Raw genomic sequence first — 57,671 nt, forward strand, 5'->3', positions numbered from 1 at the left:
GCCCGACGACCAATTCATTTCGGGGATATTGGACCAAATAGGAGCCAACACACTTGTCTTCCCTCTCGCTCCCCGCAATCTGACCTCCGTCGGTCTGACTGCCGAATGGATCGTATTCTCCGGCGGTAAGCGCATACGTGCTTCCAAGATAGGTAACACAATGATTGACCTTGCCCGTGAAAGCCGTGAGCAGACCGATGCCACTCAACGCACGCTACTTGCCGAAAGCTACTTCGGACTGCGTCTTGCCCAAGAAGTAGTGAACGTAAGGCAGGAGACCTACAACAGCCTCAAGCAGCACTACGAAAACGCCCTCAAGCTGGAAGCCCAAGGCATGATAGACAAAGCCGGACGCCTCTTTGCCCAAGTCAATATGGATGAAGCCAGGCGCTCGCTCGAAGCCGCACAGAAAGAAGTCATCGTTGTACAAAGCGCCTTGCGCACCCTACTCAATCTGAAAGATACGAGTAATATACAACCCACTTCCCCCCTCTTCATCAACCCCATACTTCCTGCTAAAGAAGAATTCGTGCAAGCCATGCGTACGGAAAACTATGTAGTGAACCAATTACAACTGCAATCCGGCATCGCCCGTCAGCAACTCCGCATAGATCAGAGTGGTTATCTGCCCGACATCGCCCTATTTGGCAAACAAACGCTCTATGCACACGGCATACAAAGCAATCTCGTTCCCCGAACCATGGTAGGCATAGGCTTTACCTGGAATCTCTTCGACGGTCTGGCACGTGAACGTCGCATCCGGCAGTCCAAAATAGCACAGCAAACCCTTGCCCTTGGTCAGGAGAAAGCCAAAGAAGACTTGAGTGTAGGAATTGACAAACTCTACACCCAACTTCAAAAAGCACAAGACAACGTTCGTGCCCTCAACACCACCGTCGAACTGAGTGAAGAACTGGTACGTATCCGCAAAAAATCCTTTGCCGAAGGCATGGCTACCAGTACTGAAGTGGTAGATGCCGAAACCATGCTAGCCACCGTACGTGTAGCCAAGCTGGCAGCCTATTATGAATATGATGTGGCCTTGATGAACCTATTGGCCATCTGTGGTACACCGGAACATTTCGAACAATACATTAAATAATTTACTTATATGAAGATCAATAATAAAAGCATCAGCATCGCATTCATCCTCATCCTGATTGCCACAGCAGTTGTTTCAGCTATCGGCATGATACTCATGCGTCAGCAACCCTTAATATTACAAGGACAAGTAGAAGCCACCGAAATCCGTATTAGCGGAAAACTTCCGGGGCGCATAGATTCATTCCTCGTTCAAGAAGGAGATTGGGTACGGGCAGGCGATACCCTTGTCGTCATCAACAGCCCGACCATCGAGGCCAAATATCGCCAGGTAAACGCTCTTGAACAAGTAGCGCAGGAACAGAACAAAAAGATAGATGCCGGCACCCGACGTCAGATCGTTGCCACTGCCCTACAACTCTGGAACAAGACACAAAGCGACCTGACCCTTGCCCGGACAACCTACCAACGTATTCTAGCTCTATATAAAGATAGCGTTGTCACTTCTCAGCGTAAAGACGAAGTAGAGGCCATGTACAAAGCAGCTCAGGCCGCTGAACGTGCCGCCTACGAACAATATCAGATGGCAGTGGATGGTGCCCAAAGTGAAGACCGGGCCTCTGCTCGCAGTCTTGTAGATGCAGCCCGTAGCACCGTTGACGAGGTTTCCGCTCTGTTGGTCGATTCCCGATTGACTGCTCCCGAAGATGGACAAATAGCTACTATCTTTCCCAAACGTGGAGAGCTGGTAGCTCCAGGCACTCCTATTATGAGCCTCATCGTCATGAGTGATGCCCACGTGGTACTGAACGTTCGTGAAGACTTGATGCCCCAATTCAAAATAGGAGGTACTTTCAAGGCAGATGTGCCCGCCATCGGCAAGAAAAATATAGAATTCCGCATCTATTATATCAGCCCGTTAGGCAGTTTTGCTACCTGGAAGTCGACCAAGCAAACGGGTAGTTATGATATGCAGACTTTTGAGATACATGCACGCCCGACCCAATCGGTTGAAGGATTACGACCGGGCATGTCAGTACTCTTAACAATGAAGGACTAAAAATGAAGAATGAAGAATTTAGCTACACCATGCAAACACTCCGCATGGTCATGATCCGCGAGTGGCATCGTATGACCTCGCGCCGTCTTTACCTCGGCGTGTGCGTCGTGCTGCCTCTATTCTGCCTCTTCTTCATGGCTACCATCTTTGGAAACGGGCAAATGGAGAATATTCCTATCGGTATTGTCGATCAGGATAATACGGCTACTTCCCGTGCTGTCTCCCGACGTATCTCTGCTGCACCCACCTTCCGTGTTACCGAACACTTCACCGACGAAGCTTCCGCACGCCAGGCGTTACAACAGAAGAAAGTATATGGATATCTCGTCATTCCGTCACAGTTTGAACAAAAGGCTGTAACAGGTGGTCCCGGTGGTGCTGAAGGAAGCAATGCGCCGGGAGCTGCTACCCTCACTTATTATTATCACTATGCCCTGCTTTCCGTAGGTAGTGAGCTGATGGCAGCATTTGAAAATACGCTTGCGCCCGTCGCCCTATCACCCATAGTGGTACAAGCCGAAGCATTGGGAGTAGGCCAACAAGAGATGCAAACCTTTTTGCTTCCCGTAGAAGCCAGCACGCATCCGCTTTATAATCCGGATATGGATTATTCCATTTATCTGAGCCAACCGTTTTTCTTTATTCTCTTTCAGATTCTCATTCTACTTATCACTGTATACGCTATAGGCAGTGAACTAAAATTCCATACGGCACAAGAGTGGTTAAAGGTGGCTAATGGCAATATTCTTACAGCCGTAATCGGTAAACTACTACCCTATACTTTGATCTTCTCATTGATCGCAGTATTGGGAAATTATGTATTATTCGGACCTCTTCATATTCCTTTCCAAGGTAATTTATGGTTGATGAATGCCATCTCCATACTGTTCATTGTTGCTACGCAAGCATTGGCTGTGTTCCTGTTTTCTATCTTTCCAAAGATAGCCTATACCATCAGCGTACTGTCTATGATAGGATCTTTAGGAGCTACGTTATCGGGAGTTACATTTCCTGTATCGGCCATGTATGCACCGGTACATGCGGCTTCCTATCTTTTCCCGGTACGTCATTTCACTGAAGCGGCACAGGCTATGATCTATTTCAATGCAGGGTTTGCTTATATTTGGCAATCGGTAGCTATCCTATTCTTATTTCTACTTGTAGCCTTAATGGTCTTACCACTTTTGCGGTGGTGGATATATAAAATAATAAAAGAGGATACAATCCATCGCTCCTCTACTCACCCTCTTGTTGCCCCTTCAACTATTCCCCAAATTATTCGTCACGAATGGCGTGCCATTGCTACTAATCCGGCCATCCTTCTTGTCTTGGCAGGTGGTATCTTTCTTTACGGGTTATTATATAATTATATGTATGCGCCCAACCTGGTGCGTAAAGCTCCCGTTGCGGTAGTCGATCACTCCCACTCTGCCCTCAGTCGCGAATATACACGCTTGCTGGATGCTACCCCACAAACTTCCGTCTACGCACAAACGCCCAATATCTTGGAAGCTCGCCAATGGATGGAACAAGGGGATGTAGCCGGAATTCTTTATCTACCTTCTGATTTTGAAGCCCGTGTGGCTCGTGGGGAGACTTCGATATTCACGCTATATGCAGCTACAGATGCCTTTCTAAATTTCAAAGGTTTACAGGAATCCAGTTCGCGTGTTATGTTGGCGGTGAATGATGCCCATCGTGCCGAAGGTGCCGTATTTTTACCTCCGCAAGGACTACTTGCTGTAGCCTCATCGGCTCCTATCCAAGTATCGGGAACAGCACTTTACAACTATACAGAAGGATACGGTTCTTATCTTATCCCCGCTGTGATGATCGTCATCATCTTCCAAACCATGCTGATGGTTATTGCCATGCTAACAGGAGAAGAAGCAGAAGCCCGAAGAGCAGGACAATTATCCATGAAAGCAGAATCTCTGAAAGGTGCGTTGCGGATTGTTGGAGGAAGAACATTCGTATATGTCATGCTATATGTGATATTCTCTGTATTCTTATTGGGCTTATTGCCTCATCTATTTAGCATTCCAAACATCGGTAATGGCTGGGACATAACAACCATGATGATTCCATTCCTGATTGGAACAAGCTTCTTCGGTCTCGCCGTTTCACGTTGGTTCAGCGATTCGGAAGCACCACTTCTGATGATAGCTTTCTTCTCGGTAGGCTACATCTTCTTGTCCGGGGTATCCTATCCTTTGGAACTGATGCCTTGGTATTGGCAGGCTATACATTATGTTTTCCCAGTAGCCCCGGCAGTACTTGCCTTCGTGAAACTAAACTCTATGGGGGCCAGCCTGGCAGATATCTGGCCACAAATGCTTACGTTATGGATTCAGGTTATAGTATACGGTGCATTGGCTGTGCAACATTTCTATATACCTATATTAAGTAAAAAGAAAAAGTAATACCGGAAAGTTATTTAATCGATATTCATATATTGAATTTAATAGTTGATTTTTGCATTCGTAAGTTTAACAAATTAATATTGTATGAAGATGAATACTAAAAGACTAAGTCGCATTTCTTTTATTGTGTTGGTGATGACGCTACTCATAAGCGGATCTAGTGGTGTATATGCCCAGGAAGTGGGTCGTTGGGAAAAGTTAGGAGAACGTTCTGTCGACCTGTTTATAGATAAAGATATAATTGAGTGTGGGCATAAAGGTACTTTTACAGCAATCCGTTTTCACGTTGCCAAAGCTCCCGTAAATTTCATGCGGGTATTGGTGAAGTATGCCAACGGAGCCGTTGATGATCTGAATTTCAATCAACTGGTACCCGCCGGCGCCAATTCCCGTTACCTCGACCTTCGTGGAAACCGTCGCGTCATCAAGCAGGTTATCGTTTATTATAAATCAGAAAAGAGAGGTCCGGGACATCATCCAAGAATAAAAAAAGCGAAAGTACAAGTTTGGGGAAGACATTAAGTACAACATAGGGGTGTAATCTCAAAAAAGGGCATAAAAAAAGGCTATCTATCCCAGACAGCCAATCTTTTGTTAACCTTAAATCTAATACTATGAAAAACACAGTACAAATGTACGACGTTTTGGGAATTCTCCAAAATATACAGGCGCAACAGCTTGTCTTATAACATGGTTTAATAGGATTATGCGGTTGTTAACAAATTAATGACAAGAAAACGAGAAAAAGTCGCTATCTTCATGCCCGAAACAGATTGCTATTAATTAGAAATACCGGACAATGATTCATACCATATTAGATACAGACCTATACAAATTCACAACTTCGTATGCTTACATCAAGTTGTTTCCGAATGCTTTGGGAACATTCAGTTTCAAAGACAGAGACGAAACAGCCTACACGGATATTTTTCTTAAAAGTCTCCGGGAGGCAGTCACCTATATGGCACAGGTTGCACTCACTACCGACGAATTGGAATACATGACCAGTCATTGCCGTTTCCTGCCCAGAGTTTATTGGGAATGGCTCTCTTCTTTCCGTTTCCAACCCGATAAGGTGAAAATCTATTTGGATGAAGATTGTCATCTCAACATAGAAATCACAGATTACTTGTACAAGGCGACCCTCTACGAAGTACCATTACTCGCCATCGTTTCGGAAATAAAAAACCAAACTCTCGGAAACATTGCAGATTTAGACGATATCCTCTGCAAGCTTTCCGAAAAAGTCACTCTATCCAACGAACACCAATTATCCTTTTCCGAATTCGGGACGCGCAGGCGGTTCTCCTTCGATGTACAGGACAAGGTGATAGGTTATCTGAAACAAACTTCCCAATATTGCACCGGGACATCCAATTGCCATTTCGCCATGAAGTACGACCTGAAGCCTATGGGTACACATCCGCACGAGTGGTTCATGTTTCATGGTGCACAGTTCGGCTACAAGCATGCTAACTATATGGCACTGGAAAACTGGGTGAATGTATATGACGGCGATTTAGGCATTGCTCTCTCCGATACCTACACTTCCAAAGTCTTTCTGAACAACTTGAGTCGCAAACAAGCCAAGCTATTCGACGGCGTACGTTGCGACTCCGGCGACGAGTTTGAGTTCGCAGATCATCTCATCGCCCGCTATCATGAATTGGGTATTGATTCCACTACCAAAATCATTGTATTCAGTAATGCACTGGACTTTGGCAAGGCCCTCGACATTCAAGAATATTGCCGCGGTAAAATCCGCTGTGCTTTCGGTATTGGCACTAATCTGACTAACGACACCGGCTACAAACCTTCCAATATCGTAATGAAACTGACTCAGTGTAAAATGAACGTCAACCAGGAATGGCGCGAATGTGTGAAGCTATCCGATGATGCGGGAAAGCATATCGGTAGTGAGGCGGAAGTACGAGCGTGTTTATATGATTTGAGAAATGATGATTAATCACTATTTCTTCCTTTTATACGCAAATTCCTGCCACTTTTCCTCCGGCCAGTTTTGACGTTGCATCTCCATGCGCGCCATGACAAAGAATAAGTCGGAAAGACGGTTTATGAGTCGTAGGATATCTTCGTTAACAACATCTTGGCGGTTAAGCGTCCACAGGCGGCGTTCGGCACGACGGGCTATGGTACGGGCAAAATGGAGTTGGGCAGATACGGGCGTACCTCCGGGTAACAAAAAATAGCCATGGTCTTGCAGTTTCACGGTCATGGCATCCATCTCTTGCTCACAGCGCAGAACCAGTTCAGCTGCGGAAAGAAGATTCGGATTGACCACTCCCGAAGGAGTTGCCACATGGCTCATTACTACCATTAATTCTCGCTGAATTGTGTGCAGCAAGTCCTGCCATGCATCTTCTGCCGGAAGCATGGAACGGATAATGCCTATTACTGCATTCAACTCATCCAAGCAACCGTTCGCTTCAATACGAATATCATCTTTCGGAACACGCATACCACCATGAATGCCTGTGGTTCCCTTATCTCCTGTTTTAGTATAGACTTTTTTCATTATAACAATCAATCTATATTTATGCGTAAATCTTCTACTGTTTCTTTTTCTTTCTTCGTGAGGGACTGGTAAACAAGTTCATAAGACCTTTTTACAAGTTCTTTTATCTTAGAGTCCGGTACATCTTTATTAAAATACACATCATTCCAAAATCGTTTGTTCATATGCCATGCCGGAGATATACCATCATAGCATATTCGAAGATTTTCCGCTTCTTCAGGAGTAGATTTCAGACAACAACGATCGAATAGTTCTATATTAACGTAACAGAACCATTTACTCCCAATGTAGAAACAAAGTACATTTTGGCTATACTTATCCTTTACATTCGGGAAAGGCATTTTTTCCCAAACACCTTTAAATGAAAGACAATATGTCCTAAAATCTTCTATATTCATCTTACTTGAAATTTTAGAATTCTGTAACTTAAGTATTCACACTTTTTTCAGAATAGACTCATCACATCTACTTCTCCCCAATATAGATGTGTATAGCTGGCAATCACATTCTTATATCTGAAAACAGGAGTATCCACCGGTTGTCCTTTGGCATTATAAACTTGAGCAATAGAAGGAGGAAGGTGATAGTTATACGCTACTTCAAAGGTCTTGGCACCTTGGTACCATTTTGCTAATGTTGTATAATGAAATTCATGGCCTCGAAGATGCTGACCGTTATAGTCGAACTGACGATAGCCCAATGTCAATTTTCGATAATCATTCTCATTGGTTATATAAAAAGGGAATATCCCCACCATTTTATCAGACTCAGAAGGATTGTCCATATCGTCCAAGATACAATCAATAGACTGTGACAAATAGATCATTCCGCCGCATTCAGCTAGGACTTTACCACCCGCTTCTACGTACTTACGAATTGACTCCTTGGTACGCCAAGCTGCACCGAGTTCCTCGATACGTTCTTCCGGATATCCACCCGGCAGATATAACAAATCAGTCTTTTGAGAAATAGGTCGGTTGTGTTCGGGATTAAAGAAAGAGACTGTACCCATACGACGGAGAATAGCCAGATGTTCCTCATATACAAAAGAGAAAGACTCTTCGTTATGAGCCACCAAGATGCGCAGCCCGCCTGCCTTTTCCTGTTTCCCTTCTTGCGCTTCGACTTCTTTTCTCTCTTGCACTTCGGGCATGGAAAGAGTAGTCTTCTTCAACAGCAATTGCCAGTCCACATGCTTCTCTAATAAATCGGTAAGCAGGTTCCGTGTCTTTATTTCACTTTCTGTTTCCGTTGCTTTGCTATTTTTCTGTTCCCCAAACAAAAAACTGAAATCAAGTCCCAAATGACGTGACTTTTGCTCTAATTCTTTATTTTTGGGTAGATATCCCAAACATGTAACCTTCAAATCTTCGCACACTTCCTGCAACATCTCATAATGACGAGGCGAACCAACACGATTGAAGATTACACCTGCAATAGATATATCCGAACGAAAATTGATGAAGCCGGACAACAAAGGAGCCATGGAATAAGCAGCCGATTTTGCATCGACCACCAACACGACAGGAATTCCTAGAAGCTTTGCTATTTCCGCCGACGAGCCACGATCACGATCGTATCCGTCAAACATTCCCATCATTCCTTCAACGATAGAAGCATCGGCATCAGCAGAATAGTGTGCATACAATTGGCGAACATGCTTTTCTGAAGCCATGAAAGTATCCAGATTTATGGAAGGACGACCACACACTACCGCGTGATACTTGGTATCTATATAATCGGGACCACACTTGAATGGTTGCACAGTATAGCCTTTACGTACCAACAACGACATCAACCCGCGACTGATAGTTGTTTTTCCGCTACCCGATGTAGGAGCAGCTATAAGAAATTGAGGAATTGATTTCATAATTCACATTACAAAGAATATTTCCGACAAAGGTAAGCATATCTCCTGCAAAAGTCCTATCTTAGCTGCCAAAATAAACGATTTATTATGATAACCGAAGAACTTAAGAAACTCTACATCGCACATACCGGACATGAACCGGAAATTATAGACGAACTACCCTCTTCCGGCTCCAATCGCCGCTATTTTCGTCTCGTTGGAAATCCAACTTTGATTGGTGTCAGCGGAGAGTCTGTCGAAGAAAACCGTGCATTCCTCTATATGGCGGATCATTTCCGCAAGAAAGGTTTGCCTGTTCCGCAAGTATTGACCAAGTCCGAAGACGATGTCTATTACTTGCAAGAAGACCTTGGAGATACATTACTGTTTAATGCTATTGAAAAAGGACGCAAGACCAGTGTCTTTGGCGAAGATGAAAAGCAGTTGTTACGCAAAACCATGCGTCTGCTACCCGGCGTGCAGTTTGCCGGAGCCGATGGAATGGACTTTTCTCACTGTTATCCGGCATCTGAATTCAACAGCCGCTCCATTCTTTGGGATTTGAATTACTTTAAATACTGTTTTCTAAAAGCCACCGGAATGGACTTTCTGGAAGACCGGTTGGAAGATGATTTCCAGAAGATGGCGGATGTATTGCTACGCAGCGGTTCGGCTACCTTTATGTATCGCGACTTCCAGAGCCGCAATGTGATGATTAAAGATGGTGAGCCTTGGCTTATCGACTTCCAAGGAGGACGAAAAGGCCCGGTATATTATGACGTAGCCTCTTTCCTGTGGCAAGCTAAAGCCAATTATCCCGAAAGTTTACGAAAAGAGTTGCTTCAGGAATACATCGAGGCACTTCGTAAATACCAACCCGTAGATGAGTCTTATTTCTATGCACAACTCCGCCACTTCGTACTTTTCCGTACGATGCAGGTATTGGGCGCTTACGGTTTCCGTGGTTATTTTGAGAAGAAGCCACACTTTATTCAAAGTGTACCGTTTGCCATTGAAAACCTTCGCCAATTGTTGCAAGATCCCTATCCCGAATATCCTTATCTCTGCCAAGTTCTGTGTGACCTCACGGAATTGAAGCAATTTACTGATGATCTGCAAAAACGTCGCCTCGTGGTGAAGGTTACCAGTTTTGCCTATAAGAAAGGTATCCCCGAAGATTCGTCGGGCAATGGCGGTGGCTTTGTCTTTGACTGTCGTGCAGTGAATAATCCGGGTAAGTATGAGCGCTACAAACCTTTCACTGGACTGGATGAGCCTGTGATCCGTTTCCTCGAAGACGATGGAGAGATTGCTGTATTCCTAGAACATGCATACGCATTGGTAGATGCATCTGTAAAACGCTATATAGAACGTGGATTTACTAATATTTCCATCTGCTTCGGTTGTACAGGTGGACAGCACCGTTCTGTTTATTCAGCCCAGCACATGGCCGAACATCTTAATCAGAAGTTTGGTGTACAGGTGAATCTGATGCACAGAGAACAGAATATAGAACAATCGTTCAAAGCAAAAAACTGAGAATAAAGCATATGAAAGCAATGATATTTGCCGCCGGACTAGGCACCCGCCTACGTCCGCTGACAGACAATATGCCCAAAGCACTCATTCCCGTGGCTGGAAAGCCTATGCTGGAGCGAGTGATAATGCGATTAAAGGAGAGTGGATTTAATGAAATAACAGTCAATATCCATCACTTTGGCGATCAGATAATAGACTTCCTACGCGCTAATAATAACTTCGGTGCAGAAATACATATCAGTGATGAACGGAATATGTTGCTTGACACAGGAGGTGGAATCAAAAAAGCGCGTCCTTTTCTGGACGGTAACGAACCATTCCTGGTACATAATGCCGATATAATTTCCGAGATTGATCTCAAAGCCTTCTACCTCCATCATTTAAAAAGTAATGCCGAAGCAACTCTATTGGTAAGTGAACGGAAAACGTCCCGATATCTTTTATTCGACAAAGAGCACCATCTGCATGGCTGGATCAATAAAACTACCGGAGAAGTAAAACCTACTGATTTCACTTATCAGGAAGGGATGTATAAGGAATTGGCTTTCGGTGGCATACATGTCATTTCGCCTTCCTTATTTCACTATATGGATGATGAAGAATGGACGAGCAAATTTTCTATTATCCCTTTCTACTTGTCCGTTTGTCAAAAAACGTATATACAAGGCTATCCACTTCAAGGTTTCAAATGGTTCGATATAGGAAAGCCGGAAACGCTAGAAAAAGCGGAGGAATATTATAAAATCAATAAATAGAACTACAGGTCTATCACTAATTAGGTGCCAAAAATGTGACAAATCACACACTTTCGGCACCTAAAATATAATGAATATAAATCTTTCTTATATTCTCTAGCCAAGTGTCAAAATTAATAATTGTGCCGTCAGTACGCGCAAAAACATAGCCAATGGATATACTGTTGCATAGCCTACCGCAGGTGCATCACAAGAAGTTAGTTCGGAAGAATAAGCCAAGGCAGGCGGATTGGTATTAGTACCGGAAAGCACACCGATTAGTGTGTAATAATTCAGTTTCCACGCATAACGCCCTATGAGTCCTCCTATTAACAGTGGTACAATCGTGATAATGGCACCATAGGCTATCCAAACATAACCACCTTCATAAATAATCGTATCTACAAACCCCTTTCCTGCACCCAAACCTACACAGGCGAGGAAAAGGGAAATACCGATCTCACGTATCATCAAGTTGGCACTCATGGTAGTATAAGTAATCAATTTATACTGAGGTCCGAAACGACTGATAAGGATGGATACGATCAGAGGCCCGCCCGCAAGTCCTAACTTTACTGGTTGAGGTATGCCGGGAAATGCAAAAGGGAGACTTCCTAAGATACATCCAAATGCAATGCCCAGAAAGATAGGTATCAAATTGGGATGGTTCAAACGCTTCAATGAGTTACCTAACACTTTCTCCGCATGGCTAACTGCAAGTTCGCTACCCACAATAGTCACCCGGTCACCCATCTGTAACTGTAGTTGTGGAGCCGCTACCAAATCAACTCCCGAACGATTCACACGGGTGATGCTGGCACCAAAGTTATTACGTATCTTTAGTTGCGCCAATGACTTACCATTCAAGTGAGTTCCTACAAATGTCCTAACCCGCGCTCAGCTTCATTTTCTTCTTGCTTAGTATTGATATGGAGAAGATATTTCAAAGCTAACAGTGCCAAGATAGCTCCTACTACTCCTAAAGGCTATGCCACAGCATAGCCTAATGCTATTTCCGGAGAATCAATTCCATGATAATCGCTATTTGCCTGTTGGGCGGCACCTAAACCGGGAGTATTGGTTACAGCACCTGACAAGATACCTACCATAGTCGTTATTGGAATACCCGTAACAAAATGAAGTATTATCGTAATCAGTACGCTAATAAAAACAACCAGCATTGCCAGTACATTCAGTGTCAGTCCCCCTTTCTTAAAAGCTGAAAAGAAACCGGGACCAACCTGCAAACCAATTGAATATACAAACAAGATCAAACCAAATTCCTTCAGAAAGTGGAGCAAATGTTCGTCCAGATTCAGATTGAAATGTCCGAACACAATACCTACAAACAATATCAATGTAACTCCCAGTGAGATGCCCGCAACTTTCACTTTGCCAAGCATTATACCAAAAGCGATAACAAGAGACAATATAAGTACGGAATGTGCCACTCCGCCACCCCAAAGGTCAGGATAACCTTCAAAGAGATTTCTTAATAGTTCCATAGCATCAATATGTATATGTTTTTAATAATTAGTAATCGATAAAAAGTACCCCCACAGAAATCACTTCTCCAGGGATACACAGATTTCACACATAAAAAAAATAATTATCTATAAAGGCATGTTGCCGTGTTTTTTGGGTGGGTTGCTCTGATTTTTATTATGAGCCATCTCCAAAGCCTGTACTAATTTGTAGCGTGTATCGCGTGGCATAATGATTTCATCAATAAAACCACGTTCGGCCGCACGGTAAGGGTTGGAGAATTTATCTTCATATTCCTTGATTACCTCGTCCTTCTCTTCTGGAGAAGCTTTTCTATATAAAATGTTCACAGCACCTTCGGCTCCCATTACGGCAATCTCTGCTTGGGGATATGCCAGGTTTACATCGGCACCTGTAGGTTTGCTGGACATCACGATATATGCGCCTCCATAAGCCTTGCGGGTAATCAGCGTAATTTTGGGAACAGTCGCTTCGGCATACGCATAGACAATCTTTGCACCATGACGAATAATTCCGTTATGTTCCTGTATCGTGCCAGGTAAGAAACCAGGAACATCTTCAAAGGTTATCAGAGGAATGTTGAAGCAATCGCAGAAACGGATGAACCTAGCGGCTTTATCCGAAGCATCAATATCCAGTACTCCCGCCAAATAAGCAGGTTGATTGGCTACAATACCTACCGAATGTCCATTCAAGCGTCCGAACCCAACTACGACGTTCTTTGCAAAATGAGGCATCACTTCAAAGAAATACTGGTTATCCAAAACAGGCTCTACAATATCCTTAATATCATAAGGCATATTCGGATCTTCGGGTATTACGGTCTGAAGGGCTTCGATGCTGCGATGGATGTCATCGGTACAAGGTACGAACGGAGTATCTTCCATATTATTGGATGGCAGGAAGCTCAGCAATTCACGAATACTCATTAAAGTTTCTTCTTCTGTATTGCACATAAAATGGCTAACACCACTCTTACTACTATGAGTATAAGCACCACCTAACTCTTCCTTATCTACTTCTTCGTGGGTAACGGTCTTCACCACGTCCGGTCCGGTAATGAACATGTGACTCTGTCCCTTTACCATAAAGATGAAATCAGTCAATGCAGGAGAATAACAAGCACCTCCCGCACAAGGTCCTAATATGGCAGATATCTGTGGAATAACTCCCGAAGCGATGGTATTTTGATAAAAAATAGAAGCATAACCTGCCAGACTGCTTACACCTTCCTGAATACGTGCACCACCCGAATCGTTCAATGCAATAACCGGAGCGCCATTTTTCAAGGCAAGCTGTTGTACTTTTACTATTTTAGCGGCATTCATTTCGCTGAGTGTACCTCCATGGGCTGTAAAATCGTAAGCGTAAACAAAAACCGGACGACCGGCAATCTTGCCATATCCTGTTACCATACCGTCACCGGGTATTTGCTTTTTCTCCATACCGAAGTTTGTACAACGGTGGTTCACAAACTTGTCAAGCTCATTGAAGGTTCCTTTGTCCAGCAACATATCAATACGCTCACGTGCCGTCATCCTGCCGGAAACATGCTGCTTTTCTATTCTATCCACACCGCCACCCAAAGAGGCACGTTTATCCAATTCTTCAAATCGTCTATATATATCTTCTCTATTCATGGTTATTCCTCTTTTATAATATCCAACTCAATCAAGACTTGATTTGCATTTACCGGATCGCCTTCGTTCACCAGTATTTTTTTCACGAAACAATCTGCGCTCACTTTATAGTTGCTCTGCATCTTCATGGCTTCCAGCACTACTGCAATATCCCCGGCAGAAAGTTTATCACCTACCTGTATGGGGATACTCACCACTTTGCCCGGCATTGGAGCTACAATCTTATCACCTTGCTTTTCGTCAGTACCTTTCCTCATTTGCAGATATTTACTTTGCGTATCTACTATATCTACATGATAAGAACGATAAAACATATTCACGTCGTAACTTTTTCCGCTATCTCCACGCACAAGTCCTGCATTAAACGAATTTCCATCATGCAAAATGGAACAACTTCCGTTTTCTGCCATCACAATATCTACTTCATACGGCTTTCCATCTATGGTAAGCTGTACTTTATTTCCTTCTTTACTGACCAAAGTAACATCTGCTACTCGGTCTCCTATATGTATTTCCATCTTATAATGATGAATTAAACTATATTCTTAGTACTCCTTTTTGTAACCCAAACTCACGCCAACGACTAATAGGACGTCCATCCGATGCCAATGTCGAAGTATTTTCTTCCAGATTGACCAGATAGTCCATATAAGCGGCAATCATTGCAATATCCTCTATTTCCTCATTACTGCCGTTGGAGCGTATTAACATGCGGGCATTCTTTTCTATAAATAGGGTATTGTACTCCCCTTTCACAAAATCGGGTACGTGCATGATACGCTTCAAATAGGCAAGATTCGTCTTCAGTCCCGTAATCTTATATTCGTAAAGCACTCGACGCATACGTTCTATGGCATATTGGCGAGTAGTGGCCCACACAATCAGCTTACCTATCATAGGATCATAATAGATAGGGATTTCGTAACCTTCATAAACATAACTGTCAATGCGGACACCAATTCCATTCGGCTCAGTCAGTTGCTTGATGATGCCTGGCGAAGGCATGAAATTATTCTCTGTGTCTTCGGCACAAATCCGGCATTCAATGGCATGGCCACGTTGCGAAAGTTCTTCTTGCTTCAGATGCAAATATTCATTATTGGCAACATGAATCTGCTCTTTTACCAAATCGACTCCTACTACTTCTTCAGTGATGGGATGTTCCACCTGCAAACGAGTATTCATCTCAAGAAAATAAAAATGCCGATTCCTGTCTACTAAAAATTCAATAGTCCCAGCACCTGAATAATTCACAGCTTTGGCGGCTGCCACTGCCTTCTCTCCCATTTCCCGGCGTAATTCCGGAGTAAGAAAAGGAGAAGGACTCTCTTCCACTATTTTCTGATTATGACGTTGTACGGAACATTCGCGATCAAAAAGATGGATTACATTCCCATGATTATCACCTAATATCTGAAACTCAATATGATGAGGTTCCTCCACAAATTTCTCCAGATAAACAGTATCATCACCAAAAGAAGACATAGACTCTGAGCGAGCTGTATTGTATGCTTCTACCACTTCACTTTCATCATGGATAAGTCGCATACCCTTACCGCCACCTCCCATAGAGGCTTTCAGCATAACCGGATAACCTATTTCATTACAGATACGAATGGCTTCATCGGCACTCTGTAAAGGTTGCTCTGTACCGGGTACAACCGGTACACCGGCGGCAATCATACGCTTTCGTGCAGCTATCTTATCGCCCATAGCCTCCATAGTTTCGGCACTGGGACCAACAAATATGATACCTTCTTCCTTACAACGCCGTGTAAAATCAGCATTTTCGGACAAAAAGCCATATCCCGGATGAATGGTATCTGCTCCGCAGAGCTTAGCTACAGATATTATTTTTTCAATATTCAGGTAGCTCTCCTTTGCTACAGCTGCTCCTATCGGATAGGCTTCATCGGCATAAGCTACGTGATGCGAAGTACGGTCGGCTTCGGAAAAGACTGCTACCGTAAGCAGTCCCATTTCCTTGCACGAGCGCATCACCCGCAGAGCGATCTCACCTCTGTTGGCTATCAGTACTTTCTTTATCATCTTTCTTCTTTTTGCTATAAAGAGGGTTCACCCCACTGATATAGAACGATTCTTTTACCTCACTCAGACAAGCCTGACACAGACAGTCCAAGTAATTATCATCTAAATACGCACGTTGATACGTGTCCAATTTGGCATTTGCACAATGACATTGCGAGATATCATTGTGGATGCACTCATGAGTTACACCACAACGTGGACATACCTTTTTCATAGGCACTCCTTTCCATTAAATTTTAAAATTAATTTTCTTTTTCGTACTGTCTTTCTAATCCCTCGAGTAAAGGCAGACTTTAACGAATGGCAGGTCTTCTGACTGACTCCTAATCTTGAAGCCTTCCCGATAGAATAACACCCTATCAGTGGCAAAGGTTCTTTTCAAGACTTTAACAGAGCTTCACAGCAGCGGGACTGTCCGGGATTTACACCCGGTTCCCTTTTAATCCAGACAACAGTTATTGTTCGTCCGAAACCAATTCGGAGGCAAAGATAGATGTTTTTTTAATTTTATCTGGAATTAAATACGAAATAATGTATAAAAGTGTTTATCTTTGCCCCCGGAATTGGCAATCGGGAGGGCTAACCTGCCCTCCGATGTAAGGGAATCCGGTGCAATACCGGAGCTGTACCTGCAGCTGTAATCCTCAATAAAAAAATGTCTGTAACTACAGAAGCCACTGTTGCGGCAACGCAATGGGAAGGCAGTACAGGCAGAGGAGAGCCAGAATACCTACCAACTTCCGCAACTTGAGCACTGAACTTCCAGGATTAGAAGTGAGATGTCCCCTATACTATAATAGTAGGTAGATTTCCTATTTTATTCTTTACGGGTCATTACCATTTACACAATAGAAGCGACGTGCCGTATTTTATTTATTCAACGAAAATCGGCGAACGATGAAGCACAAGTATTTACTTGGAGCGGTGCTATTGTGTGTAATGCAAAATGCTACAGCGCAAAGCATCCTCGAAAAGAAGAATGAAAAAGAGCTCTCATTATTACTCAATGAAGTAGTAGTGACAGGAACAGGTACCGAACATTATCTTAAAGATGCCCCGGTACAAACAGAAGTGATTACTTCCAAAGCATTGGAACAATATCAGGCACGTAGCATAGACGACCTGTTAAGCGGCCTTTGCCCCTCACTCACCTTTCACGATGGCGATATGGGAAGCCATATTCAGATGAATGGGCTCAACAATGACTACATTCTCATCATGATCAACGGCAAACGTATGAACGGAGACATCGGCGGGCAAAATGACCTGAATCAATTGAACCCCGACAACATCGACCGAATTGAGATTGTGAAAGGTGCCGCTTCTTCACTCTATGGTAGCGATGCCATTGCCGGAGTCATCAATATCATTACCAAACGTAACCGGGAGAAGATGGAACTGACCAATACCACCCGTGTAGGTGAACATGGCGATGTGCGGCAAAGCACCAGTTTCGGTTTCAATCATGGAAAGCTAAAATCGGTGACGGGTATAAATTTCCGTCATACGGATGGCTGGCGAAATACGGATATGCAATGGGATCAAAATCAACTGAAATCCGGTTCCACTATGCTCACCGTAAACCGTTCTACCAACTATACCCTATCTGAGAACTTAGAATGGAAAGCTAATAAAAAGCTGGATCTTAATGCTGAAGCTACCTTCTATCAAAGATGGGTAATGCGCTCTCACGGACAATGGAAATTCTTAGCCAATGATTTTTATTATCGCAACTACACCTTCGCAGCAGGAGGCAAATACAAACTCAATAGCCGCAATTATGTTACCGCAGACCTCTCTTATGGCCGGTTCGGTTACTTCTACGACTACAAATTGAATGAGTATACTGATTACTATGAGGACGGCGATCGCCATAAACATATCACTTACTATGCCGGTCAACGCATCAAACAAAGTATTCAGCAACAGTTGTTGGCACAGTTGAAGGGTATTTTTTACTTCGGCGAACAACATATTCTGAATACTGGAATAGAGTATCAGTACAACCGCCTTGAATCCCCCCATCACATAGATGGCGACCTTGCTTCCATTTATTCTCTTGCCGCTTATGCACAGGAAGAATGGACAGTAACCAATCATCTGATACTGACTGCCGGCGTACGTGGTACCTACTATAAAGAAACAGGTTTCAATCTCAGTCCGAAAATTTCGGCACTCTATAAGGTTAATGATTTTATCAATCTGCGTGCTTCATACGCATTGGGTTATAAGACACCTTCCATTAAAGAACTTTATTATAACTATACCGGTAGTATTGGTGGAGGGGCATTGACCGCCTATCATGGCAATACAGACTTGAAAGCACAGACTTCCCGTTACGCTTCTTTGGGTTTCGAATATGTGGGCAAAAAGTTCCAGGCAAGCGTTACCGGCTACCTGAACAACATCAGCAACATGATTGAGTTAGTGGAAATTGGCATTACTCCCGATGAAAAGTTCCTTGAAGTAGAAAAAAGCAAGCAGTATAAGAATCTGACGAAGGCACGCATCTATGGTATGGATTTCACCTTCAATTATCGTCCCACCAAAGACATTACTTTAGGTGGCGGCTACAGCTATGCTGATCCTAAAGCACAATATGCCAAAGAAGGCGACGATTATATGAAATATACCTATATTGATGCCACTTCCAATCATAACACTACGCTCAATGCTACCTGGCAGCACTCATGGAGCAGCTACCGCCTCGGTATAGGTATTTATGGCAAGTATCAGTCTACACTCCATTACAATACAGACAATGATGCCGATGGCTATCAGACTTGGCGTATCAATACTGCCCATTCGCTGCTAAAGATGAAAAAATGGTCGCTAACCATGAATGTGGGCGTAGACAATCTCTTCAATTACATAGACCGTACTCCATTCGGACGCAACCGTGCAACAACATCTCCGGGACGTAATTTCTATGCTTCAGCCCTCATTAAGTTTAAAAACAAATAACCCTTTTAATAATTAATGTAATATGAACAAATTTAAATCTTATTTGCTGGCAGCTCTTGTAGCTACCACAGTTTGTACAGGATTTACTTCCTGTGACAACGATGATGAAGAAAGTACCAAAAATCCGGCAATTGAAGTAGTGACCCGTGCTAAGACACACGATACCGCTATCCTGCTTTGTACTTTCGGTAGTACCTACAATGAATCACTCAAAGTGTATGACGATGTAATCGCCGACTTTAAAGCAAAGTTTCCTGATGCAGACATCTATATGTCTTTTACCTCACGTACTTGTATCGGTCGTGCCGAAGCTTCTACAGGCGTTGCACGCTACAAGTTGTCGGATTGGTTGCAGGCTATCGGTGATGCTGGTTATAAGCGTGTGGCTGTACAATCACTTCACGTTATTCCCGGTGAGGAGTATCTTTCATTGATGAACACCGACATCAAGAAGAACTTTATGATTGAAGATTATCCGCACATCAACGTGTTGAAAGGCGCCAACCTCCTTGCCAGCGACGAAGACACAGAAGCTGTGGCCAGTGTGCTTTATGACCACTACAAGGATAAACTTGCCGACAAGAAGAATCTTGTCCTGCTGATGGGACACGGTAACCCTGACAAAAACTACAGCGCCAATGGAAAATACTCGGATATGCAAACAGCGTTGCAAAAGAAGGCTACCAACAAGAATATCTTTGTAGGTACCGTTGATTACGGCGACATGTTGTTCTGGCCGAAGGAAGAGGAAGAGAAAGCTGCCAACCGCATACCAGAAAGTCAAATCGACAATTACCCCGGTTGCATCTATTCTCAGATCATGAAATACTGTGATGATAATAATCTGGAACCTACTGAAGTGAACGTATACCTCGCTCCGTTCATGTCTATTGCCGGAGATCATGCTCACAATGATCTTTGGGGACTTGAAGCTATGGCTGAAGGTGACGATTTGAGCAAAGTAGAACTCAATACCAACGAATTCAGCTGGCGCGAACGTCTTGAAAAGATCGGTTTCAAAGTTGACCGCAACTTCGAATCACACCCTGTAGATAAAGCGGGCTCTGACCATGGCATCAAAGATGGTTGCAGCATCAAGGCATTAGGCAGTTTCTCTGAAATCCGTAAGATTTGGGTAAACCACCTTTATGAAAATTGGAATGATGATGATGCCTGGGAGAACGGTGAAGGTTATCAACCGGGTGCATAAATAAAAACTCAACGTGATTCTCTCTTTTTAGTCCAAGACCGGCACATCCTCCGAAGTTATTTCGGAAATGTGCCGGTCTCTTTTTAAATATAGTTACCTATTGATGATTACCTATCGTCTGAAACGATAGGTAATATCATTCATCCTGCCGCCGTTTTCTATACGATACAGCCGTTGATTTGTCCGTTCAGACTTCAATCCACCCAAATTTTCCATATAGGGACCTAGCTTGATATACTGAAAATACTGTGTATCCAATCCGGCTGGCAATTCCGGCTTACCTGAATACCACCCTACTTTCACCTTACCAATTGATTGCCGGGAAAGAAATTTCGCCAACCGCTCTATTTCAAAAGGCTCTGCATCTCCACCCATAAAACAGATGCAAGTTACTGCACTACCATATTTATGTAGTAATGTAATAAGACTTTCTTCTGTTAAGGCATCTCCTACATTTTCCATCAGATAAGGGCTATGGCATCCCTTGCACCTATTGGGGCAGTTAGACAGATTGATTGCCAACGTAACCTCATCGGGTATCTCCTGAAAAACGATATCATAATCAGTGTACCGAAGCATAATATCTGCGTTCGGCCTCCTTTTGCCGTGGTTGTGAAAAATTGCTGACACGTTTCATGTAACCGATGATACGGGTCAGGTAATCTACGTTTTGGCTATGACAATGGGGACATTCTTTCAAGTACCGCTTGTCAATGTGCTTGCATTCGTTACAGATTGTGTTCGGTATATTAAAAGTAAAGTAATTACACCCCTCTGTGGCGGCTACACGTAGCAATTGCCTGTATTGTTCTTTACTCAGATGCTCTTCCAAATTCATGTGCAGAGCCGACCCACCAGTCAGATGTTCGATATAACGACGGCCGTGCAGGCGGAATTTATCTACAATATTCAGTGAAGTGTCTTCTACAATGTAGAAATAACTGTTGTAGCAGTCACGGTAAGTCTCGAAACCGGCTTCCCTATCCCACTTGGCATGCTTTACGCCTACATTCTCGGCTGGTATCATTTCGCAATTGAAAAGTAAGTCTTTAGTACGGTATTTTTTGTTGTACTTCTCGATAATACTTAGAATCTCCTGTACAAAGGCTTCATACTTCGGGTTATCATTGATGTCTATACCCATAAATTGGGCAGCTTCTACCAAGCCATTCACGCCGATAGTGAGATATTGACGTCCCATATTGATATATCCGGCATCGAATAAGGGCAACATACCTTTACTTTGAAGTTGTTTTAGGTTCTCGTTATAAGCCATTTGAACCTTATGAGCCAAGTCTACCACATCTTCGAGGAAGAAGTGATAAAGTAATCCCGACTTCACGGCATGCTGGATGCAACGGTTCAGGTTGATGGTAAGCACGCTCTTCGAGCCGGTAGATACGCCACCAGCGCCAAGGGTGTAGCTGAAACCATTATCTTGTATCTCATTGCGCAAGCGGCAACAACTACTCAACGAGTCGGCATTATCGCTCATATAAGTAAAGAATGAGTGTCCTTCAGCATACATTTCGGCTGTGAAATCGCCATATTCTTTGTCGAGTACATCGCCGTCTTTGGTCAGCAACGCCATAGTCTCTACAGGGAAAGTGAGCACAGTTTTGGTGCGTTCCTTATTGAACCATTTCATAAATCGTTTCTGCAACCAGCTCAGAGAATTCCAATCGGGCTTGCTGCCATCAGGGAAGACGAAATGCTCAAAGAGGCTGTTGAAATAGTATTGGTCGTAATAGGCTACATTCCAGAATACAGCCTGGAAGTTGCGTGCTCCCGTGGGTTGGTTGATGGAGTAGACTACTTGCTCGAAGCAATCGGTAATCATCTTGTCAATGGTTCTTTGCTTCTTAGAAAGATCCACTACCTTTTCGGGATGCAGGTAGTAGTCTTCGCCATATTCCTTGCCTACGAAGTGGTTCATATACATCAGGAATTCCGGGGTGGCACAGGCACCACTCAGCATGCTTGATACGATAAAAACCATATTGATGAAACCACCGCAGAACGATTTCAGATTGGTGGGTGCGGTGGAGTTTCCGCCGATGGAATTTGTTCCGGCTATCAGCCAAGGGTACATGGTGATGCTGGCACAATAGTTGGCGAGGCTTGTTTCGTCGTTCTTGTAAATAAAGTGATGATTCAATAGTTCTATGTATCGGTCGGAAACTTCTTTGCCATACATATCCTTCAGGCGGTCGGTCAGTAATCGACGATTCAGACGAATGAAGTTGTCTTTGGGGAGCTCGCCTATCAAGGTAGCTACGTTCTTGTTTTCTACATTAGCGTTAGAGTCGTACTTGCTGCCTGTCGCGGGATTGGAAGCTTCGCAATAATCCAGCAGAAAACGGAGTTTGTCGCGTACACCACGGTCTTCCAAATGCTTTTGACGATAGAGCATAAATGCCTTGGCTACGGCATAATAATGTTCTGCCATCAAGGCTACTTCTACTTGGTTCTGGATTTCTTCCACACTGGTTCCGTCACTGACGCTTACCCGGCTCAGGATATTTGTAATTACGTCCTGAGTGGCAAAACTGCCCACTGACAAAAATGCCTTGCTAATGGCGTTCTTAATTTTATCGAGTGAGAAGGCTTCTTTTTTGCCATCTCTCTTGACGATGAAAGTTTCTGAATTGATCATATCTATAATTTGAATTTAAAAGATGATTAAACAGCAAATTCATACACGTCAATGCACACAGCAACCAAGTAATAAAAAGAATCTTCTGACGGACCCGTTCTATAGCCTTTCACCCGAAAGCATTGAATGATGAAACTGAACAATGGCAGGTCTTCTGACTTGCTTCTGTTGCAACGCCTTCCCGGTTCCTGAACATTAGAGCCAGTGGCATTAAAGAATGTCGCAACGCTTCCCCCTACACAGGAGACAAAGCTTACAGCTACGGGGATAGTTCCTGACTTTCACAGGATTCCCTATTAATTCCTCCTCACGCAAGGTGAATTGGAAACCATTTTCAGAGGACAAAGATAGAAATAAATCAAGAGCCTGCAAACAAATCCGCTCTAATTACTCAACGAAATTTATACCCTAAGCCCTTTCAGAAAAACAGGGAAAATTAACCCGATTTACGGCTACTCCCCCCAATAATGCATTTCAGTTCTTCAAATGACACAGCTGACCATTCGAAATGACGCAGCTCAGCTCTACCAATGATGCAGTTTGTGAGTGCTAAGCTGCGTGGTTTGGGCTGACGACCTACGTCATTCCGAATGGTCAGCTGTGTCATTTCGGAGGGCAGGTTTTCTGAATTAGGAAATTTCTTTTCCTTAAAATATGTTTCTCTGCAAAAAGTCTATATCTTTGCGCCCGCTTAGGTGATACGGCTGTTTTTCTTTCCGCCGTATTAAAAGGGAATTCAGTGTAATGCTGAAGCAGTGCCCGCTACTGTAAAGCCTGTGTTTATGCGCTGTAAACAAGCTAGATTAAACAACAGAAAGTGTCTTCTTTTAACCACTGTCCGATAGATACGGGAGGCGCCTCCCGAAAGTATCAGGATGGGAAGGTTGGACTTTCTGTAAGGCTGAGCCAGGAAACCTGCCTAAGTTACCATAAAAATAACAAATCTCCCGGGGTCAGGAGGTTTAAGTATTAATCACATTTTATCAATCGATGAAAAAACAGTTATTATTGGCAGCCGTACTCAGCTGTCTGACAGGAGTTCTTTATGCCCAAGTGACATTGAGCGGGAAAGTAACCGACAAAGAAAACGGCGAGCCATTGGTAGGCGTCAACATCCGCGTGGATAAAAGTTTGGCAGGAAGTACCACCAATGGAAAAGGAGAGTTTAGTATCAGCAATCTTCCCGAAGGAAAACATGTATTGAGTTTTACCTATGTAGGCTTCACCCCTCTGCACTACACCTCTAAAGGTAATGAGAAAAACATTCTCATAAGTATGGAAGAGAATTTCAACAACATCGGTCAAGTAGTAGTAACAGGTACAGGTACACATCGTCGCATGACGGATAGCCCCGTTCCTGTTTCGGTAATTACCGCCAAAGAAATAAGTAATGCCAATGCTTCTACGCTGGAAGATGCATTAGTAAAACTCAGTCCGAATATCTCATCCTACACCAACGGTATGGGTACTACAATGAGCCTGAATGGTATAAACGAAGATTATGTACTGATTCTTGAAAATGGCAAACGTTTGGCCGGCGAAGATCGCTATACCCGTATCAATATAGCAAATATCAAGCGTATCGAAGTTTTGAATGGTGCAGCGTCCGCATTATATGGTAGCGATGCCATTGGCGGTGTAATCAACATTATTACAGATGATGCCAAGAACACGATAAATGTATCTAGCTATACCCATTATTCCAGTGAAGGACGTTGGACCGAAACATTCAATGCGGACGTCAATGCAGGTAAGTTATCTTCTTACACCTCCTACCAACACCTCCAGGCAGGAAGCTGGCAGAACAACAACATCGATGAAAACGGAAACCTTACGGGCAAACCCACTTCAGTAGGCTTTTACTCTAATACCGTGAACCAGCGTTTCGTGTTTAACGCTACAGATAAATTATCATTCTATGTACGCGGTACTTATTATGACAACAAAACCCGTCGTCCGCAAGATGCCACCTACTTCACTAAAAGTAAAGACAAATATGTAGAAAAAGATGCCTACACCTATAACTTGAAACATGAGACCTATACCTACGGTGCAGGTATGAAATATATGATTAACCGCAACGCTTATATTGATGCCGAGTTTTACTCAGATAATTTCTCTTCCGATTACGTCTACTTCAAAAAGACGGGAGACTATATGCCGGGAGATGAAGTAACCCGTAAAAAAGTGAACTACTACAACGGCAATGTAAAGGGGATTTTCAGAATAGGTAATTACAACCGTGTATCGGTTGGTGTAGAATACGTCAACGAACAGCTGAATAGCGAGTCGGACAACATTTCTTCTAAAAATATCTATACGATGGCTCTCTATGCGCAGGACGAAATCAAACTGATGAAAAATCTACAGGCTGTGTTAGGACTGCGTTATATCTATAACGAAAACTTTAAGAATCATGCTACTCCCAATGTAGCCCTGATGTACAAACTCGGAAATCTTAATCTACGTGCCGCCTACGCTGCCGGTTTCCGTACTCCTACCCTCTCGCAGCTTTATGCAACGGATGAGTCGAAGACATCCAGCCGATATACAGTTGGTAATCCTAATCTGAAACCGGAAAAGAATAATTTCTATTCACTGAATGCGGAATACAACTACCAATGGATTTCAATCTCGGCAACCGGTTTTATTAATGACATCCGTGACATGATAAACTACCGTACCCTCTCCGACAAGGAAATTACAGCCATGGGATTGGATGAAAAGCATGCTGTGTTTGACGAGATACGCCAACGTGATAATATAGATAAAGCAAAAACCAAAGGACTCAGTTTCAATGCAACTGTAAACCTTGGAGCCGGTTTCAGAGTCAGCGGTGGCTATACCTACCTCGATACTAAAGCCAAACAACGAAGTGAAGACGGAACCTACAAAGAATCTCCTATCGACAAAAGTATCCGACACATGGGAAATGTGAACGGACAATGGGAACATAGTTGGAGTTTCTACCGCCTGAATGTAAACCTGCACGGACATCTTCAAGGAGAACGGTACTCGCAAAGTTACGGATATGCTCCCAAGTATCAACAATGGGATTTGAATACCCGCCACACATTCAATTTAAAAACTTTTATTCTGGAACCGGGTATAGGCATAGAGAATATCTTCGACAAGATAGATGACCGCCCCTGGAATAATAACTTCTCTACGCTGAATCCGGGACGTTCGGTATATGTAAGTTTAGCCGTAAGATTCAAAAAATAAGGCAAATAACGATTCATAGAAACCTTCATACAAATTCCCTCCTCTGTCATGTACATCAGGAGGGAATTTGTATAATGTCCTCATTAAAAAAAGCACTTCATTTTCTTAAAATAGTTTTCTTCTTACTAAAAAATAAATATCTTTGTCCCCGCTTAGGTGATGCAACAGATGTTCAATTTGCTGCATAAAAGGGAATCCGGTGAAAAGCCGGAACAGTGCCCGCTACTGTATAGCTTATAGCTCACTTTGTTCAAGCAAAGGAAAGCCTAAAGAAAGCATTCACACATATTAAACCACTGTTCTGCAATTACGAAATTGCGTTTCGGAATTTAAGGACGGGAAGGTTAAGCTTTCTTTAGAAGCCAAGTCAGGAAACCTGCCTGAGTAATTACGTAATTAACGCTCTCCCGGGGTCAGGAAGGCAAGTATTAATTCATATTTATCCATCAATGAAAAGACAAAACTGGCTGTTCATCCTCGTGGGAGGATGTATGGCAATGAGTGCATCCGCTCAGGAGACGAAGACTAAAAAGAATGAGGATTTAAGTTTTGAACTTAATCCGGTAGTGGTAACAGGTACAGGTACACATCACAGACTGAAAGACACACCGACACCTGTAAGCGTAATTACTGCTAATGAAATCAAAAAAGCGGGTATTACAGATTTTCGTGAAGCTATGGCCATGTTGGAACCGTCGCTCTCCTTTCAAACCAATGCCATGGGTGACTACCTGATGATGAACGGACTCTCCAATAAGTATGTGCTTATCCTTATTAACGGCAAGAAACTGACAGGTGATAGTGATAACAATATCGACTTGAACCGCATCGACATGAGTAATGTGAAACGTATCGAAATTCTGAAAGGTGCAGGCTCCGCTTTGTACGGTTCAGATGCTATTGGAGGTGTTATCAATATTATTACGAATCAACCTTATAATCTGATAACTGTAACTTCAAACACAAAAGTAGAAGAACGAGGGCAATTTAGTCAAACAGTAAATCTGGATATCACAACAAAGAAATTCGGTTCCTATACTTCTTATCAACGCCGCCAAGCAGAGGGGTGGTGTCTGACCCGTGAAGAAGGCGGAGAACCTCGTTATCAAAATGATGCTAACGCCTTCTATACAGACAACTATAGCCAGATGTTCAGATTTACTCCGAATGAGAAATTCTCTGCATATGTAGAAGGTAATCTTTATGATCGTAAAGTAAAACGTCAACCTGAATATTCAACCTATAACCTCACGTATGATGCTTACAGTTTAGGTACAGGGTTTAAATATAATTTTAATAAAAAATCCTATCTTCAATTTGATTTACGTAATGATAATTATGATACCAATTGGTTGTATAATCAAGATGTAATGGATAAGAAAGGAGAAAATATCGTCAATTATGATGGAGAAGAAATACGCCAGAAACGTCAGCACTATTACAGCGGAAATCTGAAATCCTTATTTCGCTTCACTGAAAACACTCGTACCATTTTTGGTGTAGAATACATTCAGGAAACATTAGATCGCCCTTCGTTTAATGTTGATGAACGTGCTTATACATGGGCTGCTTATGCACAAGAAGAAATTACCTTATGGAAAAACTTACAAATACTTGCTGGTCTGCGCTATGTATATCATGAAACAGCCAAAAACAATATTACTCCCAAAGTTTCCTTAATGTACCGTCTGGGTGATTTCACTTTCCGCGGACAATATTCAGCAGGATTCCGTGCACCGGGATTGGATGAATTATACAAACATTCTTATTCACAGAGAATGGCTAAAAGCGGTGGTACTTTAAGCTATGGTAATAAATATCTGAAAGCAGAAAAAAGTAATTATGGATCTATCAATGTAGAATTCAACAAGAGCTGGTTGACTCTTGGAGTTACTGGATATATTAATGAAGTACGTGATATGATTGTTAATCGTACAGTTGCCATTACTGATTACTCGGAAGCAGAACAAGAAATTTACATAGAAGATGCAACTTTTTTGTTTGGTAATAAAGTAAACCTTGCCAAAGTTGGACATTTTGTCAATAATGATAAGGCTTTGATTAAAGGCTTTGAAGTAAATTTGAATGCTAACATCGGTTATGGTTTTTCTTTAGGAGGCAATTACACTTTTGCAGATGCTAGAACTAAAGATATAGAACAAGGTTGGCGTCGTATTGAGCGTAGTGTACGCCATTCTGGTAACGTAAATGCTAATTACGCACATTCATGGAAAAATTACCGCTTAAATGTGAATTTGAATAGTCGTATCCAAAGTAAACGGACTCATCTGGCATTAAGTAAAGGAGAATGGAATGACACTTCCGCTCCCGGATTTGCATTATGGAATATCAGCACCCGACATGCTTTTGATAGTTTCAAAAACTTTAGCATTGAACCAGGAGTAGGTATTAATAACATCTTTAATTATAGCGATCGTCGTCCTGATGCAGATCATCTGACTTCTCTCACGCCCGGCCGTACTGTTTTTGTAAGCCTTTTACTTCGATTCAAACAATAATCAATTATATATATATGAGAATTATATCACTTTTTATCCTGTTAACCATCTCCCTCCTCTGCCGCGCGCATGGGGGAGGTAACTACGAACACAGCGATATGCTCGCAAGTATGAAACCCGGCGACAAAGCCGCCCTTCTCATGGTACACTTCGGTACTACGCACGATGACACCCGTGCCCTTACCATTGATGCAATCAATGCAAAGGCGCAGGCTGCTTTTCCTGAATTAAAATTCCAGGAAGCCTACACATCCCGTATCATTATCCGTCGCCTCAAAGAACGTGGCATCGAGAAAATAACTCCACTGGATGCACTCCTGAAACTTCGTGGAGAAGGCTATACACACGTTATCGTACAAAGTACCAATATCATTGACGGTGTAGAAATGGAATCACTGCGTAAGGATGTAGAGAGTGTATTGCCTTTCTTCAAAGAAATTCGTGTAGGCACTCCCCTGCTCTATTCCATAGAAGATGCCGAGAAGGTTGTTGACATATTGGGGAAACGTCTCAACACATCCACACAGGGAAAGAAAGCTGCCAAAGAAAATATTGTCCTCGTAGGTCACGGAACTTACACGCCCAGTACCGCCATCTACAGCCAAATGGATTATATGCTGAAAGCAAACGGACTGACCAATTTCCATGTAGGTACCATCGAAGGTTATCCTACTTTCGAAACCATGCTTGCACAGTTAAAAGCCGCCAAAGCTAAACAGGTAACCCTTGTTCCCTTCATGTTCGTTGCCGGAGACCACGCTAAAAACGACATTGCCGGAGAATGGAAAGAAGCACTTGAGAAAGAAGGATATACCGTCAATGCACATCTCGAAGGATTGGGACAAGTTCCTGAAATACAGGAAATATTCATCAACCACATTCGTTTCGGACTGAAACACCGCATGCTGGACATCATGACGAAAAAAGCAGCCTACGCTGCCGGCAAAGATGTAGAATAAAAGGGAAACGATGAATGTTATTACCCAATTAATATACTCTATTCATAGGATACTGGGCACTCTGCTCTGTATCCTATTTCTCATGTGGTTCCTCTCCGCTTTCGTGATGATGTACCACCGTTTTCCCCGTGTCAACGCGAAAGAAAAACTACAAAAGCAAGAAATACTCTCCACATCGGGTGATTCACTGCCGGACATTGCTTCCGTCATAGCCCGCCTTCCCCACAAAGAAAAAGTCAGAAATCTGACCCTCGACCGCAATTTAGGACAAACGGTTTTCCATATCCGTACAAACAAAGGGGAATATAATCTTCCTCTGAGTCCAGCCGACTCAATGCCACAGATGGATAATGAACATATCCGGCAGATAGCTGCCTTGTGGTGTTCTGCTCCCATAGCCCGCATGGATACGATACATTCCTTAGACCAATGGATTCCATTCGGCGAATTAAAAAAAGAAATGCCCATCTACAAGATACATTTCGCCGATGATGCCCAAACCCAACTTTACCTAAGCTCACGAAACGGCGAAGCCTTACAATTCTCCAACCGGAACGAACGTTTTTGGGCATGGATGGGCGCCATTCCCCACTGGGTCTATTTCACTTGGTTGCGACAAGACACTGCACTATGGAATAAAACAGTCATCTGGTTATCCGGCCTAAGTTGTATTATGGTCATTGCAGGTATCTGGGTAACTATAGATATATGGTGCAAGACACGCCGCAACCGTCACCACCGTTTTTCACCCTATCGCAAAAAATGGTATCACTGGCACTACATGACCGGAATATTCTTCGGGATATTTGTACTGACCTTTACCTTCAGCGGCATGATGTCCTTAGCGGATATTCCCGAATGGATTCATAAACCAGCCTTGAAGAACAACCCTGCACGTACACTACACGCCCATGCTCCCCAACCGGACCAATATACATTGGATTATCGCAGTATCATAGCAGCCTATCCCCAAGCCTTACAGATAGAATGGAGCAATTTCCGTGAACATCCCTACTATACCGTTAAAGACGGAAAAACAGAATTTTACATAGATGCAGCCGATAGCCTGTCCCACCCTTTACAACTCTCCGAAGACGAAATCCGTAGAGGCATCGAAAGTATATACGCCTCTGATAGTGTATCTGCTCATCACTCCATGACGATTCGGATGTCACAGCTCAACCACTTTGAAACATACTATCGTGACATGAGCAGCATGTACCGCGGACGTCCCCAACTCCCCGTCTGGAAAGTAACTGTAGAAGATGCTGACCGGAGCGTCTATTATATCCATCCGGAAACGGGTATTATCCGCCATGTCGATATTTCCTCCCGATGGAAGTACTGGTCATACACGGCCTTGCACCGTATGCGTCTGCCCGGACTGAACTCCAACGCCACCCTGCGCAAAACCATCCTTTGGGCATTGCTGCTCGGCGGAACCGTTGTTTCTGTTACCGGCCTTGCGTTAAGCATCAATTATCTGCGGAGAATATGCCGCAGGATACGAAAATCAGAAAGATATATAAGAAGATGAACAAAAGAAGATTAGGACTACTCCTGGGTAGTGCAGTCTTAGTGATTGCCGCCTATTTTGCCACCTATCGGTATTGGTTGGCGCCCACCCGTATCCTCATTGTCAATCCGTTGCCGGCACAAGCGGCAGACATTGCCTTAAACAATGATAGCAAACATATCGAAGTGACGTGCATCAAGATGGAAGAAGTGAAAGACTTGTCCGGCTACGATGCCATTATGATGTACGGCAGAGGATTGTTTCTCGACGAGACACAGATTGCCGAGATGGAACGGGTAGCTGCCCAAGGTGTACCTATCTTCACGAATGCCTTACGAAACTTTAACTTCATCGCCAACTATAACATCACGCCCGAACAGCAGGCTACTTTGCAGACATACTTCCAGAATGCCTGCAAGAAAAACTACCGGAATGCTTTGCGCTATCTGCGTCATTTGTCTACCCCACTACGCCGGGGTGACCAAGAATTTGAAGTCCCTGTAGAGTTACCCAACAATCTGTACTACCATCAGGAATACGGCCAATACTTCAACACCCATGAAGAACTGACCGCCTATCTCAAACAGAAACACCTTTACCACGAGAATGCCCGCACTCTCGCCTTTATCTCCGGTATCAGTTTTCCGATGGAAGGAAACCGTGCACATGTGGACACGCTTATTTCACGACTGACACAGGCCGGATTCAATGTCTATCCCATCACAGGAAGCGGTAAAGGACGGGAAGACATGATACATTCGTTGCATCCCGATGCCATGGTTTATCTCCCTATGGGACGTCTGGGCAATGATTCCCTGATTCAATGGCTGCATGATGAAAACATTCCCCTCTTCATGCCCTTCCCATTGGTGCAGCCTCGTGAAGAGTGGCTGGACGTTACCAAGCCCGTTAGCGGAGGAACACTTACGGCACGTGTCGTCGTACCCGAGATAGATGGCGGCATGGCCCCACTCTGCATTGCCACCCAGAATGAAAACAAGGAAGGTTACTTCCTGCATACTCCCGAACCTGAACGGATAGATGCCTTTATCGACCATATCACCCGCTACATGGCACTCCGCAACCAGGCCAACAAAGACAAGCATATCGCAATCTGCTACTTTAAGACTCCCGGTAAAGATGCTTTATTGGCAAGCGGTATGGAAGTCATCCCCTCTCTCTACAACTTTTTGAAGCGCCTGCGCAACGAAGGCTATAACGTGAGCGGACTTCCTGCCACCGTAGAAGAATTTGGAAAACAGATACACCGCGATGGTGCAGTGATGGGCTCATATGCCAAAGGTGCACAGGAGCAATTCCTAAAGACTGCACATCCCGTATGGCTGACCACCCGGCAATACGAACAATGGGCGCACGAGATTATTCTTCCCGAAAAACACAAGGAGGTGACAGACCGCTACGGAGATGCTCCCGGCAATCTGTTGGCAACCAAAGATAGCATAGCCATAGCCTGCCTGCAATTCGGCAACATACTGTTATTCCCCCAACCTCGCCCCGCATTGGGAGACGATGATTTCAAGCTGGTACATGGCATGCCCGTAGCACCACCGCACAGTTACCTCGCCCCCTATCTATATATGCAGAAAGGATTTAAGGCTGATGCACTTATCCATTTCGGTACCCACGGAAACCTGGAATATACTCCCGGTAAGAATGTGGGTCAGTCACGGGCTGACTGGTCGGACGCACTGGTAGGCAATCTTCCGCATTTCTATTACTACACTACCGGAAATGTGGGTGAAGGCATCATCGCCAAGCGCCGTACCCATGCCGTGCTTGTCACCCACCTTACACCGCCATACGTAGAAAGCGGTATGCGCCAAAGATATACTTCCCTGCTTGAAGACATTCATAAAATACTGGATGAAGGAACAGAAGGCCACCGCATGCTGGGTATGCGCATCAAGAAAGAAGCCGTACGCCTGGGACTGCACCGTGACCTCGGTCTGGATTCCATTCCCGACAATCCTTATACTGCGGAAGAGTTGGAACAACTGGATGCCTTCACAGAAGAAATAGCCAACGAAAAAATGATCGGAGCCTACTATACTATGGGTGAACCCTATTCCAACCGTGACCTCCTGACCACCACACTCGCCGTTGCCGCCGACCCCTTGGCCTACGAGACCGCCAAGCGTGATCGTGACAAAGGAAAAATAACCACGGAGCAGTTACAGGACTTCACCTATATAACCCATCATTATCTTCCGTCGGCCAAGAAGCGGCTGACTGCCTTGTTGCAGAATCCTCCGAAAGATACAGCCGGCATTGCCGCCGAGCTTCGTCCCGCACTGCTTTACCGCCGGCAACTGGCAGCTTCTACCGCCAATGAGTTCAATGCTATGGTACGTGCCCTGAACGGTGGAACCGTATATCCTGCCCCCGGCGGCGACCCTGTACTGAACCCGAATGTCCTTCCCACCGGGCGGAATATGTACAGCGTCAATGCCGAAACCACCCCAAACTCCCGCGCTTGGGAAGATGGAAAGCGCCTTGCCGAAACCACCTTGAAACAATATCTCTCCAAACACGGAGAGTACCCCCGCAAAGTAAGTTACACTTTCTGGGCGGGTGAGTTTATCACTACCGAAGGCGCTACTCTGGCACAAGTGTTCTGGATGCTCGGTGTAGAACCTGTACGCGATGGGCAAGACCGTGTAGTCGATTTGAAGTTAGTCTCCGGCAAAGAACTGGGTCGTCCCCGCATCAACGTGGTGGTGCAAGTCTCCGGGCAACTCCGTGATATTGCAGGTTCCCGGCTCAAACTACTGACCGATGCCGTACGTCTGGCATCGGAAGCCAAAGACGATGCCTATCCTAACTATGTTTCCTCGGGCACGCTGTTGCAGGAAAAGCTATTGGTGGAAAAAGGTACTTCGCCCAAACGTGCCCGCGAAATGTCCGTCATGCGCATATTCGGTCCGGTAAACAGCGGTTACAGTACAGGTATCATGGGCTATACCGAAAGTAGCGGTTCATGGGATGATGAGAAGGAAATAGCCCAAGGTTATCTCAATAATATGGGTGCTGCATACGGAGACGAAGAGAATTGGGGAAGTTACCAGAAAGATTTGTTCGCCTCCGCCCTCTCAGAAACGGATGTTGTGATTCAGCCCCGGCAAAGCAACACATGGGGCCCCATCTCATTGGACCATGTCTACGAGTTTACCGGCGGCATGTCTCTCACCGTCAAGACCCTGACGGGCAAAGAGCCGGATGCTTATATGGCAGACTATCGCAACCGTACCAACCGCCGCATGCAAGATGCCAAAGAAGCCATTGCCGTAGAAACACGAGCCACCATTCTGAACCCTACCTTCATACAAGAACGCATGAAAGGGGGTGCAGGCACGGCACAGATGTTCGGCGAAATCTTCCGTAACATCTTTGGATGGCATGTCATGCGCCCCTCGGCTATGGATAAAGAACTTTTCAATGACTTATATAAAATGTATATCCTGGATGAAAACCAACTGGGCATACATGACTATTTCCGTGAAGTTAATCCGGCTTCCTTCCAGGCCATGACTGCCGTGATGCTGGAAAGTGCACGCAAAGGTTATTGGAAAGCATCGGAAGAACAACTGAAAACAACAGCCGCCCTGCACGCGCAAATCACTCGTGAGAAAGGCGCCGCCTGCACCGAGTTTGTATGTGGTAATGCCAAACTACAAAACTTTGTTGCCGAACAGCTGGACAACAACACCCGGCAAACTTACAGCCAGGACATGAAAGCTATACACGAAACGTCTGCCGATAACGGGAAAGATGTGGTACTGAAAGAACAAAAGCTCACTCCCGAACAGGAAACTCATAAAAACACAATGAACGGACTTGTGATAGGCATGGTAGTTATGGTGGCTTTTATCGGATTAGTTGTACTACTCAAGAAGAGAAAGAAGCAATAGTATGGAATACGTTATACATCTCTTAGCTATTTTCATTGCCATCAGCTTTCTGCTTAAAACAGGCTTTTATCCCCGTTGGGGGATATTGGCTGTGGCTATATGCTGTGCGTTGTTCACAGGGTTAATCACTCCGTGGATGACTGAACAATCGAAAACAGAGATGGCGCTATTCTTTGCTTCACGTTCCAAAATGCTGAATCTCTCAGTATGTGTTACGTTGGAAGCAGCCGTGATGATTGCTTTCTGCTTTGACTGCTTTGCAGCAGCAAGGGTTCGCAATACTGTCTTTAAACAAGCGGTCACCTTTCTGTTAAAGCTATATCCGGGGGTGTTGATAGGCGGAGTGATATGCTATGCGTTGGCATTGCTGCTTTTCTCGTTTCCCGGCATAGATTTCGGTAGTCTTTCCTGGATAGCGGCTATCGCTACATTTCTGCTTGTTTATGGAGGTTGTCGGCTATTACATACGATAATAGGTGACGAACCCGTGCGACTGGAGGTCTTATTTATCGTAAACATCTTCATTGTCATTCTGAGTATTATCACTACCGGATATTAACAAGCACATTCATCATTAGTAAATCAAATAATCATTCAATATCTATCATGGAAACAATTTCAAACACCCTCTTCTGGATATCCAACGGACTGCTGGTTCCTGTCGTTGTACTGCTGTTACTTTTCTTCTTTCGCGCCATCATTCTTGCCGGAGGCTTCTTCGGGGAGTTCTACCAACGCATGAAACTACAAAAGCAATTGGCAGAAATGCTGGAAACCGTAACCACCGAAACCATAGACGAGCAGTTGCAGCTACTTCCGCCTGCCGGCAATTCTCCGTTGCTTCGTTGTTTGAAGAAGCTGTCGGAGCATAGGGACAATGCAGCCTATTGCGAGCGCATGTTGGCAAACTATGAGGTGGATGCGGAGAAAGAGTTAGGACGTTCGCGCACCTTTATCAAATTAGGCCCGATGTTGGGGTTGATGGGTACTCTCATTCCGATGGGCCCCGCATTGGTAGGATTGGCCAACGGAGATATCTCCTCAATGGCATATAATATGCAGGTTGCTTTTGCCACTACGGTTGTGGGACTGGTTATTGCCGCTGTTGGCGTCGTAACGCTACAAGTAAAGCAACGTTGGTATGCCCGCGAGATGAACGATCTGGACTACCTCGACAAGACACTCCGAAACGAAACCTCTAATACTGTGAAAGGATGAAACGGAACAAACTTCTGCACAATGATACTGATTCCGACCCTATGGGTACGGTAGCCAATCTTTTCGATGTAGCTATGGTATTTGCTGTAGCGTTGATGGTAGCCCTTGTTTCTCGTTTCAGCATGACGGAGATGTTCTCGAAAGAAGATTTCACCATGGTGAAAAACCCCGGAAAGGAAAACATGGAGATTATCACCAAAGAAGGCAAAGAAATCAAGAAATACACGCCCAGCGAAGAGCAAAAAACATCCGGCAAGAGAGGGAAAAAAGTAGGTATCGCCTATGAGCTTGAGAATGGAGAGATCATTTATGTGCCCGAATGAAATAAGCATTACCTAGATATAGCTATTTTACCCCTCAGTATAACAACTTTTAAGTATTTCAACCTATTGAAGTGGTACGTACCTTTGCGCTGTTATTTAAAATAAAACAATAAATGATAAAGCAAAGACTTTGGACCGCCCTACTGATAGGGGGAGTTATTACAACCAGTGTATATGCACAAGCCGATAAAGGCGATAGTGAAGACATCACTCAAAAGGTATTTGAGTTAAACCCTGTGGTCGTCACAGGAACAGGAACACACCAGCGGCTGAAAAACACACCCGCACCGGTATCGGTCATCACCGCCAACGAGATAAAACGTGCCGGAATCACCGACTTCCAGCAGGCTATGACCATGATGGTACCTTCATTATCTTTCTCGCCCAACGCTATGGGTTCATACTTGATGATGAACGGACTCTCTAATAAATATGTATTGATACTGCTGAACGGCCGGAAAATGACCGGTGACATCAGTGGCAATATCGACATCAGCCAGATAGATATGAGCCGCGTAAAACGTATCGAAGTATTGAACGGAGCCGCTTCCTCGCTTTATGGTTCCGATGCCATAGCCGGTGTTATCAATATCATTACCAACCAGCCCAAAGAGGAAATATCTTTTTCTTCGAACAGCCGTTATACAGGAAAGAATCAATTTACACAAGGACTCAATCTGGACATTGCCAAAGGGAAGCTAGGATCATACACAGCTTTCAAGTACGACCATTCCGACGGTTGGCAAAACAGTGGACTGACCGAAAGCGGTGACGAGCTGATTGAAACATTAGATCAGCTATCTGTGGGGTACAACACTAATAATTTCTCGCAACAATTCACCTACGATGCTACGGATAAGCTCTCTTTCTACGCCAACGGAGGGTATTACTGGCACATGACCGACCGTCCCATTGAACGTGAAGGTATAGACGGTGGAAACAAATACAATACCCATTACGAAGGATATAACTGGGGAACGGGGGCGAAATACAAATTAAGCAACCGTAACTCCATCCAACTGGATTATGTAGGCAACAATTACACTTCACGTTATAACTATATGTTGGCATCCGGTGATTACTTGCCGGGAGATTATTCGTTTACCAAAAGGCAGAAGTTCCATGATGCCGAATTGAAAGGTATATTCGGCTTTACGACCAATAGTACTACTGTGTTTGGAATAGATTACCGTCAGGATATACTGGTCCGTCCGGATGCAGAAGTAGACAAGGGGTTGTATACGTTGTCCGGCTACGGCCAGCATGAGGTGAAACTTTGGGATCATCTCACGGGTATCGTAGGTTTGCGTTACGATCATCACGAACAGGCCGGCGGACGTTTCACGCCTAAGGTAGCAGCGATGTATAATATTGGCAATTTCAATCTTCGTGCCACATACGCAGCAGGTTTCCGGGCTCCCGGAATAGACGAGCTGTATTACAGCATGTTCAAGAAGATGGGCAGTAAATATACCATTTCGATAGGAGACAAAGACTTAAAGCCGGAACACAGCAATTACTACTCGGTAAACATGGAGTACCGCACCAATCGTTTCAGTGCATCCGTTACCGGTTACTTGAACTTCCTGACCGATATGGTTACTTCAAAAACGACTCCTTTCAATGATCTGCCGGCAGAACAGCAAGCGCAATTAAAGGATGAGTTTAAGGAACTGAACGATTTATCTTCTACTGCCAAAGTCAACCTGAAAGAATACATCAACTTCGAGAAAGCGGCTGTACGTGGTTTTGAAGTCAATCTGTCAGGCAATCCGTTTGCAGGTTTCACACTGACGGGTAATTATACATACGCTTATGCTCGTGGCAAAGGGGAAGAGGGATGGCAAAACATTCAGCGTAGTATCCGCCATACGGCAACTCTCAGCGGAAACTATGTTCATAGTTGGAGCGATTATACATTAAATATCAATCTGAACGGTCGTTTGCAGAGCAAGTGTTACTATCCGGGGGATGTTGACGGCGATGCTCCAGGATACGGCATCTGGAATCTTAACACGCGCCATTCGTTCGATTGTTTCAGGAATCTTTCCCTGGAACCGGGCATCGGCATCGACAATATCTTTAATAAAAAGGATATGCGTCCTCTGAATAAGAACTTTACGCTGTATTCGCCGGGACGAATGGTGGTGGTTAGCTTGGCGTTGAAACTTAAATAATCAATCATTCATAACCAATAGAATATGAAACATTTTATTATAACTCTCTGTTTGTTGGGCATCAGTCTCTTCTCCTTGGCGCAAGAAGAGAAAGCGGCACTGCTTATCACTCATTATGGAAGTTCGGACTCTGAAACACGTGCACTGACGCTCGATGTCATTACCCGTGAAGCCAAAGAGGCATTTCCACAATTTGAAGTGCGTGAAGCCTATATCTCTCCTATTGTACGCAAAAGACTGGCGAAAGAGGGTATCGTGAAAGATAGTCCCATTGACGCTCTGCTGAAACTTCGTGCTGACGGTTTTCAGAAAATCTATATTCAGAGCACTACGCTGATTGAAGGTAGTGAGATGACTTCTGTACGCAGGGATGCAGATAAAGTACGTCCTTTCTTCAAAGAGATAAAAGTAGGTAATCCGCTGCTCTATTCGGTGGAAGATTGCGAAAAGGTTATCAGTCTGTTGACGAAGGAACAAACCGGGAAGAAAGAAGATGTTGTGTATGTGGGGCATGGCAACCAACTGCCCAGTACAGCCACATACGCCATGCTGGACTTTATGATGAAGGCGCATGGTTGGAAGAACTTCCATGTCAGTACCATCGAAGGTTATCCGACTGTAGAGGCTACTTTGATGCAGTTGAAGGAAACAAGCCCCAAAACGATTACTTTAGTTCCATTATTGCTGGTATGTGGAAACCATACCAAAGAAGATATTGCCGGTGTATGGAAAGAAAAACTAGAGAAGGAAGGTTATCAAGTAAAGGTGCGTATGCAAGGTTTGGGTGAAAACCAAGCGATCCGGCAATTATATTTCGACCATATCAAAAGCATAATAAACGAGAAATAATCAGCATTGAGATACGAAAAAAACGAGAAGGTCCACCGCTCGCTCCGCCCCACCTGCGGAGTTTGCGGTGGACTTTTTCGTGGGTAGTGTTTATCCCAAGGGATTGTCATTCTCGTCGCCGGAACCACCGGTGGAGCCTCCGCCGGAGATCCCCTTGGCTACCTTGTAGGCAGCGAGCGAAGAGTAGCTGACGCCTGCTTCGAGTACGCCGCCATTCTGAAACTGGAGATTCTTGATAACACCCTCGCGAAGCGTCTTCGAGGGAGTGAAGAGGATGCGTGGCTCTTTAATCATCTGCCCCGCATTGAAGGTGGTTATATCCTCTACGCCTTCGCTTTTGAAGGTGATGCGCAGAGTACCCAGGTCGCCCACTTTTACGATATGTCCTTGCAGGAGCTGCTGCATGGCGTATTTTCCCAGGAGATCCAGTGATGCTTCCATTTCGATGGGGGCCGTGGTGGTATTCTCGGTGGCGGCACGGGTCATGGTCTTGACGTCTTGCGCATCGTTGCCAATAGGGATGGCGTACCATTTCTTCTTAGCAACCTTGTCCTTGGGATTAATTTTCTGAACTAACTTATACTTGTACATAGTGTTTTTAAGTTTTAGCCGATTTGTTCAATGATATTACTTTATAATTATTCAGGTGTCGGCGTCTTTCGGCGATAGGCAGGAGGCATTCGTGAGAGTCCGCACTAGGTGGATATTGTCGGCGGCAAGTGAGGGGTAATGACACTGGTGTGTCACTGGTAATGACATACGGTATGTCATAGGTGGTGACATACAGTATCTCATGGGTGACGACATACGGTATGTCATGAGTGGTGACATACAGTATGTCATTATCACCTCCACGCCTACCCCTTCCACAGATACTCCTGAGCAAGGTCAGCAGGCAGTTCTTGCACGCAAAAGGCTCCGGTACCGACAGAGGGTTCTGTCTTGTACCGGAGCCTTTCATCTACTGTTCGTTGCGGTTTCGCCCGTCCTACGTGTGGGTAGCGGACGGCTTTGCAACGGCAGGACAAATGTAATACTTTATTTCCGTCCGACAAAGGATATAGGGATGTTTCTGCAGGAAAAAATGGAGATTATGAGTTATTGAGTTCTCTACTCAAATACAATCCAAAGGATTACGTTTCATAATCAGCGGATAGCGTTCGGGGTGCTTGAGGCTCTCTATCTCCAAATCAACGCCCAAAGTTTCCCATTCAATAGCCGAACGTCCCGACATGCGCACATTCAGCACGTCGGAGATGCGAGCGTCTCTGAGCCAAGGCATACGATTGTACGAAATGAAAAAGTCATTTCCCTGCACCGAAAGCATGATGCCTTGGGCATTAATCATCAATACGCTTACCGATGTGTTCTGTAAACCGGCGTTTAAATTCGTCTCCATATCGCTCTAAGATTTGAGTTATTTTCTTTAAGTCCTTATTAGTAAAGCCGTAATTCTCGGCAAGTTCCACGGACGGTTCCAACCAGAACTTCGCTTCACACTCCGCTTTCACCACATGAATATGCCGCCGTTCTTCCTCATTTGAGAAGATTTTGAAGCAATAACCGTCTTCACGTCTAAATACCGGACTCATAGTTTATTATTTTATATCGAGCCAAAGATATTTATTTTATACTGAATAACAATGTCCGGCAAGAGATTTTGTTCAGCATACGGAAGAGATTTCTTCGCTTACATCAAATTTATGTCTTATCTTTGCATCTCTAATAGAAAATACGGATATGAAACAACCCAAAATAATTGTTGCCGGTATCGGACCGGGCAACGAACTAGACATTACTCCCGCCGTTATCTCCGCTTTACAAGAATCTGATGTAGTGGTGGGATATAAATATTACTTCCAGTTTGTCACTCCCCATCTTCGTCCCGAAACAGAATGCATAGACACCGGCATGAAGCGTGAACGCACTCGTGCCGAACAAGCTTTCGAACTGGCCGAACAAGGAAAAACTGTTTGTGTCATCAGTTCCGGAGATGCCGGTATTTACGGCATGACACCGCTTATTTATGAAATGAAGCGCGAACGGAACAGTTCTGTAGAGATCATCTCATTGCCCGGTATCAGCGCTTTCCAAAAGGCAGCTTCCCTACTCGGTGCTCCTGTAGGACATGACTTCTGCGTGATTTCCCTTTCAGACCTGATGACACCTTGGGAACGCATTGAGAAAAGAATCATTGCCGCCGCTTCCGCCGATTTTGTGACCGCTGTATATAATCCCAAAAGTGAAGGCCGTTACTGGCAACTCTATCGCCTGAAAGAACTCTTTCTACAAGAAGGACGTTCACCGGAGACTCCCGTAGGTTATGTACGCCAGGCAGGGCGACCGGAACAAGAAGTACACATCACCACGCTAGAGGAATTTAATCCCGAAGAGGTGGACATGTTCACCGTTGTCCTGATAGGCAATTCGCAATCTTACGAATGGAATGGCGCTTTTATAACACCCCGTGGTTATTATCGTGAAACGGATACTCAAGCGAAAAGCATCGGTCAAGACATCATGATCCGTAGTTTCCGTACCATCGAGAAGGAACTGAAGAATAAAGATATTCCCCTCGACCATAAATGGGCCCTGCTACACGCCATACATACCACAGCCGATTTCGAGATGGAAAACCTCTTGCTTACCGATGAAGGAGCAGTAGCGTCACTCTATCAGAACATCGAAAATGGAAAGATCAAGACGATCATTACCGATGTGACCATGGCAGCCAGCGGCATCCGCAAAGGCGCCCTACAACGCCTCGGCATAGAAGTGAAATGTTACCTCGGAGATGCCCGCACCGCAACAATGGCTACCGAAAAAGGAATCACCCGCACACAAGCCGGTATCCGTCTGGCAGTAGAAGAACATCCGGATGCCCTTTTTGTATTCGGCAATGCCCCTACCGCACTCATGGAACTTTGCGACCTGATACGTAAAGATAAAGCCAAACCCGCAGGCATCATTGCAGCCCCCGTAGGCTTTGTACATGTGCAAGAGTCCAAGCACATGGCCAAACCTTTTACCCGCATCCCGAAGATCATAGTAGAAGGACGCAAAGGCGGTAGCAATCTGGCAGCAACATTGATGAATGCAGTATTATGCTTTAATGATGCAGAGCAACTGAGACCGGGAAGAGACGTGTAAATAGTGATTAGTGATTTGTTTGTAATGGAACGGAAGTTTATAATTATAGGAATGAATGATAACCGGGAACCTTTCTTCCCGCCGGAAGTGTTATCACATATACGGCAAGGGAAAGTATTCTCAGGTGGCATACGGCATAAGAATATAGTAAAAGACTTATTGCCTGAACAGGCGGAATGGATATCCATTACCGTACCATTAGATAACGTATTTGCCTGCTATGAGAAGGTCTTTACAGAAACAGAAGAGACAATCATTGTCTTTGCTTCCGGTGACCCGCTGTTTTTCGGCTTTGCCAATACAGTAAAGCGGAAACTGCCTGATGCGAAAATTCGTCTTTATCCCACTTTCAATTCCTTGCAAACCTTGGCGCACCGCCTCGTGATGCCCTACGACGACATGCGCACCGTTTCACTGACCGGTCGCCCGTGGCAGGAATTCGACCGTGCCCTCATAGAACGAGTACCCAAAATCGGCATTCTTACTGACCGCGAACATACTCCTGCCACCATTGCCGAACGTATGCTGGCGTATGGCTACACCTATTATATAATGTATATAGGCGAACACCTCGGCAATCCCGAAAAAGAACGCATACGCCGCATGACTCCCGAAGAAGCGACACAAAGTACCTTCGAGCACCCCAATAACCTGATACTCGATACAGAATCGTTCTGCCACTTTACCGAAACGGATACAACAAGCGAGCGCCCCCGCCTCTCTCGCCCCTTCGGCATTCCCGACGAGCAATTTGCCCATCTGGACGGACGTGACCGTATGATAACGAAATCCCCCATCCGTCTGCTTACCTTGCAGACCTTGGAATTGAACCGCCGCCGCGTATTTTGGGACATCGGTTTCTGTACCGGTTCAGTCTCCATCGAAGCGCGACTGCAATTTCCACATCTTACTGTAGTCGCCTTTGAAATACGTCCCGAAGGCAAGGAACTGATGGATATAAACACCCGTCGTTTCGGAGCTCCGGGCATCACAGCAGTTATAGGCGATTTCCTGCAAACGGAGATCAGCTCCTATCCCCGCCCCGATGCCATCTTTATTGGCGGACATGGCGGACATCTGAAAGAGATATTGGCAAAAGCGAAAGAAGTACTGCAACCCGGTGGCTGTATAGTTTTCAACTCCGTTTCAGAAGAGAGCAAAGCCGCATTCAGCGAAGGCGTCGAAAACCTTGAAATGATGCTGCATCCTTCTCTCTGCATAGCCCTGAATGATTATAACCCAATTGAAATTATGAAAGCAACGCTTTCTTAAATATATATCTAAATGAAAACAGCTATTATCCTTATTTCCGAAGCCGGACTGGACGCCGCGAAACTACTACGTGGCGAACTTCCGGAATCAGAAATTTTCACCCCCCGCAATGAAGAAGGGTGTACACATATTGAATCCATCAGTAGCTTTACCACAGAGAATTTCAACCGCTACGATGCCTTCATATTCATAGGAGCAATGGGGATTTGTGTACGTTCCATCGCCCCATGTCTAAAAAACAAATATACCGACCCTGCCATCGTATGTGTAGATAGCACAGGCAAATATGCAATTTCCGTACTTTCCGGACACATTGGCGGCGCCAATGAACTGACCAACCAAGTATCCACGATTCTTGGTGCCGAACCTGTAGTTACCACCCAAAGCGATCGCACCGGTTTGTGGGCACTCGATACTTTCCCGAAACGGTTTGACTGGTTCCCCATCATCAACGCAGATCCTTCGGCCCTCCTGATGGCCGAACTTGCCAAGACCAAAGAAGAGAAAATAAAGGCATGTATGAACGAACATATCGGCATCTTTGTAGCCGGCAAACCCACTGCCCTGTTACTATTGGTCCGTGACGAAGGTACCGACTGGTTGGAAGCAAATCTGCCCCCCCATGTAACCGTATTCTATCGCGCCAAAGACATCAAGCCTTCCCGCTTCAAACTGATAATATCCGTATCTCCACAAATCCCTGATTTAGGCAACTATATGCCTATCATCTGCTTTGTCCCCAAAGTTCTGCACCTGGGCATCGGTCTTGCCCGCCAGGCTGGTCCTACACGGAAAGTTCAGGATGAAATCATAGATGTATTAAGAGACAATGGAATTATCTATCCTGCCCTCGCCTCTATCTCGACCATCGACGCAAAGAAAGATGAACCGGTGGTAAAGGCACTTAAAAGGAAGTTTCCCGTTCATTTCTATACCGCCGACCAGCTGGCACAAGTGGAAGTTCCCCATCCCAGCAAGACGGTCATGAAACACATGGGTACCCCCAGCGTAAGCGAAGCCGCCGCCATACTCAGTTCAGAGAATCCCCAACTGCTACTGCCCAAAAAGAAAGGAGCAAACTATACAATGGCTGTCGCCATCGACATCAATGCGGTACGTCGCGGACATATCGAAATAGTAGGTGCCGGTCCGGGTGACCCTGATCTGATTTCCGTACGTGGACGCCAAATGCTCGAAAAAGCGGATCTTATACTTTATGCCGGTAGCCTTGTTCCTAAAGAATTAACTCTCTGTGCCAAGCCCGGAGCTACTGTACGCAGTTCTGCATCTATGGACCTGGAAGAACAGTTTGCCTTAATGAAGGAATTCTATGATAGAGGTAAGTTCGTTGTACGCCTCCATACGGGTGACCCTTGCATCTATGGAGCCATTCAGGAGCAAATGAACTACTTCGACCAATATAATATGAGCTACCATATCACCCCCGGCATCTCCTCATTCCAAGCCGCCGCCGCCGCCCTGAAGTCGCAATTCACCATCCCTGAGAAAGTACAAAGCATCATCCTCACCCGAGGTGAAGGACGTACTCCGATGCCCGAACGTGAGCAACTGCACCTTATGGCACGCTCGCAAAGCACCATGTGCATCTTCCTCAGCGCAGGCATTGCCAAACAAGTGCAAGAGGAGCTTTTACAGGAATATCCCGAGAACACCCCTGTTGCCGTATGCTACCACCTGACCTGGAAAGATGAACGTATCTTCCGTGGCGAATTGAAAGATCTCGCCAAAATCATCAAAGAGAACAAACTGACCTTAACCACTATGATTGTTGTAGGCGAAGCCATCGGCAACCGTGAAGGTCTTTCCCGACTATATGCCCAAGAATTCAAACACCTCTTCCGCAAATAAACATCATGAATCACTAAACACTAATCACTAAAAATGATACTTATATTAGGCGGAACCACCGAAGGGCGTATAGCCGTCAAAACACTGGAAGAAGCAGGAAAAACCTACTACTACTCCACCAAAGGAAACGAACAAGAGATATTGCTGCACAACGGCATCCGCCTGCAAGGTGCGATGGATGTAGAGCAGACTGAAACCTTCTGTGTCCAAAACAGCATCAAGCTGATAATAGATGCCGCGCATCCTTTTGCCGAACAGCTTCATAAGACAATAGACCAGGTTGCCCGCGAATCCGGTATTCCCGTCATACGCTATGAGCGCATCTTCCCCGAACGGGACAAAGAAATCCTCTGGTGTCGGAACTATGAGGATGCCATCCGCTGTATCAAAACAAAAGAGATAGAAAGTGTGCTGGCACTTACCGGTGTACAAAGCATCGGCAAACTCAAAGCCCTTTGGCAAGATACCTTCTGCTATTTCCGAATCCTCGACCGTGATAGTTCCCGTGAACTAGCTGCTCAGGAAGGCTTTCCCGAAAACCGTCTTTGCTACTATCGCAGCGGAGAAGATGAACGTGCCTTGATGAAAGATCTGCGCCCCGAAGCCATACTTATCAAAGAAAGTGGCATATCCGGCGGATTTTGCGAGAAAGTGGAAGCCGCAAAAGCATTAGGTATAAACATTATTGCCATCATTTGTCCACCAACTCCTGAAAGCTTCATTCGTGTGAACGGGGAATATGGTTTGCGCCGAATGATTGAAAAACTGCTGCCCGATTTCTTCCCCCTACATAGCGGACTGACTACAGGTACCTGTGCCACCGCAGCAGCCGTAGCAGCCACCTGGGATATTTTGAATATCAAACTTCATAAACGTCCCAATGAGTTTCCTGTCGTATTGCCCAACAACGAAACGATTCTGGTTCCCGTAGAACCGCAAACCAGCCTTCCCCACTCTGACATACTTGAAAATGGTGATGGCATGTTTGAAATCGATGCTACAGTTATCAAAAATAGTGGAGACGACCCGGACATTACCAATGGTATGAAGATTATTGCCAATGTAGCCGTGCCCTTCCGATGTGATGATCCATCTCCCGAAGAATCACAGCAAGAAGATTATAACATCATTGTGTGTGGTGGTGAAGGAATCGGTATCGTCACCATGCCCGGCTTGGGACTTGATATTGGCGATTCTGCCATCAATCCCACACCTCGCAAGATGATTGAAGAGAATGTAAAAATGTGCCTTCGGTCACTGAAAGTTCCTATTCAACCCAACCCTATTGTGGTGACTATCTCCATCCCCGGTGGAGAAGAAATAGCCAAACGAACCTTTAATCCACGTTTAGGCATAGAAGGCGGAATCTCTATCGTCGGGACTTCGGGCATCGTGAAACCATTCTCTTCGGAGGCTTTTATAAGTTCCATCCGTAAATCAATGGAAGTAGCACTTGCTACCAATAGTCCTCGTATTGTAATCAGTTCCGGTGCAAAAAGCGAAAAGCATATCAAGGCATATTATCCTGAATTACCGGCACAAGCTTTTGTACAGTATGGCAATTTCATTGGGGAGACTTTGAAAATTGCCGATGAACTTCAAGTGCCCCATGTTACCCTTGCAGTAATGATCGGCAAAGCCGTGAAACTGGCGGATGGATATTTGGATACCCATAGCAAGAAAGGAGTAATGAACAAAGCTCTTATCTGCGATTTAGCTTTCCAAGCCGGATGTACGGATGAAACGCTCAATGCTATCGGGGAAATGAATTTGGCACGTCAACTTTGGGACATCATACCGAGCAGAGAGCTGAAGGGATTTTGCGATTTATTAATAAAACACTGCGGGCACTATTGCGCTCCATTATTACCTAATGGCGAACTTACCTTACTATTAATAACAGAAAACGGAGAAATATACATATGAAAAAGAGTATCATAATCATTTATTTAGCCATAACTTCTTTGGCTACTTGGGCGCAATGCCCTGTATCTTTCCATGCAAAAACAGGAATCGGTACTTCTCATTTCTACGGTAAACACTCAGGAAGTGAGACCAAGATAGCCTACAAAGCAGGAATCGGTGCAGAATATGCGCTCAATAGAACATGGGTGCTACAATCTGCTTTAGAATTTGTTTCAATCGGAGGCAAAAGTGATATGGAGTATGTGGGAAATGCCAAAATGAACGAACTATATCTACAAATACCCATAATGATGGCTGCAAGGCTTAATCTTGGGAAAAATTACCATGCCTCGTTGAGTGTAGGTCCATACGTAGCAGTAGGTGTAGGTGGTAAAACAACCGGTGAGATGTACGACTACAGCAGCAGCCGCCCATCTTCCGGTAATTACCGTTTCAAGTTAGATACCTTCGGCAGCCTTATAGATAATAATATGGGTAATGACCGCTTTGATGCAGGTATCGCTATGGGTATCAGCATTGAATATCATAGATTTATCATTGGAGCTGAAGCTCAGGTAGGATTTATTACTGTCAATAAGCAATTGAATCAGATAGTGAACCCAGATGGATATAATGGAGAATATCTTCCAAAGAACTTTGCTTCATTCTTTACACTCGGTTATAGATTTTGGTAATAATGCAATGATTTCGGCATGTCATGCCAACTGCCCGGTCTCTTTCCGCTTCATCTCCGAAAGTACTCCACAGGTTAATGGAATAGCAAGGAAGAAGGTCAATAAATCAGCGGAAGCCTGACACATTTCTACCCCTTTCAATCCCAAATAGTAGGGAAGAATAAAGATGAGCGGAATAAAGAACAATCCTTGGCGGGCCGAAGAAAGTATAGTGGCGCGAATCGGTTTACGGATAGTTTGAAGCATCATATTACTTACTACTATCCATGCGCCAAGGGGATAAGTAATGAATTGCCAACGTAGAGCCGCAGCTCCGGTAGCTATTACTGCCGGATCTCCTTTACGGAATACAGAGACTATTTGTTCAGCATATCCCATACCGGCAATCGCGCAAACCAATAAGAAAAAGAAGCCTACCTTCACGCAGAACCAAAAACCTTGACGGACACGAGCGTATAATCCGGCTCCATAATTGAAGCCACATACAGGTTGGAATCCTTGTCCAAAACCAATCAGGAAAGCATTGATAAACATCGAGATGCGGGTTACTATAGACATACCCGCAATAGCTGCATCGCCATAAGCTCCGGCAGCTACATTCAAAAGAGTAGTTGCCACGCTTGCCAACCCTTGCCGTGCAAGAGAAGGAGTACCACCCCCTATGATTTCTTTTATAAAGGCAAGAGTAGGCGTAAAGTTTCTATATCGAATCCGGATATTACCGCCTTTACGTGCCATATACAACAAAAGAGAAAAACTGCACATCTGACTGATAACAGTGGCCAATGCCGCACCGGATATTCCCATATCACATACAAAAATCAAAATCGGATCAAGTATTACATTGATTACCGCCCCACTCACAATGCCTACCATAGCGTATGCCGCATTCCCTTGAAAACGTATCTGGTTATTCAATACCAATGAAGATGTCATAAAGGGAGTACCTATCAGAATAATGCCTAAATAACGTTCTGTATAAGGTAGAATGGTTGGGGTAGAACCTAATAAAATGGATAAAGGAGTTAGAAAGATCAAGCCCAAAACAGCCAAGAAGATTCCTACAAACAAAGCAAAGAAGAATCCGGTAGCCGCCATTTTTTCTGCATTTTCTGTTTCTTGTGCACCCAGCTTACGAGACATGTAGTTGCCCGAACCATGACCAAAGAAGAAACCAACTGCCTGAATGATGGACATTACTGCAAATACAATACCTACTGCTGCCGTAGATTGTGTATTGATTTTACCCACAAAATAAGTATCTGCCATATTATAAAACGAGGTCACCAACATACTGATTATCGTAGGTATTGCCAATGATATGATTAATCTGGGAACTGGTGCAGTGGTCAGACGGATATATTTATCTTTTGCAGAGTCATGAATCATAAGAACTATCTTTTACCAGCTACAAAGATACACAAAATCTGGTGTGTTTCTGTAATAAGGGTAACTATGTCTGTAATTCATCTACAAAGGAAATCTTTTGCTTCCCCTATTTTTGCAGTGTAGAAAAAACATTGTTAGACAAATCATTAATACAAAAAAGAATGAAACGATTATTACTATTAGTGGCTGTGTTTTCGACGGTATTGGGCACAAGCCTTTCTTTCGCACAGACCGATGCGGATAACTTTTATAAGAGTAACAAGGTAAAAATGGAAGCAATATCATTTTCCAACCTGTATAAAATGAAGATAGTAGGAAATCTCTTTTTACCAGAAGATATGAAGGAAGGCGAAAAACGGCCAGCCATCATTGTGGGACATCCGATGGGAGCTGTCAAAGAACAGAGTGCCAACCTATATGCCACAAAAATGGCAGAACGGGGCTTTGTCACCCTTTCCATCGACCTGTCTTTCTGGGGAGGAAGCGAGGGGGATCCGCGCAATGCAGTCGCCCCCGATCTTTATGCAGAAGCTTTCAGTGCAGCAGTCGATTACCTCGGCACGCGCCCGTTTATCAACCGTGAGCACATCGGTGCCATCGGTATTTGTGGCAGTGGTAGCTTCGCCATTAGTGCTGCCAAAATTGATCCCCGATTAAAAGCTATCGCCACTATCAGTATGTACGATATGGGAGCCGCCAACCGCAACAGTCTGAAACACTCCCTCACCTTGGAACAACGTAAAAAAATCATGGTCGACGCTGCCGAGCAGCGTTATGTAGAATTCGCAGGTGGAGAAACGAAGTATACCAGCGGTACTCAGCATGAAATAACAGAGCAGTCTGATCCGATAGCAAGGGAATTTTATGAATTCTATCGTACACCGCGTGGAGAATTTACTCCCGAAGGAGCCACACCACAGACCACCACTCATCCTACACTGAGCAGCAATGTAAAGTTCATGAATTTCTATCCTTTTAATGATATCGAAACCATCTCACCCCGTCCGCTGCTTTTCATCACCGGCGAAAATGCCCATTCGCGCGAATTCAGTGAAGATGCCTACAAACGTGCTGCCGAACCGAAAGAGCTCTACATTGTACCCGGTGCCGGACATGTGGACCTCTACGATCGTACGTCCCTTATTCCATTCAACAAACTGGAATCTTTCTTCAAGGAATATATGAAATAATATAGGAGGAATTATATTGCTTCTTTATGGATGTAGAAAAGTGAGGGGATGTTTCTTTCAGAATCATCCCCTCACTTTTCTATTTTTCTAATCACATGGTCCTAGTTGCCCAAAGACGATCTTTTTCTGTCATAGCAGCAAGTTCTTCCACCCGCTTCATATCCAGTTTCAATCCTTCGGCAATACGTGTTCCATAATCCTTATCTGCCAGATAGCAATGCGCAGCATGACGATATTTTACATTATCGGTCACCGGCATAATATCCGCAACTGTATTATTGATTAAAGCCTGTTTCTTATCTTCCGTCATCAAACGATAAAGATCGCCCGGTTGATAAAAACAATTATCAGTTTTGTCATCGTAGGGGCTGTAATGATCTATTGCACCATCCACAGGCAAGGCAGGATGACGGTATTCAGGTTGTTCTTCCCACTCGCCAAAGCCATTGGGAGCATATCCTTTTGTTGCACCATAATTACCATCTACACGCATCAATCCGTCACGATGATAGCTATGTACCGGACAATGTGCTTGGTTAACGGGGATTTGGTCATGGTTCACACCTAAACGATAACGCTGTGCATCCCCATAAGAAAAGAGACGTCCTTGCAGCAACTTGTCAGGTGAAAGTCCTATACCTGGTACGAGGTGGGTAGGTGCAAAAGCTGCTTGTTCTACATCAGCGAAGTAATTTTCAGGATTACGATTCAGCTCTAATACACCTACCTCAATCAGCGGATAATCTTTATGACTCCATGTTTTGGTTATATCAAACGGATTCTCTTTATAGTGCTGAGCTTGCTCCTCGGTCATGATTTGAAAGTACAATGTCCATTTCGGAAAGTCTTTATGCTCAATAGCTTCAAACAAATCACGCTGATGACTTTCACGATCTTTGGCTATGATGGCAGCTGATTCTTCATTAGTCAAATTTTTAATACCTTGTTGGGTTCTCAAGTGAAATTTTACCCATACGCGAGCACCACCCTTATTAATCAGGCTATAAGTATGGCTACCAAAACCATGCATGTGTCGATAGGATGCCGGAATACCACGGTCTGACATTACTATGGTAACTTGATGCAAAGCTTCAGGCAACATTGTCCAATAATCCCAGTTGTTTTGTGGAGATCGTAAATTAGTCTTCGGATCACGTTTTACTGCATGATTCAAGTCCGGAAATTGCATCGGATCGCGAATAAAAAATACGGGAGTATTATTTCCTACTAAATCCCAGTTTCCTTCTTCAGTATAAAATTTAATGGCAAAACCACGGATATCACGTTCGGCATCAGCAGCACCGCGCTCCCCGGCTACAGTAGAAAAACGGATAAAAAGATCTGTCTTTTTACCTATCTCAGAAAAAAGCTTGGCACAAGTATATTGAGTCACATCATGGGTCGTAGTAAAATTACCAAAAGCACCACTACCCTTAGCATGCATTCGCCTTTCCGGAATAACTTCACGATCAAAATGGGCCAACTTTTCCATCAGCCAAGTGTCTTGCATCATTATAGGACCACGAGAACCTGCAGTTTGAGAATTACGATTATCCGACACAGGAGCTCCTACTTCAGTAGTTAGTTTCTTTTGTTCTTCCATACTATTAGTTTTAAAATTGAACTTATTACAAATATAGTGTTTATTTGTGGAAAGATAAAACTAATTCTAATAAATTTTCAATAGAAGTAACTCTTACTGAATCTTTTCCCGGATAATTGAAGACAAAACTACCATCCCCTTTCAAATCTCCTGTCTCAATATAGATCTCCGATTCAATATTACGGTTTGCCAAAATACCATTTCGCTGGAGTGCTTTACGCACCATAGCATATTTTTGGCCATGTCCCACCAGTCTTATTTGGAAAGTATATTCATTATCTACCCGGAACAAGCCTGTCTCCAAATCGAACACAATTCCTTTACGTGCGAAGAAGTTACTAAGACTACCATTCAAGGAGAGATCTTCAGGAGTACCAATTGTCACTCCGTTCACTTTATCCATTAACCAGATTTTATCAGCTATCTGCAAGGCTAGTTCCAAATCGTGGGTAGAAAGAAAAATTGTTTTATCCGTCTGACGACTTAAATGATGCAGCAATTGCATCATTTCTACTTTACTGGGAAAATCGAGGAAAGCAGTGGGCTCATCAAGATAAATAACAGGAGTTTCCTGGGCAAGCGCCTTGGCTATCATCACTTTTTGCCGTTCGCCGTCACTCAAAGTATGAACCATGCGATGCGTTAAATGCGGAATACCCACTAGGGTGATGGAACGCTCCACCACTTCTTTATCCTCTTTGGAAAGCGTTCCCCAAAAACCTGTATACGGACTACGTCCCAAACCTATCAACTCTATGACAGACATATTGCGAATATCACATTTTTCCGTCAAAACCACACTGATAACTCGTGAAAGCTCTTTATCTGTATAATCGCCAATTTCTTTTCCCTGTATACTTATTTTTCCATCCAATTTGGGCTGAAAGGCTGACAACGTGCGGAGCAGTGTAGACTTCCCCACTCCATTAGCACCCAACAAGCAAGTCAATTCACCACTATTAATATCAGCACAAATGCCACTTGCTACTACTTTCACATCTCCTTTTCCGGGATATCCGATAGAGAGATTGTCTATATGTATAGTTCCTCTATTCATTTATTTCTCCTTTTCTTTTTCTAAAAAGTACGGAAGCTACTACCGGCGCACCAACCAAAGCAGTTACAGAATTAACGGGTAAAGCTCCTTCAAATCCCGGCATGCGGGCAATCAAATTACAAACTAATGCCAAGGCTGCCCCTACCAGCAGAGTAGAAGGCATCAATATCCGATGATCAGAAGTATGAAAGATTGCACGGCACAAATGAGGCACTGCCAATCCCACAAACATAATCGGACCGCAATATGCAGTCACAATTGCGACCAATACCCCGGAGCAAGAAATGACCAACAATCTAGCCCGCTTAATATTCAGCCCTAAATTACGTGCATACCCATCCCCCAAAAGTAATAGATTCATTGTCTTTATCAACAAGAAGGATAAAGGCAACAAAACAAGCATAATACACACAAATAATATCATTTGATCACCAGAAACACGGGCAAAACTACCTAATCCCCAAATAACGTATGCCCGAATGTCTTCTTCTACACTGAAATATTTCAATACACCGATTACAGCACTTGCTACATATCCTATCATTACGCCGATAATAAGCAGCGTCACATTTCCTTTTACCTTTTGAGAAACATAAACGATAAGTGCCATTACAGCCAATGCGCCGATAATAGCAGCAATAGATAAGGCAACCTCACCCATATATCCTAATCGGCTCAACGCCACTCCGCCCATAGCACCGGAAAGAAGTACTACGCAAGCTACTCCCAAACTGGCTCCTGAACTAATACCGAGAACAGAAGGACCTGCCAATGGATTACGGAACACCGTTTGCATTTGTAGTCCACTCACCGAAAGCCCCGCTCCTGCTACCAATGCTGTCAATGCCTGTGGCACACGCGATTTCCAGATAATATTCTGCCAAATAATAGATTCATCCGTATTTCCCCACAATATATTCCACACAGAACGGAACGGAATATGAACAGATCCTAAAAGCAGATTCAGTAGAAAAAACAGAAAGATAGATGCCAATAACAGCAACATTAATAGAATTGTTGGCCTTTTCATCATTTCAGACGCTCATAGTAAGTGGGTTGATAATCAGGTAAAAGGTCGGGATGAAAAGCATGAATCAAATCTTCCAATACAACTTCAGGTTCCATTGGCATACTTTCATAGAAAGGCTTCTCACGCATGTTACAATAAACCACCCCTTTTTCACGAAATGCACGAAAATCGGCATAACGAGGATCAAGAGATTTTAAAGCATCATACGTAAATGTACCATCATAGCTGTTGACAATTCGCCAAAAATCGGCGCTTTCTGCTTGACTGTATACGGTCTCAAAATCCAAAGTAACACCTCCTGAACGAGGATCATCTTTCAAAAAATAGTCTGCACCCGCATCACGGAAAAGCTCGGCAAGGAAACTCTTTCCACCCACGGCGTACCAATTACCACCACGTATTTCACCACTAAAGACAACAGGACGCTTCTTTACATTGGCGGCCATTCCTTTCAATTCATTATACCGCTTCTCAATAGCTTTAAACTTGACATTCGCTTCCGCCTCCTGACCAATAAACATACCCACAAATTTAATCCATTCTGCCTGACCGAGCGGAGTCATTTCTTTATATCCCAAATGTGGAACCAATGGTATGCCTATTTCACGCATGGCATCATAGCCACCACGTTTGAAAGGAGAAATAAAGATAACACCCGGATTCATGCTCATAACCACCTCATTATCAAAATTTCCTTCAATGCCGATTTTAGCGGTTTTACCCGATTTTAACCGTTCATTCATCTCTTGGTTGAAAAGATGGCGTGTACTGGTTATACCTACTATATGGTCACATGCTTCCAAGCGAATAAAATTGGAGAGTTGTAAGGAAGTCATACAAATAGTTTTATCTACGGGAGTTTCTATCACCGTATAATCAGCAGGAAGGTCAACAGGTTTCGTTCCTTTGGGTACTAAAGCATAATGAAAAGTATTACTACTTTCTTTCTGAGGATCCTGTATGTCCACCAATCGGATATGATCAGAAAGATATTTTACTGTATAACCTTTTGCATATAAAGGAACGATTGTAGTAGTTGAATCAGATATAGCATTTGCAGTAGAAGTAGTTTCAGCAAATGATTGTTTGGGCTTTGAGCCACAAGCTGTTAAACACAATACAAAAAAGAGAACTGTGGCGATAACCGATATTCTAGTCATGATTAGTTGAGCTTTAAAAAGAATTCGAGTGCAATATTCGGCAATTTTGGGGAGATACACAAACCCATCTCCAATTAATTACCGGATATTACACCCAAATGATCAAAAACTCATCAAATCATTCAATGCTTCACTCATACTAGGGTGGGTAAAGATAAAATCTCGTAGAAAAGTATACTCTTGTCCAGTCTTCATTGCCATAGCTATCAAATTGATAATTTCACTGGAATCCGGTCCAAACAATGTACAACCAACTATCCTATCAGTATTTGCATCCACTACAACCTTGAATAAACCATTGGTATCCCCCAAAGTTCTGGCACGTGGAATAGCAGCTACCGGCAATTTATTCACCTTTATATTCATACCCTTCCTTAGGGCATCCTCCTCGCTCATGCCAATACGTGAAAGCGGAGGATCAATAAATACCGAATAACTTACGGGATCTCTATCGGAAACTTTACGTTCACCGGCTCCGAACAAATCTTCACGTAAAATTCGGTAGTCATCCAAAGAAATATAAGTAAACTGTAAACCACCTTTCACATCACCGATGGCACGAATATTCGGATTAGTAGTTTGCAAATGTTCATTTACTATGATAGCCCCCCGTTCATTAACTTCAACGCCGGCTTTTTCCAAATTCAATCCTGCTGTATTCGGACGGCGCCCGGTAGCTAACAAGACAGCATCAGCTTCTATTTGAAATTCTTCATTAATAACTGCATCCTTATAAATAATAATAGAATCTTTTATGGACTGCACCTGTGCATTCAAACGAAAAGTAATGCCTTTCTGCTCTAAAACCTGCTGAACGCTCGCTGCAATATCACGATCTTCTCTCGAAATCAATTCCGAATAACCTTCAAGTACAGTCACTCTGGAACCAAAAGAAGCATACATGGAGGCAAATTCCAAACCTATATATCCACCACCCACAATAACCAAATGCGACGGTAACTCGGTTAATTCCATAATAGTAGTACTGGTATACACTTTCGGATTACCCACAACTCCTTCAATAGACGGAACAGTAGTTTCCGCACCGGTATTAATAAATATCTGTGAAGATTGTAGTTGTAGAGTTTCCTCTCCTATCTTTACTTCTACAATATCAGGATCGGCAAAAGAACCGATACCGGTATATACCGATATATGAGGATTATCAGCAAGATTATGATAATTCTTTTGACGCAAGAAAGAAGTTACATCCTCCTTAGTTGCAATAGATTGGCGATAATATTCCTTCTTTTCTTCCCACGAAGCATTTTTATCGGCCAATTTTGCCGCATGTACTAAGGTCTTAGTCGGAATACAACCTATGTTGATACATGTACCTCCATACATTTTATCCGAACGTTCTATCATAGCAACTGAATGATTCCGCTTTGCCAGTTCAGCAGCTAGCGTCTTACCGCCTTTTCCGAAT

The 57,671-nt window shown here is 44.1% G+C and carries 44 protein-coding genes, 1 pseudogene and 5 riboswitches (1 of these 50 running past the window's edge); of the genes and pseudogenes, 26 read left to right on the plus strand and 19 right to left on the minus strand.

The features are described from left to right. The 5 genes from Q1W14_RS01710 to pncB all read left to right on the plus strand — a co-directional run. Nucleotides 1-1,102: TolC family protein (locus Q1W14_RS01710; RefSeq protein ID WP_300698654.1), on the plus strand; the 1,102-nt coding region annotated here is incomplete at its 5' end. A gap of 9 nt (nt 1,103-1,111) precedes the next feature. After that, nucleotides 1,112-2,101, plus strand: coding sequence for an efflux RND transporter periplasmic adaptor subunit (locus Q1W14_RS01715; RefSeq protein WP_300698655.1), 990 nt, complete (start codon nt 1,112-1,114; stop codon nt 2,099-2,101). Nucleotides 2,102-2,103: 2 nt separating this feature from the next. Next, complete coding sequence (locus Q1W14_RS01720; RefSeq protein WP_300698657.1) at nt 2,104-4,524, plus strand: ABC transporter permease; 2,421 nt, start codon at nt 2,104-2,106, stop codon at nt 4,522-4,524. Between the two features lie 90 nt (nt 4,525-4,614). After that, nucleotides 4,615-5,046, plus strand: coding sequence for a hypothetical protein (locus tag Q1W14_RS01725; protein WP_300698658.1), 432 nt, complete (start codon nt 4,615-4,617; stop codon nt 5,044-5,046). Nucleotides 5,047-5,323: 277 nt separating this feature from the next. After that, nucleotides 5,324-6,490 carry a nicotinate phosphoribosyltransferase gene (pncB, locus tag Q1W14_RS01730; RefSeq protein ID WP_300698659.1) on the plus strand — a complete coding sequence of 389 codons (1,167 nt, stop codon included), beginning with the start codon at nt 5,324-5,326 and terminating at the stop codon, nt 6,488-6,490. A gap of 3 nt (nt 6,491-6,493) precedes the next feature. On the opposite strand, the gene Q1W14_RS01735 is transcribed toward pncB, so the two are convergent. The 3 genes from Q1W14_RS01735 to Q1W14_RS01745 are packed head-to-tail and all read right to left on the minus strand — an operon-like array spanning nt 6,494 to nt 8,930. After that, nucleotides 6,494-7,060 carry a cob(I)yrinic acid a,c-diamide adenosyltransferase gene (locus tag Q1W14_RS01735; protein ID WP_300698660.1) on the minus strand — a complete coding sequence of 189 codons (567 nt, stop codon included), beginning with the start codon at nt 7,058-7,060 and terminating at the stop codon, nt 6,494-6,496. Between the two features lie 8 nt (nt 7,061-7,068). After that, nucleotides 7,069-7,458 carry an MmcQ/YjbR family DNA-binding protein gene (locus Q1W14_RS01740; protein ID WP_300698661.1) on the minus strand — a complete coding sequence of 130 codons (390 nt, stop codon included), beginning with the start codon at nt 7,456-7,458 and terminating at the stop codon, nt 7,069-7,071. Between the two features lie 47 nt (nt 7,459-7,505). Continuing rightward, nucleotides 7,506-8,930: a cobyrinate a,c-diamide synthase gene (locus tag Q1W14_RS01745; RefSeq protein ID WP_300698663.1), complete on the minus strand. Its 1,425-nt coding sequence runs from the start codon at nt 8,928-8,930 to the stop codon at nt 7,506-7,508. 87 nt (nt 8,931-9,017) lie between these two features. Between Q1W14_RS01745 and Q1W14_RS01750 the strand changes: the two genes are divergently transcribed. Further along, entirely contained in the window at nt 9,018-10,448 is a 1,431-nt protein-coding gene (locus Q1W14_RS01750; protein WP_300698664.1) for an RNase adapter RapZ, read from the plus strand. A gap of 11 nt (nt 10,449-10,459) precedes the next feature. Then, nucleotides 10,460-11,203 (plus strand): nucleotidyltransferase family protein, encoded by a 744-nt coding sequence (locus Q1W14_RS01755; protein WP_300698665.1) that lies wholly within the window; start codon nt 10,460-10,462, stop codon nt 11,201-11,203. Nucleotides 11,204-11,299: 96 nt separating this feature from the next. Here Q1W14_RS01755 and Q1W14_RS01760 read toward each other — a convergent pair. The 5 genes and pseudogenes from Q1W14_RS01760 to Q1W14_RS01780 form a co-directional block, all read right to left on the minus strand. After that, a pseudogene (locus Q1W14_RS01760) lies at nt 11,300-12,687 on the minus strand (TrkA C-terminal domain-containing protein). A gap of 108 nt (nt 12,688-12,795) precedes the next feature. Continuing rightward, nucleotides 12,796-14,328, minus strand: coding sequence for an acyl-CoA carboxylase subunit beta (locus Q1W14_RS01765; RefSeq protein WP_300698667.1), 1,533 nt, complete (start codon nt 14,326-14,328; stop codon nt 12,796-12,798). Nucleotides 14,329-14,330: 2 nt separating this feature from the next. After that, a complete protein-coding gene (locus Q1W14_RS01770; protein ID WP_300698668.1) occupies nt 14,331-14,846 on the minus strand; it encodes an acetyl-CoA carboxylase biotin carboxyl carrier protein subunit in 516 nt (171 codons plus the stop codon). Between the two features lie 19 nt (nt 14,847-14,865). Then, nucleotides 14,866-16,377 (minus strand): acetyl-CoA carboxylase biotin carboxylase subunit, encoded by a 1,512-nt coding sequence (gene accC, locus Q1W14_RS01775; protein ID WP_300698670.1) that lies wholly within the window; start codon nt 16,375-16,377, stop codon nt 14,866-14,868. Next, on the minus strand, nt 16,343-16,597 hold the full coding sequence (locus Q1W14_RS01780; RefSeq protein WP_300698672.1) for a cysteine-rich CWC family protein: 255 nt from the start codon (nt 16,595-16,597) through the stop codon (nt 16,343-16,345). The genes accC and Q1W14_RS01780 overlap by 35 nt, the downstream gene beginning before the upstream one ends. A gap of 64 nt (nt 16,598-16,661) precedes the next feature. Then, a riboswitch (cobalamin riboswitch) is annotated at nt 16,662-16,869 on the minus strand. Nucleotides 16,870-16,924: 55 nt separating this feature from the next. Beyond that, nucleotides 16,925-17,130, plus strand: a riboswitch (cobalamin riboswitch). Between the two features lie 144 nt (nt 17,131-17,274). On the opposite strand from Q1W14_RS01780, the gene Q1W14_RS01785 reads away from it, so the two are divergent. Further along, the gene (locus Q1W14_RS01785; protein WP_300698673.1) at nt 17,275-19,341 is read left to right on the plus strand and encodes a TonB-dependent receptor; all 2,067 of its coding nucleotides are present in this window, start codon (nt 17,275-17,277) and stop codon (nt 19,339-19,341) included. A gap of 22 nt (nt 19,342-19,363) precedes the next feature. Continuing rightward, nucleotides 19,364-20,551, plus strand: a complete 1,188-nt coding sequence (locus tag Q1W14_RS01790) for a sirohydrochlorin cobaltochelatase (RefSeq protein WP_300698676.1) — start codon at nt 19,364-19,366, stop codon at nt 20,549-20,551. Nucleotides 20,552-20,662: 111 nt separating this feature from the next. On the opposite strand, the gene nrdG is transcribed toward Q1W14_RS01790, so the two are convergent. Together nrdG and nrdD are read right to left on the minus strand one after the other, a co-directional pair. After that, complete coding sequence (nrdG, locus tag Q1W14_RS01795) at nt 20,663-21,130, minus strand: anaerobic ribonucleoside-triphosphate reductase activating protein (protein ID WP_300698678.1); 468 nt, start codon at nt 21,128-21,130, stop codon at nt 20,663-20,665. Beyond that, on the minus strand, nt 21,114-23,207 hold the full coding sequence (gene nrdD / locus Q1W14_RS01800) for an anaerobic ribonucleoside-triphosphate reductase (protein WP_300698680.1): 2,094 nt from the start codon (nt 23,205-23,207) through the stop codon (nt 21,114-21,116). The genes nrdG and nrdD overlap by 17 nt, the downstream gene beginning before the upstream one ends. Before the next feature lie 126 nt (nt 23,208-23,333). Continuing rightward, nucleotides 23,334-23,555, minus strand: a riboswitch (cobalamin riboswitch). Between the two features lie 328 nt (nt 23,556-23,883). Continuing rightward, nucleotides 23,884-24,145: riboswitch (cobalamin riboswitch) on the plus strand. Between the two features lie 52 nt (nt 24,146-24,197). Between nrdD and Q1W14_RS01805 the strand changes: the two genes are divergently transcribed. The 10 genes from Q1W14_RS01805 (at nt 24,198) to Q1W14_RS01850 (ending at nt 39,922) form a co-directional block, all read left to right on the plus strand. Further along, nucleotides 24,198-26,432 (plus strand): TonB-dependent receptor, encoded by a 2,235-nt coding sequence (locus Q1W14_RS01805; protein ID WP_300698681.1) that lies wholly within the window; start codon nt 24,198-24,200, stop codon nt 26,430-26,432. 137 nt (nt 26,433-26,569) lie between these two features. Next, nucleotides 26,570-26,831, plus strand: a riboswitch (cobalamin riboswitch). A gap of 50 nt (nt 26,832-26,881) precedes the next feature. Then, complete coding sequence (locus Q1W14_RS01810) at nt 26,882-28,951, plus strand: TonB-dependent receptor (protein WP_300698682.1); 2,070 nt, start codon at nt 26,882-26,884, stop codon at nt 28,949-28,951. Nucleotides 28,952-28,965: 14 nt separating this feature from the next. Further along, nucleotides 28,966-29,910, plus strand: a complete 945-nt coding sequence (locus Q1W14_RS01815; RefSeq protein WP_300698684.1) for a sirohydrochlorin cobaltochelatase — start codon at nt 28,966-28,968, stop codon at nt 29,908-29,910. 10 nt (nt 29,911-29,920) lie between these two features. Next, nucleotides 29,921-31,447, plus strand: a complete 1,527-nt coding sequence (locus Q1W14_RS01820; RefSeq protein WP_300698686.1) for a PepSY-associated TM helix domain-containing protein — start codon at nt 29,921-29,923, stop codon at nt 31,445-31,447. Continuing rightward, entirely contained in the window at nt 31,444-35,355 is a 3,912-nt protein-coding gene (locus tag Q1W14_RS01825) for a cobaltochelatase subunit CobN (protein ID WP_300698688.1), read from the plus strand. The genes Q1W14_RS01820 and Q1W14_RS01825 overlap by 4 nt, the downstream gene beginning before the upstream one ends. A gap of 1 nt (nt 35,356) precedes the next feature. Beyond that, a complete protein-coding gene (locus tag Q1W14_RS01830) occupies nt 35,357-35,914 on the plus strand; it encodes a hypothetical protein (protein ID WP_300698689.1) in 558 nt (185 codons plus the stop codon). Nucleotides 35,915-35,961: 47 nt separating this feature from the next. Beyond that, nucleotides 35,962-36,573: a MotA/TolQ/ExbB proton channel family protein gene (locus Q1W14_RS01835; protein WP_300698691.1), complete on the plus strand. Its 612-nt coding sequence runs from the start codon at nt 35,962-35,964 to the stop codon at nt 36,571-36,573. Beyond that, a complete protein-coding gene (locus Q1W14_RS01840) occupies nt 36,570-36,896 on the plus strand; it encodes a DUF2149 domain-containing protein (RefSeq protein WP_300698693.1) in 327 nt (108 codons plus the stop codon). Before Q1W14_RS01835 ends, Q1W14_RS01840 begins: the two co-directional genes overlap by 4 nt. 113 nt (nt 36,897-37,009) lie before the next feature. Further along, entirely contained in the window at nt 37,010-39,073 is a 2,064-nt protein-coding gene (locus Q1W14_RS01845; protein WP_300698695.1) for a TonB-dependent receptor, read from the plus strand. Nucleotides 39,074-39,097: 24 nt separating this feature from the next. After that, the gene (locus Q1W14_RS01850) at nt 39,098-39,922 is read left to right on the plus strand and encodes a sirohydrochlorin cobaltochelatase (protein ID WP_300698696.1); all 825 of its coding nucleotides are present in this window, start codon (nt 39,098-39,100) and stop codon (nt 39,920-39,922) included. 90 nt (nt 39,923-40,012) lie between these two features. Here Q1W14_RS01850 and Q1W14_RS01855 read toward each other — a convergent pair whose 3' ends face one another. Further along, nucleotides 40,013-40,513: a hypothetical protein gene (locus Q1W14_RS01855; RefSeq protein ID WP_300698698.1), complete on the minus strand. Its 501-nt coding sequence runs from the start codon at nt 40,511-40,513 to the stop codon at nt 40,013-40,015. A gap of 202 nt (nt 40,514-40,715) precedes the next feature. Here Q1W14_RS01855 and Q1W14_RS01860 point away from each other — a divergent pair, with 202 nt between their 5' ends. Then, entirely contained in the window at nt 40,716-41,027 is a 312-nt protein-coding gene (locus Q1W14_RS01860; protein ID WP_300698700.1) for a hypothetical protein, read from the plus strand. A gap of 9 nt (nt 41,028-41,036) precedes the next feature. Here Q1W14_RS01860 and Q1W14_RS01865 read toward each other — a convergent pair whose 3' ends face one another. Together Q1W14_RS01865 and Q1W14_RS01870 are read right to left on the minus strand one after the other, a co-directional pair. After that, nucleotides 41,037-41,321: a DUF2442 domain-containing protein gene (locus Q1W14_RS01865; protein WP_245530871.1), complete on the minus strand. Its 285-nt coding sequence runs from the start codon at nt 41,319-41,321 to the stop codon at nt 41,037-41,039. Continuing rightward, nucleotides 41,263-41,514 (minus strand): DUF4160 domain-containing protein, encoded by a 252-nt coding sequence (locus Q1W14_RS01870; RefSeq protein WP_300698706.1) that lies wholly within the window; start codon nt 41,512-41,514, stop codon nt 41,263-41,265. The genes Q1W14_RS01865 and Q1W14_RS01870 overlap by 59 nt, the downstream gene beginning before the upstream one ends. 148 nt (nt 41,515-41,662) lie before the next feature. On the opposite strand from Q1W14_RS01870, the gene cobJ reads away from it, so the two are divergent. The 5 genes from cobJ to Q1W14_RS01895 are packed head-to-tail and all read left to right on the plus strand — an operon-like array spanning nt 41,663 to nt 48,813. After that, nucleotides 41,663-43,072, plus strand: coding sequence for a precorrin-3B C(17)-methyltransferase (cobJ, locus tag Q1W14_RS01875; RefSeq protein ID WP_300698708.1), 1,410 nt, complete (start codon nt 41,663-41,665; stop codon nt 43,070-43,072). A 24-nt stretch (nt 43,073-43,096) separates the two neighbouring features. Next, entirely contained in the window at nt 43,097-44,344 is a 1,248-nt protein-coding gene (gene cbiE / locus Q1W14_RS01880; protein WP_300698710.1) for a precorrin-6y C5,15-methyltransferase (decarboxylating) subunit CbiE, read from the plus strand. Between the two features lie 12 nt (nt 44,345-44,356). Then, nucleotides 44,357-46,213, plus strand: a complete 1,857-nt coding sequence (gene cobM, locus Q1W14_RS01885; protein ID WP_300698713.1) for a precorrin-4 C(11)-methyltransferase — start codon at nt 44,357-44,359, stop codon at nt 46,211-46,213. A gap of 33 nt (nt 46,214-46,246) precedes the next feature. Then, nucleotides 46,247-48,139, plus strand: coding sequence for a cobalt-precorrin-5B (C(1))-methyltransferase CbiD (gene cbiD / locus Q1W14_RS01890; protein WP_300698715.1), 1,893 nt, complete (start codon nt 46,247-46,249; stop codon nt 48,137-48,139). Continuing rightward, nucleotides 48,136-48,813, plus strand: coding sequence for an outer membrane beta-barrel protein (locus tag Q1W14_RS01895; RefSeq protein WP_300698717.1), 678 nt, complete (start codon nt 48,136-48,138; stop codon nt 48,811-48,813). Before cbiD ends, Q1W14_RS01895 begins: the two co-directional genes overlap by 4 nt. Before the next feature lie 21 nt (nt 48,814-48,834). Here the strand turns inward: Q1W14_RS01895 and Q1W14_RS01900 are convergent, their stop codons facing one another. Then, nucleotides 48,835-50,202 carry an MATE family efflux transporter gene (locus Q1W14_RS01900; protein WP_300698721.1) on the minus strand — a complete coding sequence of 456 codons (1,368 nt, stop codon included), beginning with the start codon at nt 50,200-50,202 and terminating at the stop codon, nt 48,835-48,837. A gap of 161 nt (nt 50,203-50,363) precedes the next feature. Here Q1W14_RS01900 and Q1W14_RS01905 point away from each other — a divergent pair, with 161 nt between their 5' ends. Then, the gene (locus Q1W14_RS01905) at nt 50,364-51,392 is read left to right on the plus strand and encodes an alpha/beta hydrolase (RefSeq protein WP_300698724.1); all 1,029 of its coding nucleotides are present in this window, start codon (nt 50,364-50,366) and stop codon (nt 51,390-51,392) included. Between the two features lie 91 nt (nt 51,393-51,483). Here the strand turns inward: Q1W14_RS01905 and Q1W14_RS01910 are convergent, their stop codons facing one another. From Q1W14_RS01910 to Q1W14_RS01930, 5 genes are all read right to left on the minus strand, one after another. Further along, nucleotides 51,484-52,995, minus strand: a complete 1,512-nt coding sequence (locus Q1W14_RS01910) for a catalase (RefSeq protein WP_300698726.1) — start codon at nt 52,993-52,995, stop codon at nt 51,484-51,486. 40 nt (nt 52,996-53,035) lie between these two features. Beyond that, nucleotides 53,036-54,052: an ABC transporter ATP-binding protein gene (locus Q1W14_RS01915; RefSeq protein WP_300698728.1), complete on the minus strand. Its 1,017-nt coding sequence runs from the start codon at nt 54,050-54,052 to the stop codon at nt 53,036-53,038. Next, nucleotides 54,045-55,082, minus strand: coding sequence for an iron ABC transporter permease (locus tag Q1W14_RS01920; RefSeq protein ID WP_300698756.1), 1,038 nt, complete (start codon nt 55,080-55,082; stop codon nt 54,045-54,047). The genes Q1W14_RS01915 and Q1W14_RS01920 overlap by 8 nt, the downstream gene beginning before the upstream one ends. Continuing rightward, nucleotides 55,082-56,242, minus strand: a complete 1,161-nt coding sequence (locus Q1W14_RS01925; protein ID WP_300698730.1) for an ABC transporter substrate-binding protein — start codon at nt 56,240-56,242, stop codon at nt 55,082-55,084. Before Q1W14_RS01925 ends, Q1W14_RS01920 begins: the two co-directional genes overlap by 1 nt. Before the next feature lie 102 nt (nt 56,243-56,344). Further along, nucleotides 56,345-57,671, minus strand: partial view of an FAD-dependent oxidoreductase gene (locus Q1W14_RS01930; protein WP_300698733.1) — the 3' portion only. Its footprint extends 29 nt past the window's final position; only the last 1,327 of its 1,356 coding nucleotides appear in the window; its start codon lies off the right edge, out of view; it ends in the stop codon at nt 56,345-56,347.

Source organism: Bacteroides sp., assembly GCF_030151085.1.
GTDB lineage: Bacteria > Bacteroidota > Bacteroidia > Bacteroidales > Bacteroidaceae > Bacteroides.

Coding starts and splice junctions, on each gene's coding strand:
- Q1W14_RS01715 (WP_300698655.1), top strand. CDS start 1,112: ATGAAGATCAATAATAAAAGCATCAGCATCGCATTCATCCTCATCCTG.
- Q1W14_RS01720 (WP_300698657.1), top strand. CDS start 2,104: ATGAAGAATGAAGAATTTAGCTACACCATGCAAACACTCCGCATGGTC.
- Q1W14_RS01725 (WP_300698658.1), top strand. CDS start 4,615: ATGAATACTAAAAGACTAAGTCGCATTTCTTTTATTGTGTTGGTGATG.
- pncB (WP_300698659.1), top strand. CDS start 5,324: ATGATTCATACCATATTAGATACAGACCTATACAAATTCACAACTTCG.
- Q1W14_RS01735 (WP_300698660.1), bottom strand. CDS start 7,060: ATGAAAAAAGTCTATACTAAAACAGGAGATAAGGGAACCACAGGCATT.
- Q1W14_RS01740 (WP_300698661.1), bottom strand. CDS start 7,458: ATGAATATAGAAGATTTTAGGACATATTGTCTTTCATTTAAAGGTGTT.
- Q1W14_RS01745 (WP_300698663.1), bottom strand. CDS start 8,930: ATGAAATCAATTCCTCAATTTCTTATAGCTGCTCCTACATCGGGTAGC.
- Q1W14_RS01750 (WP_300698664.1), top strand. CDS start 9,018: ATGATAACCGAAGAACTTAAGAAACTCTACATCGCACATACCGGACAT.
- Q1W14_RS01755 (WP_300698665.1), top strand. CDS start 10,460: ATGAAAGCAATGATATTTGCCGCCGGACTAGGCACCCGCCTACGTCCG.
- Q1W14_RS01765 (WP_300698667.1), bottom strand. CDS start 14,328: ATGAATAGAGAAGATATATATAGACGATTTGAAGAATTGGATAAACGT.
- Q1W14_RS01770 (WP_300698668.1), bottom strand. CDS start 14,846: ATGGAAATACATATAGGAGACCGAGTAGCAGATGTTACTTTGGTCAGT.
- accC (WP_300698670.1), bottom strand. CDS start 16,377: ATGATAAAGAAAGTACTGATAGCCAACAGAGGTGAGATCGCTCTGCGG.
- Q1W14_RS01785 (WP_300698673.1), top strand. CDS start 17,275: ATGAAGCACAAGTATTTACTTGGAGCGGTGCTATTGTGTGTAATGCAA.
- Q1W14_RS01790 (WP_300698676.1), top strand. CDS start 19,364: ATGAACAAATTTAAATCTTATTTGCTGGCAGCTCTTGTAGCTACCACA.
- nrdG (WP_300698678.1), bottom strand. CDS start 21,130: ATGCTTCGGTACACTGATTATGATATCGTTTTTCAGGAGATACCCGAT.
- nrdD (WP_300698680.1), bottom strand. CDS start 23,207: ATGATCAATTCAGAAACTTTCATCGTCAAGAGAGATGGCAAAAAAGAA.
- Q1W14_RS01805 (WP_300698681.1), top strand. CDS start 24,198: ATGAAAAAACAGTTATTATTGGCAGCCGTACTCAGCTGTCTGACAGGA.
- Q1W14_RS01810 (WP_300698682.1), top strand. CDS start 26,882: ATGAAAAGACAAAACTGGCTGTTCATCCTCGTGGGAGGATGTATGGCA.
- Q1W14_RS01815 (WP_300698684.1), top strand. CDS start 28,966: ATGAGAATTATATCACTTTTTATCCTGTTAACCATCTCCCTCCTCTGC.
- Q1W14_RS01820 (WP_300698686.1), top strand. CDS start 29,921: ATGAATGTTATTACCCAATTAATATACTCTATTCATAGGATACTGGGC.
- Q1W14_RS01825 (WP_300698688.1), top strand. CDS start 31,444: ATGAACAAAAGAAGATTAGGACTACTCCTGGGTAGTGCAGTCTTAGTG.
- Q1W14_RS01830 (WP_300698689.1), top strand. CDS start 35,357: ATGGAATACGTTATACATCTCTTAGCTATTTTCATTGCCATCAGCTTT.
- Q1W14_RS01835 (WP_300698691.1), top strand. CDS start 35,962: ATGGAAACAATTTCAAACACCCTCTTCTGGATATCCAACGGACTGCTG.
- Q1W14_RS01840 (WP_300698693.1), top strand. CDS start 36,570: ATGAAACGGAACAAACTTCTGCACAATGATACTGATTCCGACCCTATG.
- Q1W14_RS01845 (WP_300698695.1), top strand. CDS start 37,010: ATGATAAAGCAAAGACTTTGGACCGCCCTACTGATAGGGGGAGTTATT.
- Q1W14_RS01850 (WP_300698696.1), top strand. CDS start 39,098: ATGAAACATTTTATTATAACTCTCTGTTTGTTGGGCATCAGTCTCTTC.
- Q1W14_RS01855 (WP_300698698.1), bottom strand. CDS start 40,513: ATGTACAAGTATAAGTTAGTTCAGAAAATTAATCCCAAGGACAAGGTT.
- Q1W14_RS01860 (WP_300698700.1), top strand. CDS start 40,716: ATGGGTGACGACATACGGTATGTCATGAGTGGTGACATACAGTATGTC.
- Q1W14_RS01865 (WP_245530871.1), bottom strand. CDS start 41,321: ATGGAGACGAATTTAAACGCCGGTTTACAGAACACATCGGTAAGCGTA.
- Q1W14_RS01870 (WP_300698706.1), bottom strand. CDS start 41,514: ATGAGTCCGGTATTTAGACGTGAAGACGGTTATTGCTTCAAAATCTTC.
- cobJ (WP_300698708.1), top strand. CDS start 41,663: ATGAAACAACCCAAAATAATTGTTGCCGGTATCGGACCGGGCAACGAA.
- cbiE (WP_300698710.1), top strand. CDS start 43,097: ATGGAACGGAAGTTTATAATTATAGGAATGAATGATAACCGGGAACCT.
- cobM (WP_300698713.1), top strand. CDS start 44,357: ATGAAAACAGCTATTATCCTTATTTCCGAAGCCGGACTGGACGCCGCG.
- cbiD (WP_300698715.1), top strand. CDS start 46,247: ATGATACTTATATTAGGCGGAACCACCGAAGGGCGTATAGCCGTCAAA.
- Q1W14_RS01895 (WP_300698717.1), top strand. CDS start 48,136: ATGAAAAAGAGTATCATAATCATTTATTTAGCCATAACTTCTTTGGCT.
- Q1W14_RS01900 (WP_300698721.1), bottom strand. CDS start 50,202: ATGATTCATGACTCTGCAAAAGATAAATATATCCGTCTGACCACTGCA.
- Q1W14_RS01905 (WP_300698724.1), top strand. CDS start 50,364: ATGAAACGATTATTACTATTAGTGGCTGTGTTTTCGACGGTATTGGGC.
- Q1W14_RS01910 (WP_300698726.1), bottom strand. CDS start 52,995: ATGGAAGAACAAAAGAAACTAACTACTGAAGTAGGAGCTCCTGTGTCG.
- Q1W14_RS01915 (WP_300698728.1), bottom strand. CDS start 54,052: ATGAATAGAGGAACTATACATATAGACAATCTCTCTATCGGATATCCC.
- Q1W14_RS01920 (WP_300698756.1), bottom strand. CDS start 55,082: ATGAAAAGGCCAACAATTCTATTAATGTTGCTGTTATTGGCATCTATC.
- Q1W14_RS01925 (WP_300698730.1), bottom strand. CDS start 56,242: ATGACTAGAATATCGGTTATCGCCACAGTTCTCTTTTTTGTATTGTGT.